Raw genomic sequence first — 57671 nt, forward strand, 5'->3', positions numbered from 1 at the left:
AAGATATCGGTTATTACTCTCAGCTTCTCAGTCGGCTTTTGCCGAATTAAAGCTGTTGAAGACTGCGTAACTTCAGTGAATAAAATACACTTATCTAATTTATTCACCCTGTTCGCAGTTATTTTTTAGCCCTCGTTACAAATAACCCTCAACAGAGTTTCTATCTTAGCCCTTTTGCCTCTAACTTAGATGAACGTCAACAACATATTCTATCTATATTTTAGTAGTAAGTACATTGTTGTGACTTTGATAGCTCGCCCTACTGCGAGGATAGTCAGTAGCAAGCATTAAAATCTTCAGAAAACTATTCAGACGAGCAAGATAGTTTTCGACATTGACTGTATCGAGTAAAGATTATGAATAAATTTCCCCCTTCTGTTGCCAAAACTGGCTATATGCCACCCAATCACTTAACTCAAGCCAATGCGTCAGCATACGAGTTAGGTTCGATGGCGGTTTTGTCGCAAGAGGTTGCTTTATCAACACAAGTTGAGCTAGCGGTGCGTCAGTATTTTAAAAACTTAGGCGACCAAAAAGCCTCAAACTTGTACGAAGTCATGCTTCATCAACTTGAACGACCTTTATTAAAGGTGGTATTAGAGCAAACTCGTGGTAACCAAACTCGTACTGCTGAAATCTTGGGTCTAAATCGTGGCACTTTGCGTAAAAAACTCAAAACCCATAACTTAATGTAAACCAGTAAGTTATTTTTATAAGTACCCAAACAAAATTAAATACCAATATGATGACCCCACCCCACCCCAGCCCTCCCCCTGTTAAGGGGGAGTTAGAGGGGGTTAATGAAGTTATAATTTAAAATTGTTCAGTTACTTAATAAATTAAATCAGCAATAAGACTTTGCAATTTTGGGCGTATGCAATACCTCCCTCCCAATTGTCTTATTGCTAGTTTAAATAAGGATAAATAATCTGAATTTTCTTAAGTCGTGCCATAACAATCAATATTATAAACCAATTTTGTTTCAGTATTGATTCTATATTAGGTTTATCCAGTATTCATTTAAAAAATTTATTAGCTATTTTAGCGGTTTCATTATATCAGTTGTGTTACAATACGTTATACAATGGTATCAGAATAGTCAGTGATTCACTGGCTATTTTGTTTTTTAATTGATGGCTGTTTTTTATTGATAGCTCAAGTTACGGTGAATGTTGATATGAATCAATCGTATGCGTTATTGTCGGTATCTGACAAATCTGGTATTGTGGATTTTGCCAAAGGGTTATTGACCCACGGTTTTCGCCTACTTTCAACAGGTGGCACTTATAAACTACTCAAAGACCAAGGCTTAGACGTGACGGAAGTCGCTGATTATACTGGCTTTAGCGAGATGATGGACGGTCGTGTCAAAACCCTTCATCCCAAAGTGCATGGCGGTATCCTAGGTCGCCGTGGTGTGGATGATGCGATTATGGCAGAACATGGCATCGACCGCATTGACATGGTAGTCGTGAATCTGTACCCATTTGCCCAAACCGTTGCCAATCCGAACGTCACCAAAGACGATGCCATCGAAAATATCGACATCGGTGGCCCAACCATGGTGCGTGCGGCCGCCAAAAATCATGAACACGTCAGCATTATCACCAGCCCCAATGACTATGCCACGATTTTGGGTGAATTGACGGCTAATAAGGCAATTTCGGCACAAACTCGCTTTGATTTGGCTGTCAAAGCCTTTGAACATACTGCCCATTATGATGGGATGATTGCTAATTTCTTGGGTAATCGCTTGCAAGGTTTTGATAAAGCAGAACAATTTCCTCGCACCTTTAACATACAAATGGATAAAGCCCAAGATTTACGTTATGGCGAAAATCCACACCAACAAGCCAGTTTTTATGTCGAAAAACCCCCTGTTGCTTCTCAAAACAGCACTGGTAAACTTGAAGCCAGTATTTCAACTGCCAAACAATTGCAAGGCAAAGAACTGTCGTACAACAACATTGCCGATACCGATGCTGCCCTCGAATGTGTCAAATCGTTTGATGCCCCTGCCTGTGTGATTGTCAAACACGCCAATCCTTGTGGTGTCGCCGTTGACAATGATTTGACCCAAGCCTACCAAAAAGCCTTTGCCACTGACCCAGAATCTGCCTTCGGTGGGATTATCGCCTTTAACCGTGAACTGGATGTCGCTACCGCCAAAGCCATTGTTGACCAACAATTTGTTGAAGTCATCATCGCCCCAAGCGTAGCAGAGGGTGTACTAGAAGTCACGGGTAGTAAAAAGAACGTGCGTGTATTGGTGTGTGGTGAATTGCCAAAACCCAGCGAACGTCAGCCACAATTTGACTTTAAACGGGTGACAGGCGGTCTGTTGGTACAAGAGCAAGATTTGGGCTTGATTACCCTTGATGACCTCAAAGTCGTGACCAAAGTACAGCCGACCCCAGAACAATTAGCTGATTTGCTATTCACTTGGAAAGTGGCAAAATATGTCAAATCCAATGCGATTGTATATGCTAAAGACCAACGCACCATTGGTGTGGGTGCAGGGCAGATGAGCCGTGTTAATTCGGCTCGTATTGCAGGGATTAAGGCAGAACACGCAGGGCTGTCGCCTGTGGGTGCGGTGATGGCATCGGATGCGTTTTTCCCATTCCGTGATGGCATTGATAATGCCGCCAAAGCAGGCATTACGGCGATTATCCAACCGGGTGGCTCAATGCGTGATGATGAAACCATTGCGGCAGCGGATGAGCATGGCATTGCGATGGTGTTTACAGGCATGCGTCATTTTAGACATTAATTTTTGAGAAACTTAAAAAAGCGAAATTCAAATGAATTTCGCTTTTTCATTGGTGAAGAAATAACACTAATGTTCGCTTAATGCCAATTTTCGACAAATATCCAACATCCGATTGGCATAGCCCCACTCATTATCATACCACGCAAACACCTTAAACAAGCCAGTCCCCTCGCCTGCCCCTGTCTGCATAGTCTGCAATCCATCCACGATGAGCGAAGCCGATTCATGGATAAAATCACTCGACACCAACGGCTCATCGGTATAACCCATAATTCCTACAAAATTCTGTTCACTTTTTTGCTTTAACAAGGCGTTAATCGCCTCCACCGAAGTCGGTTTGGCAAAGCTAAAGGTCACATCAATCCCTGCCACATCAATGGTCGGCACACGAATGGAATAGCCATTGATTTTACCAATCATCTTGGGCAACACACGCCCCACTGCATTGATACTGCTTGAGGTAGTGGGAATGATATTATGCCCAGAGGCTCTGGCACGGCGTAGGTCACGATGCACTTGGTCAAGCACATTTTGGTCAGCCGTCACCGCATGAATTTCGGTCAGCATGGCGGACTGTACGCCAAACGCTTCATCCAGCACCGCTAGCAACGGCACAAGGGCTTGGGTGGTACAAGATACCCCTGACAAAATTGGCTTATCACGGCTCAATTCATGGTCATTCACGCCCAGCACAATACTGGCATCCACACGGTCAAACGGAGCCGCCCCCACGATGACTTGCCTTGCCCCTGCGGTGATATGTTGATACGCCTCGTCATAACTGCGAAAGATGCCTGTACTTTCAAGCACAATAGCCACACCCAATGCTTGCCACGGCAACTGACTGGGATTCGGCTCATGCAAAATCGCCATCGCCTGTTCACCGTGAGGGGTGGTAATATGTAACTGGTTGTCTACCACATCCGCCACAATCGGAAAGCGTGTGTCTAATCTGCCATGTGTACTGTCGTATTTAAGAAGATGAAGCAACGTTTCGGCATCGGCAAGGTCATTGATGGCGACAATTTGGAGGCTATCTTGTAGGGTGGCATCTTGGCAAAGACGTTCAAAATAGGCTCGTAACACATTGCGTCCAATGCGTCCAAAACCATTGATGGCGATGTTTATTTTTGCAGGTTTTAACATACGTTCCTTATGTTTATTGAGTCACAAACAACAACGCCAAACGAATATCGTTATAGCCATATTTTTCACCAATTTTGTTAAATATCGGTCGGATTTTAATATGCCCCTGTTCGTCTTTATCTTCATCACGGTCGGCTTGTTTTACGCTATCATAGGCTTGTTGCACAGGGGCAAGCCACTCATCATCTGGGCGAATATGCCCCAATGGTAAATCCTCAAAATGGCGTTGCAGACTGGCAATATGATTCATAATGGTGGATTGGGCAAGTTTACGCACATCCGCAATCTCGGCAATACTTAGGCTTTCTTCCAGTAAGGCTTTGGTTTCAAGTAACGTTTGACTTAGCCCATCTTCGCTGACTTCATCAAATTTTTTGACCCGTTGGACTTGTTGTTGGCGTTGTTTAAGGGCTTTATTGCGTTGCTCAATGCGTTTTTCGTAGGCTTGAATTTTGGCTTTATCAAGCGTGCCTCGACTTTGAATGATAAAGGCTTGCTGTGCGTCTTGAATTTGGGTGGGCGTTTGTTGTAAAAATACGCTCGCCTGTTCATCTGATAATGCTTGAAAGCGTCTATCCGCCCCCCTCGCCAAAGGGTCTAGCTGTAAGCTTAATTCATTTAATCCCAATAATTGCAAACCCGATAAATGCTTGAGGCGTGATAATGCCACATAGCCCTGCCCTTTTTCAAAGGCTTTGGACAAATCAATCTCGGCACTATCCAACGTCATGCCTTGGCTTTTATGAATGGTAATCGCCCATGCCAACGTCAACGGCATGTGGTAATAGGCAGCAAGAATTTCGCCCTCTTCATCATCAATTCGCCAAACATCATATTCTACGGTGACTTTACGTCCATCGACCAACTCAACCAATGGATAGCGTTGCTCACTCAGTTTTAGCTCACTGGCTTTGCTTGCGGAAATGGCTTTAGTTGGTAATTGCTCTTCGGTGTCAGATTCGGTGATAGTTGACGTTTGGGTTTCAGTTTCGATTTCATCTTTAGAAACAGAGTTAAGGTTTTTCTCATTCTCTTTCTCTTTCTCTTTCTCAGCCTTAGCTTCGCCTTTATCAGTGGTTTTCGCCTCGCTACTAATCGCCACAAAATCCACCACCGTCCCCATCGTGCCATTGGACACATTGAGTTCACTGTTGTTTTTGATAAACATGACTTTTGCCCCCAGTTTGAGGGTCAGTTCTGGGGTATTGCGTACGCCTTTTTTAAGCGTTTCGACCAGTTTTTCATCGCCCTCACCCCAGCCATAATAGGTTTGGGCAGACGTATCAAGGCGTGCCAATTCTTGCTCATTGATACTTTGTACATTGACATTATGGGTAAATAGGCGTGTGCGGTGATGGGTAAGTTGGTGCTGAGTAGTCGCCAATAACGCAGGCATGATATTTTCATCAAAATCTTGCTGGCGAATTTGGTTTAAAATTGCTGTCAAATCCAAACCGTGATATTCATTACCGACCACATTATCACCATGCAGGGGGCTTTTTTGGCGGTGTTGTTCGGTTAAATAGCAAATTTGCAAATCCGCATCAAGCCACGCCTGTGCCATAAAAGCAAATTTATCTCGATTGGTTTCTTGTGGTTCACCGACAGGCGGTAGCTGAAAAAAATCCCCTGCCACCAATAACTGCACGCCCCCAAAAGGTGCTTCACTCTCTCGAATGGCTTGCATCACCTGATTCACCATGTCAAATTGCTTGCGGTGCAACATGGAGATTTCATCAATCACTAGCACTTTGGTGGTTTTGATACGTTCGACCACGTTGGGGCGTTTTTTGATACGAGCGAGGTCTTGGGCGGTGAGTTCGTCAGCGATGCCAATCCCTGCCCAACTATGAATGGTCATGCCGTTCATGTGGGTGGCGGCGATACCTGTACTGGCAGTGACAGCGACCGTCACGTCCCTTGCTCGTAGATAATGCAGATATTGATTGATGGTATAGGTCTTGCCAGCCCCTGCCGAGCCTGTCAAAAAGACGTTTTTGCCAGTTTTTAGAATATCGAGTGCGGTAGATTGTTTCATGGGAACTTTCTAAGCATAAAAACTGTTAATATATCCCTAAACCTTACCTAACGCAATGCGTTATTGCTGAGAAATAATAAGGGCGTAATCAATACGCCCCTATTATTTTACCAAATCTAATTTTACAACAAAATCCGCCGTGGGTCTGCCAATAACTTCGCTACATAGCGAGTAAACACGGCAGCATCCGCCCCATTAATCACTCGATGGTCATACGACAAGGATAACGGTAACATCAAACGAGGCTCAAAGGTTTGTGATGCTTCGCTCCAACGTGGTTGAATCGAAGATTCTGACACACCCAAAATCGCCACTTGAGGCCAGTTGACTAGCGGTGTGAAGTAAGTCCCACCCAAATTACCTTGGCTTGAAATGGTAAATGATGCACCTGTCAATTCTTTGGCAGAAAGCTTTTTATCACGGGCTTTTTTGGCAAGCTCACCGATTTCGATGGCAAGTTGTTTGATACCTTTATCTTGCACGTTTTGAATCACTGGCACGGTCAAACCATCGTCCGTGGCGACAGCAAAGCCCATATTCACAGTTTTGCGAATCAATATTTCGGTATTATCATCGCTTAAATGGCTGTTAAATTTAGGGAATTGCATCAGTGCGTATGCTGTGGCTTTCATAATAAAAGCAAGAATCGTGAGGCTCACGCCTTGTTTTTTCATTTCTTCTTTAAGGTCGCTACGCATCGCTTCGGTATCGGTGATATCCGACAAATCAAACTGCGTCACCTGCGGTAAATAGGTGTTGTAAGTTAGTTGCGGAATTGATACTTTTTGCAGACGGCTTAACGGCTCACGCTCAATCTCACCCCAAAGCTCAGTTTTGCTCATGTCTGGCAAGTTTGGCAAGCTAGCACGCCCTGTTCCTGTCATCGTAGCAACCGTAGGACTGGTCGTGTTGAGGGTTTGCATACGTTGTTTGACATAAGCAAATACGTCATCTTTGACCACACGCCCTTTGTCGCCTGAGCCTTTAACTTGCCCAATGTCCACACCGAGTTGGCGTGTAAGTTTGCGTACCGCTGGGCCTGCATATACATTGGCATGGGTCGCATTGATTTGGGCTTCGTTGAGCATTGTGTCTGCTTGGCTATTTGTGGCAACTGGGGCTGATGGGGCAGTCGTTGCCACTGGCGTAGCAGTTTGGCTCGCTGGTGGGTTCACCACAGGGCTAGCAGTTTGTGTTGCTACATTCGCATTGGCGTTAGCATCCGTATTAACACTGGCACTGCCACTGGCAATAATGACAAAATCTTGTCCATTTTTGACCGTATCGCCTGTTTGTACCAAAAGTCTGACAATCGTCCCTGCTATAGGGGCAGGTACTTCAACGGAGGCTTTGTCGGATTCCACCAATACCAACGGCTGGTCAGCGGTGACACTATCACCCACTTTCACTAGCCATTCACTGACTTGAGCGGTATCCACCCCAAGGTCTGGCAAGGCATGGCTAGACTCAGTCGGTGTGGTGGCGACTGGCTCGGCTTTGATTGGTTCGGCTTTTGGTGCATCCACTGCGACCACAGGTGTTGATGCCACAGCTGGGGCAGAACTTGGGGTCACGGTAGCATTAGCATTGTTGGCACTGGGTTGATTGTCACTGGCTTGGGTCGCCACTTCAATCAACACATCCCCTTCTTTGACCTTATCACCAAGATTGACCAAAATTGCGGTGACTGTACCTGCCACACTGGCAGGCACTTCAACGGAGGCTTTATCAGATTCAAGCAATACAATGTTATCGTCTAGGGCGATGGTGTCGCCCACTTTTATCATAATTTCGCTGACTTCGGCACTGTCCACGCCTAAATCTGGGACTTTAATTTCCATGTTATTATCCTTAAAATTTATTCTGGCTTGTCATTTAGCACAAGTGCATCGGCTTTATCTTCCGCTTTACCTTCGGTTGAGATGGCTTCATCATCTTCTTCCACCAATTTTGGTACAGGTTTTGGGGTAGGGGCAAGCGGTGCTGGGGCATCAGGGAATGCGTCAATTTGTGGCTGTGGGTACCATGCAGGCGATACATCGGTATCAATGCCAAAACTGGTAATCGCATCTTTGACCAAACGGGCCTCAACTTCCCCTTCATCTGCCAATAGTTTTAAGGTGGCTACCACAATATGTTGGGCATCGACTTTAAAGAAGCTACGCAACTGTTCACGGCTGTCCGAACGCCCAAAGCCGTCTGTTCCTAAGGTGCTATACGGACGTTGGTCAGGTAGCCATGCACGGATTTGCTCAGAGAAGGCTCGCATATAGTCGGTGGCAGCCACTACGATGCCTTCATGTTGTGCCAATTGTTCTGTTACCCAAGGCACACGTTGCTCATCCAATGGGTGCAAGCGATTGTATTCATCACACGCCATCGCTTCACGAGTCAATTCGTTAAAGCTGGTGGCACTCCACACATTGGCACTGATATTAAATTCTTCGGCAAGAATTTTTGCGGCTTTTTGTACTTCACGTAAAATCACCCCAGAACCCAGTAATTGCACTTGTTTTGAGCCATTATCTTCCAACAAGTACAAGCCTTTTTTGATGCCTTCTTCGACATTTGGTAATTTTGGCAACGCAGGTTGTTCGTAGTTTTCATTCATCAAAGTGATGTAGTAATAAATACGTTCACCTTCACCATACATACGGCGTAAACCATCGTGGATAATCACTGCCAATTCATAGCCATAGCAAGGGTCATAGCTCACGCAGTTTGGCACGCTGTTAAACAAAATCAGTTGATGTCCATCTTGGTGTTGTAAGCCCTCACCATTTAGGGTCGTGCGTCCTGCCGTGCCACCCATCAAGAAGCCTTGAGCTTGACAATCACCAGCCGCCCACGCCAAATCACCCACACGTTGGAAGCCAAACATCGAATAATAAATATAAAATGGAATCATCGGCAACGCATTGACCGAATAACTGGTCGCCAATGCAATCCACGCACTCATTGCCCCAGCCTCATTGATGCCTTCTTCTAGCATATGTCCGTTTAACGCTTCTTTATAGCCCATCAAGGCTTCGCTGTCTTCTGGGGTATAGGTTTGCCCTGCTGCCGAATAAATACCCAACTGACGGAACATCCCTTCCAAACCAAAGGTACGAGCCTCATCTGGCACGATTGGCACGACACGTTCTTGGATGGCTTTATTTTTGAGCATCGCTCCCAACAGACGCACGAAAGTCATGGTGGTAGATTGCTCTTTACCGCCACTACCTTGCAACACTTTGTCAAAAATATCAAGGCTTGGAATCTCTAGCGGAATATGCCCACTACGGCGATTTGGCAGATGACCACCTAACGCTTCACGGCGACCTTTAAGATATTTGGCTTCAGGTGAGTCAGAGTCTGGTTTATAAAATGGTAACTCGTCTAGTTGCTCATCACTAAATGGCAATTCGAAACGGTCACGGAAATACTGCAAGGCTTCCTTATCTAACTTTTTGATTTGGTGGGTTTTATTTACCGATTGGGCTTGCGATGATAAACCATAACCTTTAACGGTTTTGACCAAAATCACAGTCGGTTGCCCTTTGGTTTTCATCGCTTCACTATAGGCGGTATAAACCTTGAGGGGGTCATGTCCACCACGGTTTAAATGACCAATTTCTTCATCCGTCAGCGTATCAGCAAGCTCTTTGAGCTCTGGGTATTTACCAAAAAACTGCTGACGCACAAAAGCTGGGTCACGAGCTTCATATAGCTGATACTCACCATCCACCACTTCTTCCATACGTTGTTTTAACGCCCCTGAGGTATCTTTGGCAAGTAGCGAATCCCAATTACCACCCCAAATCACTTTAATCACACGCCAGCCTGCCCCACGGAACACGGATTCAAGCTCTTGGATGATTTTACCGTTACCACGTACTGGGCCATCAAGGCGTTGTAAATTACAGTTAATTACCCAAATTAAGTTATCTAATTTTTCACGTCCTGCCAATGAAATTGCACCTAAGCTTTCTGGCTCATCGGTTTCACCATCACCCAAGAACGCCCAAATTTTGCGGTCTTCTTTTGGCAATAGCTCACGGTTTTCCATGTAACGCTGAACATGGGCGTGATAAATTGACATGATTGGGCCTAAACCCATCGACACGGTAGGGAATTGCCAATAGTTTGGCATCAAATAAGGATGCGGATAACTGGATAAGCCTTTACCACCAACTTCACGGCGGAAGTTTAGTAATTGTTCTTCGCTTAAACGCCCTTCCAGGAACGAACGGGCATACATTCCGGGGGCACAGTGACCTTGATAATAAATCATGTCACCGCCAAAATTCTCACCGGCCGCTCGCCAAAAATGGTTAAAGCCTGTTTCGTATAAGGTCGCACTGGAAGCAAATGACGCTAAATGCCCACCCAAATCATCGCCTGTTTTGTTGGCTCGAATTACCATTGCAAGGGCATTGTAACGGATTAACGCACGAATTTTACGCTCAATACCTAAGTTACCAGGATAAGTTGGTTGTTCTTCGACTGGAATGGTATTGACATACGCTGTATCTAGGCGATTTAAAAATACGCCTTGTTGCACCGCTTTATCATATAAGGCTTTCAGCAAAAACTTTGCTCGGGTTTTATCATTGTGTTTAATGACGGATTCAAAGGCATCAAGCCATTCTTGGGTTTCTTGATTGTCAGCATCATTGTAATACTGCATACAAATTCCTTTTTATTAGTAGTGGAAGGGAATGATTGGTTTGAATAATTCAACCAAACGACATTAAATTATGTGTCAAATATTGTACTACAATTATATATTTCGGCGTTTTTCTATTATTTTGCTAATCATTTATTTTCGAAATACCTAAGGTTTGATTTGAGGAAATAATTGCTGTAATGTTGACATTAATTAAATTGATACAAAATATTGATAAATGTGTAACAAGTCAGCTAAACGGCATTGTTAAAATAGCTAAAAGTTACATTAACCAAACTTTTTGTAATTAAATCCTATTTTTTACCAAACATTCATTTTGTTGGAATCCTGTATGTCATACCCACGCCCCCATCACCACGCAACATTCACCTCAACCCTTAGCAAAATTGCCTTGGCAACAGGGATGGGTTCTCTAATTGTTGCTTGTAGCACCACCCCAACACCGCAACCCAATACTACTGTAGAAGCATTTCCCCCCATCATCACAACCCCCACCCCTCAACCAATGCCTACGCCTACAGTCACCCCAACAAAATCTTATGCCAGCTTCGCCAGTTGGCAAAACGATTTTGTCGAAAGAGCCTCCGCTAAGGGCTATAACCGCAATGATGTACAACGCCTAATGAGCATGGCAAGCTATAATGCACAAGTGGTATCACTGGATAAAAATCAAGCTGAATTTGTAAAAATGCCTTGGGAATACATTGATGGAGCGGTATCAACCAGCCGTGTCAGTGGCGGAAAGCGTAACTTTGTCGCAAACAGTGATATGCTCACACGCATCGAAAATCAATATGGCGTACCTGCTTCGATTGTTACAGCAATTTGGGGCATGGAATCTTCGTATGGGGCAGGCACAGGCAGTAGCTCATTACCCAGTGCATTAGCCACTTTAGCCTATGATGGCAGACGACAAAACTTTGCCGAAGAGCAATTATTAGCCTTATTGACCTTGATTAATCGAGGTGATATCCAATGGTCACAACTCACAGGCTCATGGGCAGGCGGTATGGGGCATACCCAATTTATTCCTACTACATGGCTAAAAGAAGGGGTCGATGGCAATGGCGATGGGCATAAAAATCCGTGGAATCGTGAGGACGCACTCGCCTCGACTGCTAGCTACCTAAAAAACTCAGGTTGGCAACGTGGTATGGCATCTTTTTATGAAGCCAAACTCCCCAATGGTTTTGATTATCGTCAAGTGGGACAAAAAAAATCCATCGCTGACTGGCAAAAACTTGGCGTACAAGTGTTAAGTAATGCCCCAAGCTACGCCACCGCCGAACTATGGCTACCTGCAGGCAAAGATGGTGCAAGCATTCTATTGACCCAAAACTTCGATGCCATCAAAACTTACAATAACTCCAACAACTATGCGATGGGGGTCAGCCTATTGGCACGTGCCATCATCGGTCAATCTGGGTTACAGCAAGACTTCCCACGCTACGAAAAACCCCTTAGCACCTACCAAGTACGCCAATTACAGCAACGCCTCACCAGTATGGGCTATGATACCAAAGGCAGTGATGGTGTGATTGGCACAAACACCAAATTGGCATTCCAACGTTGGCAAGCGGGCAATGGGCAAATTGCGGATGGCTTTATCAGCCAACGTACTGCCAGTATGTTAGCCAATTAATACCAAGTTTAGAATGCAAAACAGGGCGTAATGATTACGCCCTATATCTCAAAGCATGACTGTGGATTTACAGTGAATTAAATCAGAAATAATATTGTGAGATGTTGGGCGTATGCAATACGCCCCTACAAAATCTGTCTTATTGTTAATTTAAATAACTATAATTCACCATACATAATCCCTATTTCTAAATTTAGGAATTAGGGAGCATACACTACTTCAACGCCATCATCATCAAAACCATCATCGTCATCATCAAAGTCATCACCACCCAACGCACGCCCCTCACGTTCAGCTTTACGTTTGGCACGGTAGGCTTCTTTTTGCTCTTCGGTATTGGCACGCACTTCGGCTTCGAGGCGTTCAAAGCGTAAACGTTGACTTTCAGCGAAGTCTGGGTCTTGCTCTTCTAGCTCTCGTTCTTGCTCGATTTCATTCATCAAATGCCATACCACCGCATCCACGCCTTCCCCTGTCAAAGTCGAAGTACGGAACACCATGCCAGTCCAACCCAGCTCTGCCACAATATGGGTACAAAGCTCGTTTAACTCTTCTTCAGGCACTTGGTCAACTTTATTCAAAATCAGAATTTGCGGTAATTTTGATAATTCTGGCGAGAATTTTGCGAGTTCATTAAAAATCACTTGAGCGTTCTGCACTGGGTCACTGCCGTCAATCGGCTGTACATCGACAAGATGCAATAATCGGCGAGTGCGAGCCACGTGCTTTAAGAAGCGAATGCCAAGCCCTGCCCCTTCCGATGCCCCTTCAATCAAGCCGGGAATATCCGCCATCACAAATGAGCGACCCACGCCCACATCCACCACGCCAAGGTTTGGCACAAGGGTGGTAAATGGATAGTTAGCAACTTTTGGTTTGGCAGCCGATACTTGACGGATAAAGGTGGATTTACCTGCATTTGGTAAGCCAATCAAACCAACATCCGCCACCACTTTTAGCTCAAATTTTAACACTTTGAGTTCGCCTGCAAAACCAGGGGTGGCACGTCTTGGGGCTTGGTTGGTTGAAGTTTTGAAATGAGTATTACCCTGACCACCATCGCCACCTTTGGCAATCATGGCGGTTTGTCCTTTTTTGGTCAAATCGGCTAACACTTCACCTGTTTCGGTATCGACCACAGTTGTGCCAATCGGTACAGGTAGGTAGATATCATCCGCCCCTTTGCCCGAACAGTTTTTTGCACCGCCATTTTCGCCACGTTTGGCATCATAACGGCGTGTAAAACGGTAATCTACAAGGGTGTTGGTGTTGTCGTCACAGATGACATACACGTCACCGCCTTTACCACCGTCACCACCATCAGGGCCGCCTTTGGGGACATATTTTTCACGGCGAAAACTTACAATACCATTACCGCCATCGCCTGCTTTGACGGTTACGACTGCTTCATCAATAAAACGCATACTATTTCTACAATTAAAAGTTAAAATTGGGGGTTATTTTAGCATAATTTATAGGGTTAATTTTGAGAAAAATGTTTTTATTCAAAGTAACGATGATATGAATGCACAATCACCATGACCAATATGATGAGTAAGATGACAATTCGTATTTTTTTAAACATAAAGGAGAAAGCCCATGATAAAAAAGACAGCCAAAGTGACTGTCTTTTTTGAGTTTAGCAAAAATGTTTAACCATTTTTTGCCATTTTTTCTGCCACACGAATCACTTGCGTGCTGTAGCCCATTTCGTTGTCATACCATAAGTACATGGTAGCACGGTTGTCAGTGGCAAGCGTTGATTTGGCATCCCAAATCGCCACTTTTTCACAGCCCACAAAGTCGGTTGAAACCGCTTCGTCTGAATCTGAATAAGCGATTTGCTCTTGCCATTGTTCAGTTTCAGTCGCTTGTTTGATAAAGGCATTCAATTCTTCTACTGAACCCACTGGATTTTTGAAGTTCAAATTCAAAATCGCAAGGCTCACGTTTGGTGTTGGTACACGTACTGAGCTACCAGACAATTTACCTTTTAGCTCTGGAATGGCTTTACTGACGGCTTTGGCAGCCCCTGTACTGGTCATTACCATATTTAAGGTAGCTGCACGTCCACGGCGTTCGGCTTTATGGTGGTTATCTACCAAGTTTTGGTCATTGGTGAACGCATGGATGGTTTCCATGTGACCGTTTTCGATGCCAAATTTATCGTTTAATAGTTTCAACGTTGGGGTAATGGCATTGGTGGTACAGCTTGCCGCTGATACGATGGTATCTGTACCGATAGTGTCACAGTTGACGTTATAGACGATATTTTTAATATCGCCTGACGCTGGGGCAGTCAATAGGACTTTTTTCGCACCTTTTGATTGTAGGTGTTTGCCAAGACCTGCTTCATCTTTCCATTTACCTGTGTTGTCGATGACTAACGCATTGTCGATACCATAAGCAGTATAGTCGATTTCGCTTGGGTCAGAGGCATAAATCACTTTAATAAAACGACCGTTGGCGATGATACCGCTATTTTCTTTATCAGCGACAACCGAGCCGTCAAACCAACCGTGTACCGAATCACGCTCTAGCAAACTGGCACGTTTTTCCAAATCACCATCACCTGCAGGTCGCACCACAATGGCTTTTAGCTGTAGTCCTTTATCAGAGGCAGGACGGCTCATCAATAGGCGAGCCAAAATACGTCCGATACGCCCAAATCCGTATAGCACCACATCCGTGGTCGGCACGGCTTCACCATTGTTAAAATCATCAGCCGTTTTGCCATTTTTGATGGCTTGACCCAAGTCAAAGCTCACATCACGCAAGCCCTTAGTTGCCAACGCTTGAGCCAATGCAAGACTTGCGTTGATGTCAATATTTTGTTGGGTATGCTGTGCCAATACTTTGGCAACATTAAACGCCACACGCTCACCAAAAAAAGTCACGCTATTGTCATTTTCTGCCAAGTTATTTAGGGCAACCAATAGCTCAGTTGCAGTCTTTTCTTGGGCTTTACGAGTGGTCAAATGGTCTTGATAAATATTAGCAGACATACAGTCACCTTTAGGTTAAGGGTCAAAAAAACTTACGATAAAATCAATACACACACGAAAAATAGGCAAAAACGCTCGGCTAATGGCAAAACCCTAGCCAAAAATAAACGCCTAAATTGTAGAACAAAATAGCTATTTTGGCAATTTGAATTGCGGATTTATTCAGCAAATATCACGGTTTGCATGAATATCATCATCATTGTTAAACGGCATTTTTATTATGACAAAATCTATAAAAAACCGATGAAATCACATGGTTTATTCCCCCAAAATTGAGTATAATACACGGTTAATTTCATTAATCATTTTGCAAACTTGCTCGTTAATTTTGTCAAAAATAACGTGACTTTCTATTAAATTTTAATGACGCACCCTTTATTATGGGCGTATGCAATGCACCCCTACGGTTGATTAAAAATAGAGATAGGTTTGCAAAGTGATTATTTTCTTTCATCAAAATCAAGTATAAATTCTTGATTATCAAAGGAAATTATTTACCATGCGTGAATATTCACTTTTTACCTCCGAATCGGTCAGCGAAGGTCATCCAGACAAACTTGCCGACCAAATCTCCGATGCCATTCTTGATGCCATTCTTGAACAAGACATCCATGCTCGTGTGGCGTGTGAAACCCTGACCAAAACAGGTGGCGTTGTACTGGCAGGCGAAATCACCACCACTGCCAATGTTGACTTTGAAAAAATCGTGCGTGATACCGTGCTAAAAGTCGGCTATAACAGCTCAGACTTGGGTTTTGATGGGGCGACTTGTGCGGTCATCAATATGCTTGGCAAACAATCGCCAGAAATCGCTCAAGGTGTTGACCGTGCCAAACCCGAAGAACAAGGGGCTGGCGACCAAGGCTTAATGTTTGGCTATGCCACCCATGAAACTGATGTTTTGATGCCTGCACCGATTCAGTTTTCGCACCGTTTGATGGAGCGTCAAGCCGAACTACGTAAAAATGGCACATTGCCTTGGCTTCGCCCAGATGCCAAAGCCCAAGTCACTGTGCGTTATGATGGCAATAAACCTGCCTTTGTTGATGCGTTGGTGCTATCAACCCAACACGACCCAGGCATTTCACAAAAGGATTTGCATGAGGCGGTTATGGAAGAAATCATCAAAAACGTGATTCCTGCCGAAATGCTCCACAAAGACACCAAATTTCATATTAATCCTACAGGGTTATTTGTGATTGGCGGACCTGTGGGTGATGCAGGTTTGACAGGTCGCAAGATTATCGTTGATACTTATGGCGGTATGGCTCGTCATGGTGGCGGTGCTTTCTCTGGTAAAGACCCATCAAAAGTTGACCGTAGTGCCGCCTATGCAGGGCGTTATGTTGCCAAAAATATCGTAGCCAGTGGACTTGCTGAACGTTGTGAAATCCAAGTCAGCTATGCCATTGGCGTTGCCGAGCCGACATCAATTTCAGTAAATACCTTTGGCACTGGCAAAATCAGCGATGATAAAATTGTCGATTTTATCCGTGAGCATTTTGATTTACGTCCGTATGGTATCACTCGTATGTTAAACTTATTACAACCCATGTACGAACAAACCGCTAGCTATGGGCATTTTGGTCGTCAAGGTAGCGAAACCGCCTTTACATGGGAACGTACCGACCGAGCCAATTTATTAAAAGCCGATGCAGGTTTATAATTGCTTTATCTTTATAAAGTGGTAATGTAAAAATAGTCAGTTCTATTAGCTATTTGAATCTCCCCCAACCCCCTCTTTATGAAAGAGGGGGCTTTCTCAATAGGTAAGTGTAATATTAGGAAAAAAGTCCCTCTTGTTTAAAGAGGGATTTAGGGAGATTAAGATTTGTAAGGTGCGTTTGTCGCACCTTTTTATGGTCGTTTAAATTAGTAATAAGACGGATTTTGTAGGGGCGTATTGCATACGCCCAAAATCTCACAGTATTATTCCTGATTTATTTCACTAGATTGATGAGTGTAAAATTTATGACAGCAGACAACAATCAAGTCACCGAAGAAATGAATGCCTTTTATGAGCGTGCGGACGAGTTTATCAAGCTTGCCAATGAATTACGCACTGATGAGGTTCATGCAGGAAAAATCAACGCTTCTATGCTATATGCTGTGGCTCGCTTTAGTGCATGGACGGCGGCGACAGGCTTTGTCAAAGGCAGTGACTATGCCAAAGAAAAAGCCGATATTATCGAGCATTTCACCAAAAATTTCGAGCGTATGCTATCAGACAACATTGATGACTACGCCGAAAACTTTCAAAAATATATGCAAATTGGACAAGAGCATGACCATGACCACTAACCCTGTGCGTATGCCATTTGGCAAAGTCATTGGCTTGACATTTGCTAGCTCCTTGCTATTGACCACACAAATAAGCCATGCCAAAAGCGATGTCGAAAAAGCAGGCGATGTTTTATCCCTAGCGATTCCGACTGTTGGGCTAGGTATGGCAGTTGCCAAAGATGATAAAGCAGGCGTTAAACAACTTGGCTACACGCTTGCCAGTAATTTGGTGGTGACTCAAGGGCTAAAATATGCCACCAATGACACCGACTGGGGCAAACGTCCAAATGGTGAGGATTATTCCTTTCCTTCCTTTCACACCAGCAATGCCTGTGCAGGGGCGACTTTTATCGGTCAACGCTATGGCTGGCAATACGGTAGTATGGCGATGTTGCCAGCGACTTATGTCGGATGGTCACGTGTGGATGCCAATCGACACCATACACGAGATGTAGTGGCAGGTTGTGCCATCGGTATCGCCAGTGGTTTATTACTAACCCAACCGTATGATAATACAATGATTACCCCTTGGTATGAAAATAAATCATTGGGATTGTCGATTAGTTCACAGTGGTAAGTAAGTGGACAAATTTAAACGATAAAACCGTTCGTGGTAAGCTTGTCGAACCTGAGAAGCACTGCTTCTCAAGACGAGCCTAGCGAAGTGGGTTTTCCGCTACCCTTCGACAAGCTCAGGGCGAACGAAAGACCATTAATAATTTTTTCCCTTTACTTAGGCTATTTAAATAACCGATACAACATAAACCCAATCAATGCCATTACCAACACAATCACCCCCACTCGCCACACCCACCGAGGTATCAAAGGGACTTTGATATTTTCTGCTTTTAAGTGACCCTCTAAGCCTTGTTGCAAGCCATTTAAGCCACTCACAGCATTTTGCGGTTGAGTGGTTGCATTATTTGGCATGACAGACACTTCATACGTATCAATCTGATTTTTTGCCTCTTCCATACTAATCCCTTGCTCTTCGGCATGGGTTTTGATAGCGATAACATAGTTTTTTTTATCCACCAATTGACGAATATGACTGGGCAATGGGGCAGTTTTAGTGGCTTGGCTCATGGGCGATTCTCATAACGTGATGGCTTATTATACCAGTCAAGCCATACCAGTCAATGTCATCAGCGTTAAGCTATCGTCACATGAAACCTTATAAAAATGTAACTTTTTGTAAATAAAAATCCCTATTTCATTATGCTTTTTTACCCTGTTATTCAGACTTTATATAGCCATTTGCTAAAATATGTGAAATTAGAAATATATTATTTATATTTTGCATAATTATAAATTATCTTGCATTTTGTTAATAAAAATTAAACAAGACAAAGGTATTTTTTATGGCTATACTAAGTAAAGATTACATTTTACCCCGTCACTGCTTTAACACAAAAAAAGGAGTTTTTATGTCAGCCCTATCCGCAGGTCGCAAGTTCCGTAACGCAATCGAATCTGAAAAAGCCCAAGGTCGTCCCCTTCAAATCGTTGGTACGATTAACGCCTACACCGCTATGATGGCAACCCAAGTTGGTCATAAAGCCTTGTACCTATCAGGTGCTGGCGTAGCAAATGCCTCATTCGGTCTGCCTGACCTTGGTATGACAAGCCTAAACGATGTATTGACCGATGCCACTCGTATCACCAATGCCGTTGACACGCCGTTATTGGTGGATATCGATACGGGTTGGGGTGGTGCGTTCAATATCGCTCAAACCATCAAACAAATGGAAAAAGCAGGCGTGGCAGCTGTGCATATCGAAGACCAAGTTGCCCAAAAACGCTGTGGTCACCGCCCAAACAAAGAAATCGTTTCAACCGCTGAAATGGTTGACCGTATCAAAGCTGCATTAGATGCCAAAGTAAATCCAGACTTCGTGGTGATGGCTCGTACCGATGCCTTGTCAGTTGAAGGCTTAGACGCTGCGGTTGAACGTGCGGTCGCATTCCAAGAAGCAGGTGCAGATATGATTTTTGCTGAAGCATTGACCGATATCGCTATGTATCGTAAATTCACCGATGTGCTAGATATTCCTGTCCTTGCCAACATGACTGAATTTGGTCAAACTGACCTTTACACCACCAAAGAATTGTTTGATGTGGGCGTGGATATGGTACTTTATCCATTATCAGCCTTCCGTGCGATGAACAAAGCGGCGTTGAGCGTGTATCAAAACTTGTTAAATGATGGCGTGCAAACTGCATCAGTACCAAATATGCAAACTCGCAATGAGTTGTATGAGTTCTTGAACTATCATTCTTACGAAAATAAATTGGATGAATTGTTCAAAAGTAAAAAATAATTTTTAATGTCGTTTATTGAGGTATTGCAATTAGGGATTTTCGCCTTTGCATCTGTGCTACACGGCATTACAGGCATGGCATTTCCCATGATTGGCACGGTGGCATTATCAATGGTAATGCCACTCCAAAAAGCCGTCGCTGTCCTTGCAATCCCCACGTTAATCATTAATTTATTGACGTTTTTTAAACGTGATGATGAACAACAATCAGTTCAGTATAAAAGCGATTTAAAAAAAACATTTTTTCGAGAAACCTATTCCCAAGAGATTGGGCGTTATTTACAGCAGTATTGGCTGTTGGTTGTTACCAGTTTGATTGGTAGTGTGTTGGGTGTTAAATTACTACTAATTTTACCTGTCGCCTACTTATACCTTAGTATTTCACTGGTGACATTGTATTATGCAATACATGGTTGGTTAAGTTTAATTGGGAAAGTAAAGCATTTTACTGTTCCTAACACCCAGTTAAGCATGGCAATTTTTGGTTTATTTAGCGGAATTGTTGGTGGCTCAACCAATGCCATGTCACCAATTTTATTGATTTACTTGTTTAGTTATACGCAAAATCGCAATGAAATCAGTAAAATAAGTAATTTATGTTATGCAATGGGCAAGTTGGTTCAAATTTATTTTTTATGGCAACAATTTACCCAATTTAGCCAACGAGATATTATTTCCCTCATTATTATCACTTTAATATCCATTCTATTTTTATTTGTTGGAATTAAAGTTAGGGGGAAAATTAGTCAAGTGGTTTTTAAACAACTAATTTATGTGGTTTTGTTAATTTTAGCGGTTAAAATCGGTTATTCAGGTATAAAGGCTTGGTGATTTTTGAAAATTCTTTGATAATACAATATTAAAAATTGAATCTTATCATTAAGTAAAAGGTAACATAGTCAACATGAATTCAAATGTAAAATCACGCTTAATAGCTTTTATCACGCTTCCGATTGTATTGGGTGCAAGCCTATCCTTGACCGCTTGTAATCAATCCAATACAAAAACCGAGCAGAAAGCCAGTGCCAGTCAAACCAGTTCGACTGCCAGTGCCACACCGACTACCCTAGCTTTGACAGTCGATAAAGATGGTAATGCCCACTTACAACCTGCCTCTACGGTCACAGCACCTAAAACGCCTATCAGTGACGTTAAACTCACCGACCCATTGACCCAGTTAGTCGCAACCACCATGAACAATGGTTTTTTATTGGCAGTCAATCAACACGCCAAATTATCAGCAACCCAAAAACAATGTTTGATGGATTTTGACAATCAGCAAGCGGTTACCCTTGCCCAAAAAATGCTGTCGTTTAACCTAACACAAACCGAAGTTAGCGAAGCCAATACCTTTTATGCCCTACCAGTCGGACAAAAAATCATCAAATTTAACCAAAAATACCTCGATGATTTAAAGCATAGCCACAGTAAAGCAGGCAATCTCGATGTAACCGATGATGAAAAATTGCAAATTTCTGCCTTTATTGACACCGCCACAGGACGAAAAATCCAACAATTAGCGTCAGGTCAATTACAAAGTGCGTTTGCCCCTGTTGAGCAACAGCAATTACAAAAATGCCAAGTCAGTGTCGAACAATTTAATGCACCGATAAATCCACCTGCGAATGACCCAAAAAGTGCGTCAGCCCCAACACCATCAGCAACCGTAAAAACCGAGGCAAAAGCAGTTTTACCAAATGCCTCACAACCTAAACCCTAACTTTTTTTCACAGCCAAAAAGGAATTGAACATGGCAAAATCAAAAGCAACCCCAGCCGAAACGACCGCAGAAACCACTGCACCTGTTACCCCGAAACCGAAGAAATCGGTTGCTCTATCAGGCGTACCTGCTGGTAACACTGCCCTATGTACCGTAGGACGTACAGGTAACGACTTAAGCTATCGTGGCTATGATATCTTGGATTTGGCAAAAGATAGCGAATTTGAAGAAGTCGCTCACTTGCTGATTCATGGACATTTGCCAAACCGTCATGAGTTGGACGCTTACAAGAAAAAGCTAAAAACCATGCGTAACCTACCTGTCAATGTCCTTGCCGTGTTAGAGGCCCTACCTGCTCACGCTCATCCAATGGATGTCATGCGTACAGGCGTATCGGCGTTGGGCTGTACCTTGCCAGAGCGTGAAAGCCAACCAACCTCTGAAGCTCGTGACATTGCTGATAAATTGATTGCATCATTGGGTTCAATGCTACTTTACTGGTATCACTACAGCCACAATGGCAAAGTCATCAGCCTAGATAGCGACCAAGACAGCGTTGGCGGTCATTTCCTAGAGCTATTACACGGTGAAGCCCCAAGCGAATCACATATCAAAGCCATGCACATCTCACTCATTCTATACGCAGAGCATGAGTTCAATGCCTCAACCTTTACCAGCCGTGTTATCACAGGTACTGGCTCGGATATGTACTCAGCGGTGAGCGGTGCAATCGGTGCGTTAAAAGGCCCTAAACATGGCGGTGCAAACGAAGTCGCTTATGATATCCAAAAACGCTATCGCAATGCAGACGATGCTGAAAAAGATATCTTAGAACGCCTTGAGAAAAAAGAAGTCATCATCGGCTTTGGTCATCCAGTTTATACCATTAGCGACCCACGCAATAAAGTCATCAAAGAAGTTGCTCGTAACTTGTCAAAAGAAACTGGCGATATGACCTTGTTTGATGTGGCAGAGCGTTTGGAATCTGTGATGTGGGATAACAAGAAAATGTTCCCAAATCTTGACTGGTTCTCAGCGGTTAGCTATCACAAAATGGGCGTGCCAACGGCAATGTTTACCCCATTATTCGTAATCGCTCGCACGGCTGGTTGGTCAGCTCACGTTCTTGAGCAACGTGCGGATGGTAAAATCATTCGTCCATCAGCGAACTACACTGGTCCAGACGACCAAAAATTTGTAGCGTTGGATAAACGTAAGTAATTGATTGTCTGTTTCAATAAGGGCAAATTCTTGTTAATTTGTCCTTATCAATTTTTTAATATATTTATACAAAGATTTATTTCAATTGAAATTAAACAATGTACTTGAAGCAATAAATATTGCAAAAAAATATCCAAATGGTGGGATTTATATCGGCTGATAACATGAACCGTAAGGTGCGTCTTACGCACCATTTAGAGCCAATATTTTAAAAAGGTGCGTATGATGTGCCTTATAATCGCAAGGAAGCTAAAATTTTTTGTCAAACTATATTCGCAATTTTGATGGTCATATTTATGCTTTCACCCTCCTTGCGTTTGAACGGCGAAAGATTTTTTGTCAGTCTGATTTTCTGATAGCTCTTAAACAAAGCATTATTGAAGTTCGTCAAACCTACCCTTTCACAATTATTGCTTGGGTACAAATGCCAGACCATTTACATTGCATTTTACAATTTGAGCAAAAAGACAATGATTTTAGCCGAATTTGGGGCATGATAAAGCGTAAAACCACGCAATCCTGTCCACAATATCATTTGCCATTTGATGAATTAAGTTATTCAAAAACATTAAGGAATGAAAAAGGCATTTGGCATAGACGATTTTATGAGCATTTAATTCGTGATGACAATGATTTCACCAATCATCTTAATTATATTCATTTCAACCCTGTTAAACATGGATTAGTGAAAAATGTGCTAGATTGGCAATATTCTTCTTTTCACCGTTATGTAAAAATGGGGTTTTATCCAACTGATTGGGGAATGGATAATGTGATACAGATTTTTGGTGAGTGAACCATAATCAATTATAAAGTGCGTCTTATGCACCATTTAGGCGTAATTAGCTTTTTAATTGTAGGTGCGTCTTACGCACCACATAAATACCATCAGCTTTTAATAGGTGCGTAATAATAGGTGCGTAAGACGCACCTTACCTACATACCTTTAACCAGTTACACTTTCAAGCAACACAGCAAAAGGAACTTAGCCATGAGCCAAAGCAACAATCAGTACCGCAAATCCCTCCCCAATTCCAACGTGGAATATTTCGACACTCGCCAAGCCGTCAACGACATCACTCCAGATGCCTACGACAAACTTCCGTACACCTCTCGCATTCTTGCCGAACAGCTTGTGCGTAAAGTCACTGATTCAGCCGAATTGACCGATGCGTTAAAACAGCTGATTAATCGTGAGCGTACCCTAGACTTCCCTTGGTATCCTGCCCGTGTCGTTTGTCATGATATCTTGGGTCAGACTGCCCTTGTCGATTTGGCGGGCTTGCGTGATGCCATCGCTGAACAAGGCGGTGACCCATCAAAAGTAAACCCAGTGGTACAGACACAGTTGATTGTTGACCACTCACTAGCTGTAGAGTATGGTGGCTATGACCCAGACGCATTTGAGAAAAACCGTGCCATTGAAGACCGCCGTAACGAAGACCGTTTCCACTTTATCAACTGGACAAAAACCGCCTTTGAAAACGTGGATGTGATTCCTGCGGGCAACGGTATCATGCACCAAATTAACCTTGAGAAAATGTCGCCAGTCGTCCAAGTACAGCAAGGCGTGGCGTTCCCAGATACTTGCGTGGGTACGGACAGCCACACGCCACACGTGGATGCGTTGGGCGTGATTTCGGTCGGTGTTGGTGGACTAGAAGCCGAAACCGTAATGCTAGGTCACCCATCAATGATGCGATTACCAGACATCGTGGGCGTACATTTGACAGGCAAACGCCAAGCGGGCATTACAGCGACCGATATCGTGTTGGCATTGACGGAGTTCTTGCGTAAAGAGCGTGTTGTGGGTGCGTATGTTGAGTTCTTCGGTGAAGGTGCGGACAGCCTATCTATCGGCGACCGTGCGACCATCGCCAACATGACCCCAGAATATGGGGCGACCGCAGGTCTATTCTACATCGACCAACAAACCATCGATTACCTACGTTTGACAGGGCGTGACGAAGACCAAATTAAACTGGTTGAAAACTATGCCAAAACCACAGGTCTATGGTCTGATAGCCTTGTGAATGCTGAATATGAGCGTGTGCTTGAGTTTGATTTGTCAAAAGTCACTCGCAATATGGCAGGTCCGTCAAACCCTCATGCTCGTGTTGCAACCGCTGATTTGGCTGCCAAAGGCATTGCAGGTGTGGTAGAAAATCGTGATGACGGCTTAATGCCAGACGGTGCGGTGATTATCGCTGCCATTACCTCTTGTACCAATACGTCAAACCCTCGCAACGTGGTAGCGGCTGCGTTATTGGCGAAAAAAGCCAATGAGCTAGGCTTAACTCGTAAACCTTGGGTGAAATCATCTTTTGCCCCTGGTTCAAAAGTCGCTGAACTTTACCTAAAAGACGCTAACCTATTGCCAGAATTGGAAAAATTGGGCTTTGGTATCGTGGCGTTCGCTTGTACCACTTGTAACGGTATGTCAGGGGCGTTAGACCCAGCGATTCAGCAAGAAATCATCGACCGTGACCTTTACGCTACTGCGGTATTGTCTGGTAACCGTAACTTTGACGGACGTATCCATCCGTATGCCAAACAAGCATTTTTGGCAAGCCCCCCGCTAGTGGTGGCGTATGCGATTGCAGGCACAATTCGTTTTGACATCGAAAAAGACGTATTGGGCGTAGTTGACGGCAAAGAAATCCGCCTTGCTGACATTTTCCCAAGCGATGAAGAAATTGATGCGATTGTTGCCAAACACGTTAAGCCAGAACAGTTCCGTGAAATCTATATTCCGATGTTCAACCTTGACCGTAGCCAAAAAGCCGACAGCCCACTGTACGACTGGCGACCACAATCGACTTATATCCGCCGTCCGCCATACTGGGAAGGGGCATTGGCTGCACCTCGCACCTTGACCCATATGCGTCCGTTGGCGATTTTGCCTGACAATATCACCACTGACCACTTGTCGCCATCGAATGCGATTTTGCTTGACTCGGCAGCAGGGGAATATTTGGCGAAAATGGGCTTGCCAGAAGAAGACTTCAATAGCTATGCCACCCACCGTGGTGACCACTTAACCGCCCAACGTGCGACTTTTGCCAATCCGAAATTGTTTAACGAAATGGTGAAAAACTCTGACGGCACGACCACACAAGGTTCGCTTGCTCGTGTTGAGCCAGAGGGCAAAGTGATGCGTATGTGGGAGGCGATTGAAACCTACATGAACCGTCAACAACCGCTTATCATCATCGCAGGTGCGGATTATGGTCAAGGCTCTAGCCGTGACTGGGCTGCCAAAGGCGTGCGTCTAGCAGGGGTTGAGGCGATTGTGGCTGAGGGCTTTGAGCGTATTCACCGTACCAATTTGATTGGTATGGGGGTGTTGCCACTTGAGTTTAAAGCTGGGGTGAATCGCCATACGTTGAAGCTTGATGGTACGGAAACTTATAGCGTGATTGGTAATCTTGCCCCTCGTGGCGATATGATTTTGGTCGTTGAGCGTGCAGGACATGATGGTCACGATGGTGAATTGGTTGAAGTGCCTGTGACTTGTCGTCTTGATACCCAAGCGGAAGTGGATACTTATAACGCTGGGGGCGTGTTGCAAAAATTCGCTCAAGATTTCTTGAAAGGGGAAGTATAAGCTGAAAGGTGAAGTGTAGGAATTTTTTCTGTATAATAGCAAAGCCAAATCTCCTGAGATTTGGCTTTTTCTTCATGTAAAGTTTTTGTAATATTAAGATTGAGACCAATCTATGCTAAAAAATCTTATAGAAAAATACACTGCTGACAGAGAGTATTACCTGACAAGCAAGTATAATGAAACATTGCTTCGTAGTGATTTTTTAGACCCATTTTTTGAGTTGCTTGGTTGGGACATTAAAAATAACGCAGGTAAACCGACTAATGAACGAGAAGTAATTTTAGAAGAAGCATTAAAAGAAAACGCTTCTGAACATTGTAAAAAACCTGATTACACTTTCCGACTTTTCTCTGAAAGAAAATTCTTTTTGGAAGCAAAGAAACCTTGTGTTTCCATTGAGTCAAACAATGACACAGCAAAGCAAGTCAGACGATATGGTTTTACAGGTAAACTAAAAATTTCTGTTATTTCGAACTTCGAATATTTAATCATTTATGATACTTCCGTGAAAGTTGAGAAAGACGACACCTATACAAAAGCTCTTGTAAAAAAATACCATTACACTGAATATGAAAGTAAATTTGAAGAAATTAAACAGCTATTAGGCAAAGAATCAGTGTATTCAGGAGCTTTTGAAACAGAATGGAAAGAAATTGAAAGCAAAATAAATCATTATTCGATTGATAATTTATTTCTCAATCAAATCAATGAGTGGAGAAAATCACTTGGCGTAGAGATTTACAAATACGACCCAAATATTGATGAACAACAACTAAATGACATTGTTCAGAGTTATCTGAATAGGGTTTTATTTCTGCGTGTTTGTGAGGATAGAAACTTAGAAGACTATCAAACGCTTCTAAAATTTGCCACCACGAACGATTTCAAAGCACTTATAAAGAAATTTGAGATAGCCGACAAACGCTACAATTCAGGGCTTTTTGAACAATTTTTAAAAGACCAAATTGTAGAGAATATCAGTTCGGTATTTTGGGTGATAATTAAACAATTATATTATCCTGAAAGCCCTTATTCATTCAGTGTTTTTTCTTCTGATGTGTTAGGAAGCATTTATGAAATTTTCCTGTCAGAAAAATTAACTGTTCAAAACGGTTCTGTTATCTTGGTAAAAAAACCTGAGAACATTGACCGTGACATTATCAGCACACCAACATTCATTATCAATGATATCCTAAGAAATACCGTTTTGAAAAAGTGTGAAGGAAAAACCGATGCAGAAATTCTTCAACTGAAACTGGCTGATATCTCTTGTGGCTCAGGTGCATTTTTATTGGAGTTATTTCAGTTACTTAATGATATTTTGATTGACTACTATTTGAAAAACGATAAATCAAAACTCATTCAAACCAATATCAATACTTACAAATTACCGTTTGAAATAAAACGACAGCTTTTATTAAATTGCATTTACGGAATTGACAAAGATTATAATGCAGTTGAAGCATCAAAATTTGGTTTGCTTTTAAAACTACTGGAAAACGAAGATACTAATTCAACTAACAAAATAAAACCAGTTTTACCAGACCTTTCAAATAATATCTTTTTTGGAAATAGTTTGTTAAGTCCTGAAAAAGTAACTAATAAGAAAGACCAGATAACTGTCAATCCATTTGATTTTTCGGAGCTTCGCTTTGATGTCATTGTAGGTAATCCACCTTATATGAAATCAGAGGATATGAAAAATATTACGCCAATTGAATTACCACTCTACAAAACCAATTATGTTTCTGCTTACAAGCAGTTTGACAAATATTTCCTATTTCTTGAACAGGGTATTAATTTGTTGGCTGATGATGGCATTTTAGGCTATATCGTTCCAAGCAAGTTTACCAAAGTCGGTGCGGGTAAAAAACTGCGTGAATTGCTTGCTAATAAAGAACATCTCCACTCCATTGTATCTTTTGGAGCAAATCAGGTTTTTGCAGATAAAACTACTTATACCTGTTTGCTAATTTTAACCAAAAAGCCCCAAAAGACCTTCAACTATGCCGAAGTTAAAAATCTAAAAAGTTGGAAAGTAAGAGAACCTGAATCAGTAAAATTTGCTTCAAAGAATACAAGTGAATTAGATGAAGAGGTATGGGTTCTAGTACCGCCCGAACTGTCAAATGTTTATAATAAAATTATTGCTCAAAGTATCAACCTTGGCGATTTGGTTGAAAATGATAATATTTTCAATGGTATTCAGACCAGTGCAAATGATGTTTACATTTTCAAACCCACCAAAGAGGATAATAAATATTTCTATTTTACGAAAAAAGGCGTTGATTACAAAATTGAAAAAGAAATAACGAAACCCTATTTTCAAACTTCATCAGGTGAGGATAATTTATACACTTACCGAACATTCAAACCAAATGCAAGGGTTATTTACCCTTACGAGCCTACCAAGACAGGTGTAGATATCATTCCCTTAGCAACAATTCAAAAGCAATTTCCTTTAGCCTATGACTATTTGCAAAATCATAAAGCCGTTTTAAATAATTCAAAACGTGATATAAAACCAGAGCCAAAAACAAAAAATGAATGGCACAGATATGGCAGACATCAAAGTTTGGATAGTTGTAGACTGCCTTCAAAAATTATTGTTGGTGTACTTTCCGTTGGTGATAAATACGCAATAGATTTTTATGGAACTTTGATTTCATCAGGTGGCACAGCGGGTTATTGTGTGGTTGCAATTCCAACAACCTCCGACTATTCCATTTACTACATTCAAGCCATTCTCAACTCAAAATATTTGGAATGGTTTAGTGCTTTGTATGGTGAAGTTTTTAGAGGTGGCTATATAGCAAGAGGAACAAAAGTTTTAAAAAATCTACCAATCAGACAAATTGATTTTTCAAATACTGAACAAAAAGCACTTCATGACAAAATCGTCACAACACAAAAAGAATTAATCAGCATTTATGACCAAATCGATGCACATTCAGGAAATAACAGAGCTTTAACGCCATTACAAAGACAATTTGAAAGAGAAAAAGCCAAGTTAGAATTACTATTAGCTGAACTTTACAATTTAGGTAGTGAAGATTCATTAATCCCATTAATCGAAGAATTGTATGAAGCTAATTAAAAACGCAACACCTGAGAAACTGAGAGGTGGATTTTATACGCCTGAGCCAATTGCTACATTTATTTTAAAATGGGGTATCAATGGGAGTTCTGATTATGAAATCTTAGAACCTAGTTGTGGCGATGGGGTTTTTCTTGAACAACTCAAAGAGAACAGTCATAAATTCAAATCAGTAACAGCTATTGAATTTGATGCCGTTGAAGCAGAAAAAGCTACTAAAATTACGCTCAATAATAAGACTGTAATTAATACCGATTTTCATTTGTATTGCAATCAAACCACAGAAAAATTTGATTTAGTCGTTGGTAATCCGCCTTATATTCGTTACCAATATTTTCAAGAAGAACAACAAAATGAAGCTATTCAGGTTTTTCATCGAGCAAAGCTTAAATATTCAAAACTCACCAATGCTTGGGTTTCTTTTGTGGTCGGTTCAAGCTTATTACTCAAAGAAAAAGGAAAGATTGGTTTTGTAATCCCTGCGGAATTGTTGCAAGTCTCGTATGCTCAACAGCTTCGTGAGTTTTTAGCTCATTTTTACAATAAAATTAACATCATTTCTTTTGAGAAATTGGTGTTTCCTGATATTCAGCAAGAAGTCGTTCTATTGCTTTGTGAGAAAAATGGAAGTGATTCACATTTGATTGAACATCTTGAATTAAAGGATGCTTCAGACCTTATAAAGTTAGATATAAACTTACTCAAAAGCCCTCAAAAAAAGATTGATTTCAAATCCAATAAATGGACTTATTATTTTTTGGAACAAGCAGAAATTGATTTTTTAGAACAAGTTGCAAGAAATCGGAATATTCCGACAATTGGCGATTATGCTAATGTTGAGGTTGGTATTACCACAGGGGCGAATGATTATTTCACTGTTCCTTTATCCACAGTAGAAGCATATGACCTAAAAGAATACGCAAAGCCAATGGTTGGTAGAAGTGTTCAGGTTAATAGTGTAATTTTCACAGAAGAAGATTGGAAGCTAAACAGCCAAACCAAAGCAAAAGCCCATTTATTGGTTTTTCCAGCCAAAGAAAAAATTAATGGACACAAAGGCGTTCAGTCATACATTGATATGGGCGAATCATTGGGCGTAAACAAGGGCTATAAAACAGGTATTCGAGATGAATGGTTTGTCATCCCCTCGGTTAAGCTTTCTGAAGCCTTGTTTATTCGCAGAAATAATCTTTACCCTCGTTTAATTTTAAATGAAGCGAACGCTTATACAACCGATACAATGCACCGTGTGTTTATAAAAAGTGACACCAATAAAAACGCTTTTATAGCAAGTTTTTACAATTCATTGTCTTTGGCTTTTTCTGAAATAGTTGGTCGTAGTTATGGCGGCGGTGTTTTGGAGTTAATGCCAAGTGAAGCAGGAAAAATACTGCTTCCATATCAAGCTAAAAATGCTGATTTACTTGCCACAATTGACAGAATGATGCGAGAGAAAAAAAGCATTGATGAAATTTTGGCAATTACTAATAAGCAAATCCTAAAAAAAGGTTACGGCTTAACTGATTTGGAAATAAAAATCGCAGACAATATTTGGAAAAAATTATCAAACAGAAGATTAAATAGGAAAAAATAGTGTTTTGCATTGTTTGGATACGGCTGGGTGACCTTTCGGATACCCAATAAGATATAATTTATTCACTTAATTGGGATGGTTACCTCTTTATTATGCCTGTCAAAATTTCATGATAAGCAGTTGGGTCGAGTTTGATTTTTTACTTTCATCAAGTCAAAATAGTGCTAAAATAAGACCAAAATTACATCCAAAAGGCAAAACCATGCAACCACTTTTTGCTCGACACTCCGCCAGTATTTCCGAACTCAAACGCAACCCTACAGCGTTGATTGAACAAGCGATGGGTGAACCAATCGTGATTTTAAATCACAATACGCCATCTGCTTATCTTGTGCCGAGCGAAACCTATGAGCGAATGATGGACTTACTAGATGATATGGCACTTGGGCGAATATTGGAACAGCGATTGAATGATGGACAGCAACCCATTCGTGTGACCTTGGATGAACTCTAATGGCTTATGTTCTTGATTTTCACCCAAATGCCTTAAAAGAATGGCGAAAAATTGCCCCAAATATTCAAGAGCAATTTAAAAAGAAACTTGCCGAACGATTAGAAAATCCACATATTCCCTCAGCCAAACTGTCAGGACATAAAAACACCTACAAAATTAAACTTAAATCAGTTGGTTATCGCCTTGTTTACCAAGTCATTGACGAAGTATTGGTGGTGTATGTTATCGCAGTCAGCAAGCGAGAAAATGATGATGTTTATGATAGTTTAGACTTACGAGAAATCGATGTTGAGTTGATAACATCTCAACATCAAGAGAATCAAACCTAACATTCAATATTTTTCAAAATACTAACCATAAGTGTTTGTTTATCATAAGGATTTAACTTTACAAAATCGCTTCCTGCATTTGCCGTTTCAATACACAGCATTTTTTCAAAATCATTGGGTAAAAACTGGTCAAGCGTTTTACTTTTTTCCACCCACGGATTCCAAATTATTATGCTTAGGCTATTTTTTGATGTTAATAGGACTTACGCATTTCCAAATCGTAGGTTGGGTAGAGCTTGCGATACCCAACAATTTGAATGGTTTATGTTGGGTGTCATTCTTCCACCCAACCTACAAATGGCATTTTTGCGTAAGTCCTAGTTAAAAAAATAGCCAGTTTTTCAACCAGCTATTTTAACATTCACCATCAATGATTACGCATCGTATGGGTCACGCAATATGATGGTTTCAGCACGGTCAGGACCAGTCGAAATAATATCAATCGGACACTCAATCAATGCTTCAATACGTTTAATGTACGCTTTGGCATTGTCAGGTAACTTATCATACTCAGTCACACCAACGGTGCTAGATTTCCACCCTGCCAAGGTTTCATACACAGGGGTGACATTTTCATAAAACTCAGCGTCATTCGCCCCACACACTTCACCATTTGGCAACTGATAGCCAGTACAGATGTTGATTTCTTCTAGATCATCAAGTACGTCAAGTTTGGTCAAACAAATCCCAGATAGTGAGTTGAGTACCACCGCACGGCGTAAAATCGCTGCGTCAAACCAACCACAACGTCTAGCACGACCTGTACTTGCCCCAATTTCTTGACCAACTTTGCCGATATGTTCACCCACTTCATCAAACAATTCTGTTGGGAAAGGCCCTGCCCCCACACGAGTGGTATAGGCTTTGGTGATACCCAAGACATAGTCAAAATACAAAGGCCCTAAGCCAGTACCCGTACACACACCACCTGCCGTGGTGTTTGAGCTAGTGACAAACGGATAAGTACCGTGGTCAACGTCCAATAACGTACCTTGAGCCCCTTCAAACATCAAGTTTTTGCCTTGTTTACGCAAGTCATCAAGCTCGCCTGTGACATCGGCTACCATGTCTTTTAGGGCATCACGCCATTGTTTTGCCAATGCCATAGTCGCCTCAAAATCTACCGCTTCTACGCCATAATATTGGGTCAAAGCGAAGTTATGGTATTCAAGGTTGGCTTGTAGTTTTTCGCCAAAGTTATCACGCAATAAATCACCAAAACGCAACGCACGGCGAGCAACTTTGTCTTCATACGCAGGCCCGATACCACGCCCTGTTGTACCGATTTTGTTGTTACCACGTTTGATTTCACGGGCTTGGTCAAGGGCAATATGCTGAGGCATGATAAGCGGACAGTTTGGCGAGATACGCAGACGCTCACGCACTGGCACGCCAGCTTCTTCAAGGTATTGCATTTCTGTTAGCAAGGCTTCTGGCGACAGTACCACGCCATTACCAATGTAGCAAGTCACACCTTCACGCAAAATGCCCGATGGAATCAAGTGTAGCACGGTTTTTTTGCCACCGACCACAAGGGTGTGACCTGCATTGTGTCCGCCTTGGTAGCGAGCCACAGCACTGGCTTTTTCGGTGAGTAGGTCAACGATTTTGCCTTTACCCTCATCGCCCCATTGGCTACCCAATACGACAACGTTTTTTCCCAATTGATTAGCAGTCATAATATCACCTTACTTTGCTTGTTTGCTGAGTTCTTGCTTGGTATTTGTTGAGTTTTACAGTGGTACTTGTACCCACTGCCCTTGTTGTAGGGTCAGTTGATGGGTCAGATGTTTGGGTTTATCCTGTGCTGACAGGGCGATAACCACGGCCTGCCCTTCTTGACGAAAGGTGTTAATGGTTTGGGTTAAGCTGTCATGCTCTGGATGTTGTGGGTCTGCCAACACGCTTTGCACCGTATCAAATGGTACAAGGGTCAAGGTTTTGACAGGCACAGGGATATAGTTTTGCCAACGGTTAAGCTCACAACTAAAACCCACTGCTGAACGAGCGTGGTAGTCATCACCAACATTAGCTTGTTGGTGTTGGTTGCTAAAACGTCCACCACGAATAATCGGCAATGGTTCGTTTGCGACATACACATTAAACACCATGCCTGTATGGTAATGATAGCCCAGCCCAGTCACATCAACGCTCACATTGGCATGCCATTGGGTGCGTAAATGGCTGACCAATTGGGTCAAATCCTGTAACGCTTGGGCAATTTGAGGGTTTTGTTTGGCATTATCAGATAATTGCTGTTGTAATTTTGCCAAATCATTGCCTGCTTCGCCCAATACATAAAAATCTTGGGCAAACGCACAATCACTTGCCATTTGCGTGGTCAACGTTTTGAGTTCTGGCAAGGCTTTATTGGTATATAAATCAATCAGTTGTTGTTGTAAACTAACAGGCAATTCTGCCAACTCACACAAGGTATTAAAAATCGCCACATGACCGATGTCAATATGACTACGTTCCACCAAATCGGTGCTATCAAGCAAGGTAAATAACACATCCAACAGCTCAATGTCACTGTTAATGCTATCCGCCCCAAAAATCTCTGCCCCAAGCTGTAACGGCGTACGAGAGCCAAACAACCCTTTTGGCAAGGTATAAATCACATGACCTGCATAGCAATAGCGAGCGATTTGGTTTGGCTCACTGACATGGGCATCAATCCGAGCGATTTGTGGTGTGATATCAGCACGTACGCCCATCAATCGCCCTGTGAGTTGGTCGATGATTTTGAAGGTTTGGCGTTTGACATCTTCTGACGCATAACCCAACAAACTTTCGGTATATTCAATCATGGGCGGGCTAATCAGCTCATAGCCATGACTCATCAAAATGCGAGTCAAACGGTAGCGTAAAGCTTCTTGTTTGACAGCTTCAGGCGACATAAGGTCGGTAATACCGTCTGGCAATAACCAGTTATTTTGAGCAGTTGCAAAGCTGATGGGGCTGGGGGAAATGGACACAATAAATCCTAACAATTAACATAGCATGGTCATGTGAATAAGGTGAAGTACCCAATTCTATCTCATTATTTCTATGGTAGAAGTATTAAGAAAGTTTGGTCAAAAATTCTGTGGCAGAATTTTGTAAAAATTCTCAGAGAGAATACAGGCACTTTTCCTTTTTATTGTAACATAGCTTCGCCGAACTTGGGCAATTTTTTGTGCTATAATCGGCGATTGATGGGTGTCGATTAATATTCATTGTTAATTAGATTTATCATTAATTGGAATGCTTATGAAATTATTTGTGTCAACCACATCACCTTACTCTCGTTTGTTAATGATAGCTTGTCATTTGCACAACATTGATTTGCCATTGGTTTTTGTTATGCCGTGGGATAATCCAGTCGAACTATTAACTGCAAATCCATTTTCTCAAGTTCCTGCTTTATTGACCGATGATGGCACATTAATCACCGAAACCAGTGTGATTTTAGCCTATTTATTACCACAAATTTTTAGCGACCCAAAAACTGCTTCATTAAGTAGTTTAAGTTTTGGCATTATTAGCCAAGCGGTTAGAGCCTTTGCCACCCAACGTTTTCAACCTAAAAATAGCTTACCGCACCCATTTATTGAGCGTTCCTCGCAACTCCTGCGTGATATGTTGCCCAATGCCCCACAGCTAGACGCTGAAAGTATGGATTTACCGCAAATTTTTTATGGTGTGGCGTTGGTTTATGTCAAAATGCGTTTGCCAGACCTTTATAAACAAGCAGTCAGTGATAATAATCAGCAAGCAGTCAATGTCTTTTTGCAACGTGATTTTATGCAAAAAACGGATAGTCAACAATTAGAATTACACCCAAAATCAACCTTACAAATTTTAGGACTTACGCATTTTCATAATGTGTAGGTTGGGTTGAGCATGCGAAACCCAACATTATCAACCAATGCTATCAATGAACTATGTTGGGTTTCATAATTCGACCCAACCTACGAATGACATTTTCTTGGATAAATTAACCATGTCAAGCCACCACCCTAATCCCCACATCAACCAATATAACGTGCTTGGCACTGCCTTGGCGAGTTGTTGCTTCGCCCCACTCACAGGCTTTTATCGCAATGGCTTTTGTCACACAGGCGAGCAAGACCTCGGTTTACATACCGTGTGTGCCAAAATGACCCGTGAATTTTTGGAATTTTCTTTGGCAAAAGGTAACGACTTGGTGACACCGCTTCCAGAATTGGGGTTTATGGGGCTACAGCCCAATGACTTTTGGTGCGTGTGTGCATTGCGTTGGATTGAGGCATTGGATGCAGGGGTAGCCCCACCGCTAAAACTCGAAGCCTGCCATGAAAGTTTGTTAGAATTGGTGGACTTAGCAACACTCAAACATTTTGCTATTTAACAAAGACGCTAGACCCCTGTATTCACAGGGGTGACGAACCATCTAACAGCTACCGTCATTCCTGCGAATGCAGGAATCCAGTGTCTTATGAGTAATTTCTAATCTAGCTATAACTATTTTTTTTGACAAACCTTAGCAATCCCTTTATTGTCGCTTGGATAATTTGTTACAATAGCATTTTAGCCATGAGCAGGAGGTCTTTGCTATGACACCACCCCACCACCATTCTGACCAACTGCCTAAAAAACCCACCTCGTTACCGCCCCATACTGACCAGCCGTCAATCGAAAACGACTCACCAAATTCTGCACATTCGCCTAATGACCCCATTGATGAAGTGGTTCAGAGCAATGCTGATATTGTATTTGACGAATACACCGATGCGGACGTAGAGGAAGATGAGCTAGACCTACATGGTGAGGACAGCTATATCTATGGTGAAGACTATGTCGATGAAGACAGTGTCGAAACCAATACCATCGTTGATAACGCCACGCCTGCCTATAACCCAGAAGCCGAGTTAAGCGAAGAAAAATTTTCTGGTAAAAATGAAATCGCCAATTGCTTTGCCTACTCACGTAAAACAGGCGAACGCATTGGCGAAATCGAACTGGATGATGTCCGCCGTGAATTGACCAATAACAACGTATTTGTATGGGTAGGTCTACATGACCCCAGTGCCGAAACCATCCGAGAAGTGCAAGAAGCCTTTGACCTGCACGAACTTGCCATCGAGGATGCCTTTGCCGAACACCAACGAGCCAAGGTCGAAAGCTACGGCAATGACAGCGTGTTCGTGGTCGTGCGAACCGCCAAACTCACCGACAACACCATTCGCTATGGCACGACAGCGATTTTTATGGGCAAACAATACATCATCACCATTCGCCAAGGGGCATCACATAGCTATCAAAGTGTGCGAGAATTTTGCCATCGCCGTCCAGAAAAATTGCGTCTAGGTCCTATCTTTGTGCTTCACGCCATTTTGGACTTTATTGTGGATAACTACTTGCCGATTACCGAAAAACTCGGTCGCTATTTGCGTGAACAAGAACGTGAGATTTTTTCGGACGATTTTGACAAACAAACCCTACGCAATCTGTACGAACTCAAATCACAATTGGTACATATGCGAGCGGTGATTTTGCCTGTACAAGATATTTGTAATTTCTTTATCAATCATAAAAAAACCGACATCATGCCGAGTTTTCCTACCCAAGCCAAGCCGTATTTTCGTGACGTGAATGACCATTTATTGCGTGCATTGGATGCGGTCAATGGTCTAAATGAGATGCTAAGTGTGGCGATGGATACGTATATGGCAGTGGCAACGATGGGGCAGAATGATGTGGTACGCAAGTTGGCAGCGTGGGCAGGTATTTTGGCTGTACCGACTGCGATGGCAGGGATTTATGGGATGAATTTTGAGAATATGCCAGAGCTGACATGGCGATATGGGTATTTTATGCTATTGGCGACTATTTTAGTGATTTGTTCAACGTTGTATTACCGCTTTAGAAAAGCAGGGTGGCTATAGATATAATTGGTAATGTAAAAGTGGTAAGTTTTATAAAATAAAAATGTAAGGTGCGTCATACGCACCCTTGATAAAGCTTATTCTATTTACTTACCCAATCAAGCCAACTGATTGGCGAATTATACCAACTCATTGAGCGTATTCACCGCACCAATGCCAACGCAACACTGGCAAATGGTAAAACTCTGCTCAAAACAGCTTACCTGTTAAACTCGCTCACAAAGCGACCTTAGACCTGTACTTTTCACTACCAGATATTGACTGTATGTTCACCTTATTTATGAGGCTAATGCCAAACTCATCTCTTGTCGCATAGTCTGCTCAACAACTTCTAACGTTGAATTAACAGATTTTCTGTCCTTTGCTTGTTCAGTTGGCTCTAAGCCGTTGAGTAAATCCAACAACTCAATGATATGTTCACGCAAGGCTTGAATCTCACTAAACGTCCATTTTTTTGACAAATGACTAATCGGATAAATAACACAAGGATGACCTTGATAATGCACAGTATTAAACGCATTACGAGTCAAACATTCGTTTGTTGCCTTCTCAAAATATTTGGTGACTTCACTATTTTGGGTAATAATCACTTTAGGGGCGATGGTCTGCACCAACCAATCAAACACTTCCGTACGGCGAAACTCATGGGTTAGTTGGCTTTTTTTATGGCTGATGGTGCTATATAAATAAGTTTCTAAGACAGGATATTCCACCAATTCATCAATCAAATTTTGTTGCACAATATGATTGCGACTCCACTTCGACTCGCCTTGTTGATAACCTGCCAAATCATAATACTCAACAAAACGTTCACGGTCAAAGCCAATATCATCTTGCCAAATCTCATGGTCAAAAATATCCAAGCCCACATTACGTGAGGGATTAAAACCGACCGTCATAATTTGACATGCTAAAGGTGAACCTGTACAAACAAAGGGGCGAGCATAATATTCAGAAAGACCAATTTCTTCGATTTTGGCAAGTAACTGTTGGCGAAATTGGGCAAGGGAGTGACGCATAATACGATCCTTGTAAATGGTCTGATATCTAAAATGGGTATTTAGTAAAAATAATAAAGCTCTCAGCTTAACCATGTGTATCCATTTTCACAGAAGTTAAGGTGACAACTGGCAACAATATATTAATCAAATTAACTGTAAATTGCTAGCAGTGTTGGACGCATTTTTTGTCAGCCAAAGCTTACAATGAATAAACACCACACAATAAAAAACCCCAAGATTAACTTGAGGCTTTTTACTACTAATTTTAATAATTAGTATTTTTGTTTTTCTGGAATAGCGGCACTGGCTTGGATGTCTACTGTGTGATTGGCTGAGTTAGCAACGTTAGTAGCACCTTCGGCAACTTTATTTGCACCATTAGCAACTGCAGTGGCTGTCGCTTCAGTGGCTTTGTTAGCACCATTGGCTACGGCTTCAGCAGTGTTGATGGCAGCACCAGTTGCTACAGCAGCACCGACTTGAGCAGCACTGGCAACGGCTTGACCTGCGTTTGCAGTGGCACTGGCTGTCGCATCAACGGCACTAGCAGTTGCGTTGACAGCACTTGCAGCGGCATTGTGAACATCTTGAGCGGCAGCACTGGCAGCAGCTTCTGGTTGACCGTTGGCAGCAGCTTCTTCAGTTTTTTTGCTACAAGCAGTGATTGACAAAGTAGCGACTAACGCTGTTAAAAGTAAATTACGCTTTAACATAATATTTCCTTTAGATAAGCAATATGAAAGTACATATATGTCAAGTATTCTAAGCCAAGTTAGGTATCAATACAATTGGTGGTAAAATTGACGCTACAATTTTTAACGCAATCTTACATTTCCTAGGAAACCGTCAATGCTTTCACTGCAGGCAAGGTTTTTCCTTCAACAAATTCAAGGAATGCCCCACCGCCTGTTGAGGTGTAGCTAACTTTATCAGCAACATCATATTTATCAATGGCAGCCAAAGTATCGCCACCGCCTGCGATGCTAAATCCTGTACTGTCAGCGACTGCTTGTGAGATGATTTTTGTACCTTCCCCAAATTTATCATCTTCAAACACACCCACAGGTCCATTCCATAAGATGGTTTTGGCATTACCGATGGCGATTGCCATGTCTTTGGCAGATTCTGGAGCGATGTCCAAAATCATGTCTTCATCACTCAAGGCTTCAACTGATTTGATTTGAGCATCCGCAGTGGCAAGTGAGCCAAAAAATTCCTCAAAGTTCACTTGCGATGTTGGAGCGACCACGACTTGTTTTGGCAATAACACGGTGGTTTGACTCATAATCTGTTTGGCAGTATCCAGCATGTCTTTTTCGTACAATGACCCACCGACATTCACGCCAGTCGCTGCCAAGAAGGTATTGGCAATACCACCACCAACGATGATTTGGTCACAGATTTTGGCAAGTGAGGTCAATACGTCCAATTTGGTCGAAACTTTCGAGCCACCAACAATCGCCAACATGGGTTTTTCAGGATTGTGCAAAGCTTTTGCCAATGCGTCCAATTCCCCTGCCAATAAAGGCCCTGCACAGGCTTGTTTAGCCTTACCAATCACGCCCTCAGTCGAGGCTTCAGCACGGTGGGCTGTACCAAATGCGTCCATCACAAATACATCACATAGGTCAGCATATTGTTGAGATAAGGTTGGACAGTTTTTCTTTTCACCTGCATTGAAGCGGACATTTTCAAGTAATACCACTTGCCCTGCTTCCACTTTTACGCCATTTTCAAGATAATCGGTAACCAATGTCACAGGCTGACCCAAGGCTTGAGTTAAATAATCCGCCACAGGAGCAAGTGAGTATTTGGCTTCTGGATTAGCAGGGTCTGGGCGACCTAGATGCGAACACACAATCACGCCTGCCCCTTTTTGCAATGCCAATTGAATGGTGGGCAAACTTGCCTTTAGACGAGCATCATTGGCGACTTTACCGTCCTTGATAGGCACATTCAAATCTTCACGGATTAATACAGTTTTGCCAGTAACGTCCAAATCTTGTAAACGAGTAAATTGCATAATCAACCTCAAATGAAATAATTGACAGATGGAAATAAAACAATCATAAACGGTTTATTTTATCATAGTTTAGCAAGCAAGTTAGAAAATTGCAGGGTAAGTGCCGTGAATTTGTTGTTTTTAGCAGTAAAAACCATTTTAGGGTTGCTAAATGCCGATATTTGGCTAATAATGATGATAAACCCTATGGGTTAAACCATGATAGAATTTGTGTCACTTAAAGGAGAAAGCCATGATTGATATCAAGCAAGCCGAACAAAAATTGTTGGCACTCAAAGCCGAATATCAAGAGCGTATTGAAAAAATTGAGCATCATTTTAAACACCCAGAGCAAGATATGACCCAAGACTGGGACGACCAAGCGGTGGTTGCCGAACAAAATGAAATGCGTAAAAGTTTGCTAGTTGAAGCCCAACATAGTTTGGAGTTGGTCAATGCAGCCTTACGCCGTATCGAAAATGGTACGTATGGCATTGATATCGAAACAGGCGAAGAAATCGACCCAAAACGCCTTGAAATCATTCCTTATGCCACGACAAATGTTAAGAGATAAAATAAATAGGATTGTTTCACACTAAAATTAAAAAGGGGCGTATTTGATACGCCCCTTTCTATAGTATATTTTGATTGGTATGATTAAGTAAAACGACGCATACTTAAATTGGCGATGATATTTTCAGCATCTTGCCAACGAGTTTTTGAGTCATTTGCCCCCAATAACACCACGATGGCAGGACGGTTGGCAACGTTGGTTTCAAAAACCACACAATTGCCTGCTTCACGGATATAGCCTGTTTTTGACAAGCCGATATTATATAAGCCATCACGCACCATATAATTGGTACTACGAGCAGCAACACTACGAAAACCTGATTTTAGGTTATTGACATAAAACTGACGGCTTGGCGTGGTACTAAACTGACTAATCAAATTATGTTTATAAGCATAGCGTGCCAAAATTGCAAGGTCACGAGGTGATGCCACATTGCGTGAATCCAATCCCGATGGGTCATAATAGCGAGTTTGGGTCATTCCCAATTCACGAGCCTTGCTATTCATACGTGCGATAAAATTGTCATAACCCATTGGGTCGGTACGTGCCAATGCTTTGGCAGCAGGGTTTTCAGACTTCATCATCATCATTAGTAGCATTTCGGCACGGTTCAGCTGATCACCTGCTTTTAGGCGGTCACTGCCTGATTGTTTTGGGGTTTTAAAATCCAATGAACTAATAGTTAACATATCATTCATGTCTGCCCCAGATTCTGCCACAATGACAGCCGTCATCAACTTACTAATTGATGCAATTGGACGAGCCACATCGGCATTTTTCTCATAAATCACTTGCCCTGTTTGAGCATCAAGCACCAATGCCCCTTTGGAATTGGCATAATATGCCCCCGTACCTTGGCTTGGTTTTGACCAATTTGGATTATAGTTATCTTCTTCACTCCACGAAGTAGCTGAAGAATTCCCCCAATCTTGTGTGGTATTGGCTGATTTTGGTGTGTTGTACATAATGGCACGGGCTTTATCCAAGCCACTTTGCCCACCCCAACTAATTTTGGCTTGCCCGCTACTTTGATACGCTAACTCAGCTTGAGCCTGTGTACCGACCAACGCCACTAACGTTGCGACCAAGGTTTTTTTCAAAATTGACTTCATAATGCGACTCTCTTAACACAGGGGTTGAAATAACACAACAACACATTGATAATACAATAACTATCTGAAATATAAAACTGGCTATACCTTAAAACCATACAGCACAAATTATAACCATCAAAAAGTTACTAATTTTAACAAACCCAAACTTTTCTACTCATCAAATTGACAAAAATTTCGTTCAGTTACTCATTGTTACACGATGATTTTAGCATGCTGATTTATTAAACACACCCCATAATCCGATAACTGGCTGATAATTCTACAAAATAAAATAAAAAAGTTACAATTGATTAAGATATCTAATATGACTATCGATAATGTTGATAAACCAAACCCTTATCACAACTGGGCATAAGAGCAACGTTATCGTTCATGGGGTGTGCGTATTATTTTGCTAACATCAAAACCTTGCGATTTGGCAGTTGCTAACAGATTTTGATAGGTGGCTTCACTCATAGTTGGCGTGCGAGATAAAATCCATAAGTATTTGTTATTCGGCGTGCCAACCAAGGCATATTGATAGTTTTGGTCTAAATCAAGCACCCAATAATCCGCCTTGCCAATCGGTAATGAGCGTAAACCTTTGGGTAAAAAAGTCACTTTTAATTGACTGCCAGTTTCGCCATTTTTGGTAGCCTCACCAATGCTTTGCATGGACTTACCATCTTTACCGATACATTGGTTATTGACTTCGACTGCACCGTTTGATTTGAGTGTATAAGTGGCGGTGACATCGCTGGCACAATTACGCTGAAAGAACATCGGCAAACGTCCAATTTCGTACCATTTTCCCATATAGCGGTTAAGGTCAACACTGGCGACCGCTTGCGGTTTGCCTTGTCCTGTGGGTTTTGCAGTAGCTTTTGTCGTTGGTGTCGTTGAGCAAGCTGTTAAGGCAATTGCTCCACTGATAAGCGTACCGATAGCTAACATTTTTTTTGATATCATCATAATTTCCTCTGGTATAGTATTGATAAGTAGTAAATAATTTACACCAATTCGCTTTTTATCATATTGTCATTATGCTAGTGTAGCATTAAAGGAAACAAAACTTTAGGAAAACCCATCAATCAACCTTATCCCTGCCACGCCCACTGCCCCACACTGCCACGCTGTCGGCAAATCATCCGCCGACACGCCCCCCAAGGCAAATACAGGTACATCGCTCAATCTTGCCAACTCAGCAAACGCTTGCCAGCCCATACCGCTTTGCTCTGGGTGAGTTGGCGTAGCTAAAACAGGCGATAAAAAACACCCCATCACGGTATGCGTTTTTGCCAAACCATTTAATTTGCTTAGGCTATTTTGGTCATGGCAACTGAAAAAATAACGCAACTCTTTTGGTAAATTAGCCAAATCTAAACCAATTAACTGCTGATGGTTAAGGTGAATAATGGCATTGGAAAAATCAAATGCTTTAGCAAAATCTTGATAAACCTGCCATTGAATCAAAGGCAGGATATCGGGTCGTTGCTGTAATAACGCTTGAGTCAATGAAAAATGGGTTTGACTATCGGTTTGTGGGCGGATGTAAAAATTAGCATTATGCGGTAATGTTTTGGTATAAAAATTAAGCCAATCTTCGTTAGTATCAAATTTATCCAAACTTTGACTGATAAAAATCGTGTTTGGCAAAGTCAGCCAATCCAAAATCCTGACGTTAGCTTCGGGCAATGGGTATTTTTTGGCGAGTAAATCCGCCTTGCTTACCCATGTTATCAACTGCCCTTCTGTGCCTATGTCATGTTGCAAACTGTCAAATTGGGCTTGCGTCACTGCAATGTTAAAAATATGCAATGCCACCGATTTATCAAGCTTTTCATTGTCAAAGTAATCGTGACGGATGATGCCCATGTTGATAATTGGATTATTGGCTAAATCACAGCCAATTTCTTCTAATACCTCACGGATTAAACCTTGTTTTGGGCTTTCATTAGCTTCGATTTTACCACCGACAAATTCATAACGATTGCCTCGGTGCTGATGGGCTTGGCGATAGCCCAATAGATACTGGTCTTGGTAATGGATTACCGCCACAGCAACATCAATGACTTTAATTGGCTTTGACATTATTTCCTCTTAACAATTCGTTTAACAATCTGCCTGCAATTATAAGCTAAATTAACTGGCTTTTTTATCAAAAAATTTGCAAAACCACTTGACGAAATTTAAAATTTAAATGATAATCATTATCAATTAAGACAAACAACAATTTACTGTATTTTAGTCAAGTTGTTTTACTAGCCCTAAGGAGTTCGCCATGTACCATCTACTTAACCGTGTATTACCCCAAGCTCAGTCTGCTTTACCAACGCTACAATCCAATCATTTATTTGCCATGAGCAAAGAAATCCGTATCCAACATGAGGGGGAAGAATATCGATTGCGATTGACTCGTAATAACCGTTTGATTTTGACTAAATAATTCTTATAAGCTATTTATGATTAAAAGACAGGTTATAATACGGTAAATTTTCGAAACAAAAGTTTTTTAAATTCGCAGATGAGACAACCCCATTTAACCGATAAAAGTTTGTTTGTAGAATACTCAGTTGCTTGGCTTGTTAAGTGTAGAAGGCTTTGGAAAAATTGTAAAAGAAAGTTAAATTCAAGTTTACAAATGGTGAATTTAGCTTTCCTTTGTTTGCTTTTGAAAAGATTATGAACAGGATCTTAGACTTTTTATTTAATGGAAAATGATAGCAGCCCTACTATAAGCTATAAGCATTTTTCAGAAAACGTTACATTGTCCAATAACGTTGATACTCATCAACTGTTAATGTATGATTGGCTTGGCTCGCCATAAGTGTGGCGATGTTTGCATTACTAATGGTTACACCTGAATCTAAATGCACAGATTCAACTTGATTGCTAGTATTGCTAAACCAATCTGTAACAGTAATACTATCTGATGTACCTTTAATTGAAATAAGCAAATTCGTACCGCTTTGCTTAAAACCAATATCACTCATGGTTAATGAGCCATGTAAATTGATAGTGTCTTTACCACCAACATCAGTCACTTTCTCAACACCATCACCAATGCTAAATTCATAAGTGTCATTACCCAATCCACCAATAAGCGTATCGTTACCTTTACCACCAATCAGTACATCATTTCCTGCTTGACCATCCAAGATATTTACACCTGTATTACCAGTTAGAATGTTATCTAATTGGTTACCAACGCCTTTATAGCCTGAAGTACCTGTTAGTATTAAGTTTTCTACTTCATTCGGTAGCGTGTAATCAAGCTTGGAATAGACAGTATCATTACCTTCTGAAGCTAGTTCAACCACTTTATCACCACTTTGGTCAACATAATAAGTATCATTGCCCTGTCCACCATACATAGTATCTGAGCCTGCACCACCATCCAAGGTATCATTCCCTTCATTACCATATAGAATATCGTTACCGAGATTACCGAAGATTTTGTCATCACCCTTATGACCATAAAGGGTATCAACATACCAACTACCATTGATAACGTCATTGCCACTTTGAGCATGTACCGTACCACCAAACGTTGGGGCAGATAGGTTCATGTCTTTATAGGTGATGTTAATTGGTAGTGTAGTAACGGTGCTTAGACCTACATGGTCAGTAGCTTTAATCAATATATTGAAACTCTCGCTACCTATCGGTGCATTCCCATAAATTCGACCTGTGCTACTATCAAATGTCAGCCAATTTGGTAATGCTAAACCTGTATCTGTGGTAGCTGTATAGGTGAGTTTAGAGCCTTCAGGGTCAGTAAACTTAGTTAAATCTACTTTATAGTCAATGTTAGACCCTTCAGCAACGTTTTGTACTGCCAACTTACTACCACCTGTTGGTGCTTGATTTGGAGCAAAATTAACATCAATTGGCTGATTTAGTAAGCCACCCAAATTATCTTTGACTTGTAATGTTAAACCTACAATAGTAGGTGTGCCAAGTGGTGCAATGCCAGTCAGTTGACCAGTGCCACTATCGAACTTTAACCAAGAAGGCAGTGGTTGACCATCTTTCAATGTTAATTGATAAGTCAGAGCATTGCCTTCTAGGTCAGCAAATTTGCCTTGCGTAAGATTATAGCTAAACGTCTCACCAGTAACCCCAGTGAGCGTAGGTTGTGACTGTGTCATGACAGGTCGTTGATTGATAGTAACAACAAAATCATCTGACACCGACTGACCTACGTTATCTGTAGCGTTTAACTTTAACGTAATGTTGGTTTCACCGTGTGGGGCTATCCCTGTCAACCTCCCTGTTTGGTTATCAAATTGCATCCAACTTGGTAAGGGCTGACCATTTGCCTGTTGAACTGTATAAGTTAAAGTCAATCCTTCAGGGTCATTTGCGACAGGAAGTTGTAAGTTAATACTTTCGCCTTCTTGCACTAATACATCAGCCATCGTTCGATTAAAGATAGGGGGTTGATTGGGTGAATAATGCAATGTAATAACTTCACTGGTCGATAACCCTGCTATATCATCAGCAGTGACTTTAATTGCTGTTTGGGTGACACCCAATGGGGAAACACCTGATAATACCCCTGTTTTAACATCATAATGTAGCCAATTCGGTAATGCCGAGCCATCTGCTTGAGTTACCTGAATCGTAAGCACCGATTTTTCTGGGTCAGAATAACGAGTTGGTTGGAGGTCTGCTAACATTGCCACACCTTGGATAGCGACAATATCAGTCAGAGGCACTGACATCATTGGTGCTTGGTTGGCTGTCACATTGAGGACAAAATTATCATTCGTTTTGCCACCTTGCCCATCATCTGCTGTTAAAGTAAGCTCAAGCTTGCCAGCATAGTTTAATGGCGGATTTGCAATCAATTCGCCTGATTGTGAATTAAAAGTTAGCCAATTTGGCAGTGCAGTACCATCTGCCAGAGTTAAATGATGCGTTAATGCTTGATGTTCGGGGTCAGCGAAAGTATTGTTAACTATGTTAGTGGTTAAACTTTCTGCTGATATCACTGTTAAGTCTGATATTGCTTGAACAAGCTTTGGACGTGCATTGACGACAATATCAAACTGGTTACTAGTGGTCTTGCCAACCACGTCAGTAGCGGTTAGGACTAAGTTTAATTTTTCAGCGTTGCTTGGAGTAGTCCCCGTTATTTCACCCGTTTCATTATTAAAATGTAACCAACTAGGCAGTGGTGCACCTGTTGCTTGTTTCACGTCAAATGTTAGTGGTGAACCTTCTGGGTCTTTATAATTATCAATAGGTAATTGAATGTGTATATCATTACTTTCTTGTAGTAGCACATTGTTCATGGCTTGGATGAAGGTGGGTGCTTGGTTAACTGCAAAATGTAGTCCAATAGTCTCAGAACTTGTCAAGCCAGCTACGTCAGTTAGAGTAACTTTTATAGTTAGTCCTTCAACATCTAAAGGTGCTGTACCTAGCAGTTTACCCTTTGTCGCATCAAAACTCACCCAATTAGGTAAGTTACTACCATCTGCCAATGTGATATTGAACTTTAATGGCTTACCTTCGGGGTCTTGATAGCGAGCGAGATTGATATCGTATTCAAAACCAACTCCTTGAATGGCTGTCAATGGGTTTGAATTGGTTGTAATGATAGGTGCTTGGTTATCACGAGTTGTCAATGTTACCGTTTCAGTAGTTTGTAGACCTGCGTTATCTGTAGCAATAATCTTTATGCCAATATCTGCACTACCTAATGGGGCAACGCCTTTGATATGCCCGGTGCTACTATCAAATAGCATCCACTGGGGCAAGGCACTACCATCTGCTTGTGTTACAGTAAATGCCAATGCTTTGCCCTCTGGGTCAACATAACGAGCCAGTGCCAAGTCAAAGTCAAAGGTTTCAGCTTCAATGGTGCTGAATGGAGACAATGGATTATCTATTTTTGCAGGCTGATTATCAGCAATGGCTAACGCAATACTCCCTGTTACCGCACGCCCAGAGGGGTCAGTTGCGGTAACAAGCAGTTTAATATCTGATGCACCAACAGGCGGTATGCCTGATAAAGCTCCTGTCATTGTATCAACTTTTAACCATGCAGGTAGGGCTGTGCCGTCAGTTGCTTTTACATTAAAGGTCAGTTTGTCGCCATCAGTATCTTTAAACTGGCTATTTAGATTGTAAGAAAAATCTAACGCCTCAACGGTTGTTAAGTTGGTAATGCTGGTATTAACTGTTGGAGCATAGCTTGGCTTGCCCCCATTGGCTAAATAATCAATGTAGGTTGCTGTCCAGACATTGCCATCTGAAAACTGTATGCTATCAACTTTATTATCAATGTTGTTAACAAGCGTTGCATAGTAGTTGCTGATGATGATTTTATCGGTTGTGCTATTGGCAAAGTTGATGATTAAGTCAGTATTGTTTTTGCTAATGATAGCTTCTTTTTCTGTGTAGCCTGAGATTTTTATGGTATCAATTGCAGTAGTGACATCAGTAAATATCATAGTGTCTGTGCCATCACCTTTATTAAATACGTATGTATCGTTTCCCACACCACCGTTTAGTGTGTCATTGCCTTCAAATCCAATTAAAGTATCGTTGCCACCGAAACCTAACAACAAATCATTACCAACATTACCGACGATTTTGTTATCCCTATCATCACCCTCTATAAAACGACCTTTACTTAACATCTGGTTATATGACAGTATCACTCCATCTGAGAAAACAACAGGAAAATCGCTTGTAGAGGATTGGTACGGAATATAAGGAATAGTGATACTATCGCTATCCCCATATTTAATAACAGTGCTTGGGTTAATGGGCGAGCTTATCAACACGTTATCAGTTGATTTCACATCGGTAAATCGAATAACCATCATGCCGTCAGTATCATTAATAGTATCTTGTCCATCGCCCTTACTAAATACATAGGTATCTAGATTATCACCACCAATTAATAAGTCATTACCTTTCCCACCAATTAGGGTATCTTTACCTATCCCTGCACCACCATTAAGAACATCATTTCCACCATTGCCGATAAGTAAATCATCATCGTAACCACCACTGATATTTTCAGCAGAATCATTACCAATGACGATATTTGCTAAGCGTAGTATTTGGTCAGTGCTGAAAGTTACACCATCGCTAAAAGTTAGCGTTGCCTGTTTATTAGTAGCGTAGCTTAAAAAGTTCAATAGATTGATACTATCAGTAGCTGTGTATTTAATGAGGATATTTGATTCACCGTCACGTACAGCTTGAATCGGGTCAGTCGATTTAACATCATTTAAACGAATATTAAAAACGCCATCTCCTTGACGTAAAGTAGATTCATCAATTGTATCTTGTCCGTCACCTTTACTAAAGACGTAGGTGTCACTACCTATGCCACCTATCAATATATCATTTCCAGTACCACCAATGAGTGTATCGTCGCCCTCACGAGCATCTAAGGTGTCATCCCCTGCCTTACCAATTAAAATATTATCGTAGCGGTTACCAATTAATTGGTTAGCACTGTCATCACCTTGGAAGGTATTTGCAAGCTTAATAAGGTCAGCAATACCTATTACTGTGTTATCACTAAAGTGCAAAGACACGTTAGCATTAATAGGATAGTCAAAGAAACTAACTAAACGAATACTATCAGTGACACCATATTGAATTACCAAATCGGCAGTATTATCACGAAATGCTCTGATACCCTCACTGGCACTGACATCTGTCAACAGAATTTGATAGACAGCATCGCCTTGACCTAAGACTGATTCATCAATGATATCTTGACCATCACCTTTGCTAAAAAGATAGGTATCAAAACCTAGACCACCTCTTAGGGTGTCATTGCCTTGACCACCTTTCAAGATATCATGACCGCTGTAGCCATTAATGATATCGTTGGTTGCTGTTCCTATGAGATAATCATTATATTCAGTACCAACACTGGCGAATTTTGCCAAAAACTGCTCTTTAGTCATCGTTACGCCGTCACTAAAGATAAATGTAGTCGTCTGATTCTGATTAGGGGTTAGAAAATTAACTAAAGTCAGTTGGTCGCCTTCACCATTGGCATAGCGTACTAACAAATCTGAATTGTATGGTTTAGTAGAAATAGGGTCAGTAGACTTTATATCTGTGAATCGAATGACATTGTTACCTTCAAAATCCTCAATAATATCCTGTCCATCACCTTTGCTAAAGATGTAGGTATCATTACCCATACCGCCACGAAGGGTATCCCTACCTATACCACCAATAAGCGTATCACTGCCATCAAAACCTTCTAATAAATCATTACCAGCATTACCAATTAGATAATCATTTTCATAACTACCAAATAGTTGATTGTCGTTATTACCTCCAACAATCTTGTGAGAAACTGCTAACAGTTCATCCATACTCCAAACTATACTATCACTAAACATGATTTTTGAAGTCGAAGACTTGGATAAATTATAGAAATTCACTAAACGAATGCTATCACTATTACCATAGTTGATAATTAAGTCTGCATTACCATCACGAGTGACTTGTAAATTATCAGTTGATTTAACATCAGTAAAACGGATAGTAAAATTGCCATCACCATTGTAATTTTCATCTAATATATCTTGTCCATCGCCTTTACTAAAGATATAGGTATCGTTACCCATCCCACCAATCAAAATGTCACGACCTGTGCCACCCACTAAAATATCATCGCCTTGTCTTCCATCTAAAAAGTCGTCGCCAGTATTACCGATAATATAGTCTGCGGTATCTGTGCCTGCTAAGTTATCATTACCTGTTGAACCCATTAACTTATTGGATAAAGCTGTCATTTGCTGTGACGTTAAACGTACGCCATCACTAAATTCAAAATAAGCAGGCTGTTTGTAATAGCCAAATCCTTGTGGGTTCTCAAAAAAACCTTCTAGCAATAAGTCATCTTGATTGCTGTAACGGATGAGTAAGTCATTGGTATTAACTCGTAGCACATCCACCAAAGCTGTTGAAGCCACATCGGCAAACTTCACGATATTGCTACCTTCTTTATCAACGTAGGTATCATGCCCATCGCCAGTGTTAAAAATATAGGTATCATTGCCTGAATTACCAAACAGCCTATCATTGCCTTTACCACCTATCAACACATCATCACCTAGACCTGCATCAATAAAATCATCTCCCCAACCACCCACAATGACTTCGGATTGTGCAGTACCTACTGTCTGTGAGTATTGACTCATCAATACTGGCAAATTATTTGCGATATCAACAGCACGCAGGGTATAGTCACCTGTAATATTCTGTGAACCTACTGCAACAAAGTAATCACCTGTTTTTGGTGCAGTAAAAACGACATTGCTTGGTGGTGCAGGATAACCATTTGGTGAGCTATTCACATAATTGCTATTACTGTCAAACAGCCCTTGGATATAAATCGCATTAGGCACTTGCGAAAGATTCATTCCACTTGATAGGTTGAATTGGTAAGTAGTCCCTGCGATAAGACTAACTTTAATCCAATCAACATCATAAGGTGCATCAATCGTACCATTATAGCCTGTGCTAGACATATTGGCAGTTGTGGTCGAATTATTGCTAACATCTGGCATAACCGTAGATTCCTTCTAAAAGAATTTTTGAGTGTAGTAAATAGACTTTATATAATAGTGGTACTCATTTTATTGAGTGGCATGAAAATTACTGAAAAAGTTAGGTAGCAACCTTGTTTTCATCAAAATAAATTAAAAGGTTTATGGAAAAATCTTAAAAATTTATTCTATATTTTTTGATATATTCAAGCAATCTTTCGGTAAGATAATAGCAAAATAAAATTTATTTAAAAAGGATAGATTAAAATAAAGCGACATATTGTGTCGTTTTATTCTGATATTCTGATTTGCTATAGTAAATCTTAAATTAAAGTGAACAATGAATAAAACAATCCACTATAGCACTTATACATTAATCAACAGTATTTTATGTATTAAATTCATTTTATCGAAAATAGCGAAAATTGAACCGTACCAAGATTATCGAAGACCTCAAAATCTGAGAGAATACTGACATGAAAGGGCTCGCCGCATCTGTTAGTACGACTGGTGCTTCTACTTCGGGCATAGCCCTACGTCTTGCACTCGGACAAAGCAGTACTTTGCTTATCCTCGCTCAGACAATGCCCTCACTCAAAGCGTGAATGGGTTATATAAAACGGAGGTGATTGACTATTTTAAACCTGAATGGGACTGTAGATATGTCTTTGCACCCATTATAAGAATAACTTGCGCAAATAAATTTTACAAACAAAAATTCTGACAATCTTCGGCTAAGTGTGTTAAAGTTAATTATCTATACATTACCATTTAATCTAACAAAATTCCCTATCAATGTCCATTTATCAACTCAAACGCCAATTCCAAAACCAACTCCGCCCCATCAGTGACCAACTGGTACAGCAAGGGGTTACGGCTAATCAAGTGACTGTGTCTGCTGTGGTATTAAGCGGTGCGACTGCCTATGTGATTGCTTATCAAGCCGATAAAAACCCTGCCCTATGGTACGCCCTGCCTATCAGCCTGTTTGTGCAGATGGCGATGAATGCCATTGACGGTATGATGGCAAAGGAACATGGACAAGCCTCAACCCTTGGGGCATGGCTCAACGAAGTCGGCGATATCGTCTCTGACCGTATGTTAATCGGCAGTCTATCGTCCCATTTAACTCAATATCAGCTATCCCAATATTCGCAGGATTTAGCAAGAGTACAAGCTTTGACATTTGCCACAGAGCTGGTCGCTATTGGTAGTCAGCAACTTGTTAATCAACGAGCCAATCAAGGACCGCTTGGCAAGAGCGACAGAGCGTTAGAGCTAGGCGTGATTGGTGTGCTATCGGGTTCTGGGTTTTCGCTATTGCCGTATGCCCGTTATTTATTTTTGGCGAATCAATTATTACTTATCAAGACCATTGCCAATCGCCTTCAATTTATTGCCAGTCAATATTGGCAACAACAATATCTTGAGCAAAAACAACGACTTTTAACAGAAAACCCTATTGAGAAATCTATGACAGTAAATCAGTTAACGATTAAAGAAACCATCAGTTGTTTTAATAGCTATGACGGCACGGCGATATTTTATCGCTATTGGCTAGGCAAATCATTGGACGACATCCAAGCCAATGCCAGCGATGAGAAAATCGTGATTTTATTGCACCGAGGGCATGAGCATTCAGGGCGATTGATCGAGTTGGCTCATGCGTTTGTGCAAGCAGGCTATCAAGTGTTTGCGTGGGATGCTAGGGGCAATGGGCGTTCTGGCGGTGAGCGTGATGATGCCGAGAACTTTGGGCAGTTGGTACGAGATTTGGACGAATTTATCCATATCGTCAAAGCCCAAACCCACACCACCACCGAGCAACTGTTAGTGGTGGCAAGCAGTCTAGGGGCGGTTATTGCAAGTTCTTGGGTGCATGATTATGCCCCAACGGTACGAGGCATGATTTTGGGAACGCCTGCTTTTGCGATTCGCCTGTATGTGCCGTTTGCTCTGCCTGCGTTAAAAGTCGCCAAAAAAATCGGCTTGATGTCGAAAGTATCAAGCTATGTCAAAGCCAAAGTGTTGACCCATGATGACGTTGCCGGGCAAGCCTACAACGATGACCCGTTGATTTCGTCAAGTATTTCAAGGGATTTGCTGATTGATTCATTACAAACAGGCAAACGCTTGGTCGATGACGCAGGGGCGATTGTCACGCCGACCTTTATCTTATGTGCAGGTAAAGATTATGTGGTGGATAAACAGGTGATTCGAGATTTTTATGAAACCATTCGCTCACCCATCAAGCGTTGGGCGTATTATCCAGACAGCTATCATGCGATTTTCCATGAAGTCAATAAACAGCAAGTTTTTGCTGAGTGTATCGACTTTGCCAATGATGTGTTTGCTAAGCCGTTGTCGCAAGTCGATTTGCAGAACGCAGACAAGCCCAAAAGCCAAGCCGATAGCTACAGTAAAGACCGTGTCGATAGATTGGCAGTCAAAGGGTTTAATCCGCAATTTGCCTTGACCAAGCTTGCGATTCACAAATTTGGACATATCAGCGATGGCGTGGCAACAGGGATAAAACATGGCTTTGATTCGGGCAGTTCGCTAGAAAAAGTCTATCAAAATCAACCCCAAGGAAAAAATCTATTTGGCAAAGTAGTGGATAAATTTTATCTCAATAACATCGGTTGGCGGGGTATTCGCATTCGCAAACAGCATTTGCTAGAACTTGGACAGTTGGCATTAGACAATCTCAATCATTTGGATAAAACTGGCAACGATGCAACCATCAAGACAACCATTAAGGCAACCATCAAGGCAGTCGATATCGCCAGTGGCAATGGCTATTATATGTTTGAGCTTGCCAAAGCCAACCCAACGCTAAATGCTGAATTGCGAGATTACGACAGCCATAATATTGAAGTCATGAGCCAAAAAGCCCAAGAGTTAGGCTTTAATGACCGAGTAAAAGCGGTGCAAAAAGATGCTTTTGAGGCAAAAAGCTATACCGATAAAGCCCAATATCAACTGGCAGTCGCTTCTGGCGTGTTTGAGCTGTTTACAGACAATGATAAAGTCAAAACGGCGATACAAGGGATTTATCAGCAGTTAAGCGAAGGGGGCTATTTTATCTACACCAATCAGCCGTGGCATCCTGAGCAAGAATTTATTGGTAAAACGCTCAATAGCCATCAAGGTAAAGATTGGGTGATGCGTTGCCGTAGCCAAGCCGAAATTGACCAATTAGTTACGAATGCAGGCTTTGAAAAAGTCACCATGCGAATTGATGAATTTGGGATTTTTACCGTATCGTTAGCAGTGAAAAAGCCATTGGCGGTTAAAAAGTAACTTTTAAGCATGAATGCCCCAACTTTAACCCCCAAACCTTTTAACCGTGCCATGCTATTTTCTGGTGGTGGGCTACGTTTTGGCTATTATTTGGGTATGTATCAGGCCCTATGCGACCATGATAAACAGCCTGATATCATCTTGGCAAGCTGTGGCGGTGCGTTCGTGGCAGGGCTATTGGAAGTAAGCCAAGACAGCAAGCAAGCGTATGAGCGACTGATAAGCCGTGAATGTTATGAGATGCTGTGTCGTATTGAGCCGAACCGCCCAAAACGACCGACCGACTATGCCTTACCTGCATTGGCTAGATATCTCAATAGCTTGGTGAACAGCCATGCCAAAATGCGATTGGCTCACAACCTTTTGTCTTCCCATAGGCTATCTGCTGATAAACTTTTGGCAAAACTTCACGCCCAAAGCCTAGCCCATATCAAGGACGAAAGCGATCGCCATCCGCTATGGCATTGGCAAGATTATTCCCCAAATACGGATTTTAACAGTATTATCCTCAGCAGTCGGTTGTTATCAACTTACCAACATCAACCTTGGCAGTGGCAACTAGTGTTACGCACCAGCCATTCAGCGTTGGCGGATAAGTTGGAAAATTTGTCATTAAGCAATGTCATGGCAAATTACCATGTGGATAAAATCCATCCCACACATTATATCACTGCCGAGATGCCGTTGCCGATTGCGGTGCGTGGTTCTATTTCGGATATGTATTACCTACCGCCCATGACTTGGCAAGGGCAAACCTTGATGGGCGGTGTGCTAAACCTTACGCCCATAGAGCTGGCTTGTCAGCTTGCCGATACGGTATATGCAGAAACCAAGGCAGGTTATGATGGGGTGTTGGCAGAACCTGCGATACAAGATGTGTTTGGCTTTTCGCCCAATCACCGCTTGGCTCATGTGCATGATTACCAACATCCTCATACCCAAATCCATTGGCTAAACACAGCAGATAATGGCAAGCATATCCGCCCAGTCATCGCCAAAAAACTGCGACTTCGCCAAGGCTATATTGATGTGAAACGCCCTGATTATGCGACCTTTCAAGCGATTATGCGTGAACAATACGATTATGGCTATGAGCGAGCCAAAGATTATTTGGGTAAAATATAATGGGTGATTCTGACTGGTTAATGCTGATACCATTTTATACGTTAGGTATGATTGGCATTATTTATTTAGGGTTTGAAATGGCATTATGGCTTATTAATTTTATCCAACAAAAATTAAGTAAAAATCCATATGAATAATCATTTAATCATCATTGGCGGTACAAGTGGCATAGGGCTTGCCTTGGCGAACTGGCATTTAAGCCAACAGTGGCAAGCAACCGTGATTGGCAGTAATGCTGACAAGATTGCGAATTTACCCCAATCATTACTGCAAAATCCTTTATTTACTGCCATCACCTGTGATATTAGCGACAACATCGCAAGGGGAAAATTGTTTGATAAACTATCACAACAGCCGTTTAATCGACTAATTTATTGTGCAGGAAAATATTATAACGAACGTCAACAAAATCTTAGCCAAGATGAAAGCCAACGTATGCTTGCGGTGAATTTGCAGGCGTTTCAAGCGGTGTTTAGTTGGGCAAGTGACAGGTTACAGACAGTCGAGAGCTCAGACAAACATTTGATTGCGATTGCGTCCGTTGCAGGGCTATTGGATTTTGCTCACGCCAGTTTGTACGCCAAATGCAAACGAGCCATGATAGCCAGTTGTGATGCGTATCGCTTGGGTTTACAGCCCTTTGGCATAAAAGTCACTTGCATCGCTTCAGGGTATATTGATACCCAAACCCTACGCTCACTGAATAATGGCGATGCCAGTCATAAACCGCACCTTATCAGTGAAGAGCAAGCCGTCACAGAAATTGTTCATGCCATTCGGCAAAATATCGCTTTGCATATTTTCCCAAAACCGATGAAACGCACCATTTCGCTGTTATCCATGTTGCCAAAACCGCTTTTAGACAAGGTGATGGCATTGCAATACCGCCATCAAGACAGTCAAGCAAAATCAAGTGAAGTAAAACCAAAATAAAAAGCATCGTAGTATGGGCTAGCCGTCATTTTGGCGTAACCCACGGATAAATAAGGATTATTTTTAATTAATGAACTAGAAGGGAATATGTTAACAGGGATTTTTTGAGGTAAATTTTCTGTTACTTCTCTTATACCATCAAATCAACCACAGCCGATAAATCAGCCAAAACACAGGCACACTGAGTAGTAAACTATCAATTCTATCCATGATACCGCCATGCCCTTTGAGCCATTGCCCCATGTCTTTGACCCCATGACGGCGTTTGATGGCGGATTCGAGCAAA

General features: G+C 41.8%; 42 protein-coding genes and 1 pseudogene (1 of these 43 running past the window's edge). 26 read left to right on the top strand and 17 right to left on the bottom strand.

The window, feature by feature from the left end; translation table 11 throughout:
- Positions 1–449: 449 nt before the first annotated feature.
- Positions 450–695, top strand: a complete 246-nt coding sequence (locus ACK1U4_RS03155; protein WP_419400067.1) for a helix-turn-helix domain-containing protein — start codon at positions 450–452, stop codon at positions 693–695.
- Between the two features lie 482 nt (positions 696–1177).
- Complete coding sequence (gene purH, locus ACK1U4_RS03160; protein ID WP_419400068.1) at positions 1178–2773, top strand: bifunctional phosphoribosylaminoimidazolecarboxamide formyltransferase/IMP cyclohydrolase; 1596 nt, start codon at positions 1178–1180, stop codon at positions 2771–2773.
- A 66-nt stretch (positions 2774–2839) separates the two neighbouring features.
- Here purH and ACK1U4_RS03165 read toward each other — a convergent pair whose 3' ends face one another.
- From ACK1U4_RS03165 to aceE, 4 genes are all read right to left on the bottom strand, one after another.
- Entirely contained in the window at positions 2840–3919 is a 1080-nt protein-coding gene (locus tag ACK1U4_RS03165) for a type I glyceraldehyde-3-phosphate dehydrogenase (protein WP_419399921.1), read from the bottom strand.
- 13 nt (positions 3920–3932) lie between these two features.
- Positions 3933–5957 (bottom strand): AAA family ATPase, encoded by a 2025-nt coding sequence (locus tag ACK1U4_RS03170; RefSeq protein ID WP_419399922.1) that lies wholly within the window; start codon positions 5955–5957, stop codon positions 3933–3935.
- Positions 5958–6079: 122 nt separating this feature from the next.
- Positions 6080–7798 (bottom strand): 2-oxo acid dehydrogenase subunit E2, encoded by a 1719-nt coding sequence (locus tag ACK1U4_RS03175; protein ID WP_419399923.1) that lies wholly within the window; start codon positions 7796–7798, stop codon positions 6080–6082.
- A 17-nt stretch (positions 7799–7815) separates the two neighbouring features.
- Positions 7816–10629 (bottom strand): pyruvate dehydrogenase (acetyl-transferring), homodimeric type, encoded by a 2814-nt coding sequence (aceE, locus tag ACK1U4_RS03180; RefSeq protein ID WP_419399924.1) that lies wholly within the window; start codon positions 10627–10629, stop codon positions 7816–7818.
- 331 nt (positions 10630–10960) lie between these two features.
- On the opposite strand from aceE, the gene ACK1U4_RS03185 reads away from it, so the two are divergent.
- Positions 10961–12271 carry a lytic murein transglycosylase gene (locus ACK1U4_RS03185; protein WP_419399925.1) on the top strand — a complete coding sequence of 437 codons (1311 nt, stop codon included), beginning with the start codon at positions 10961–10963 and terminating at the stop codon, positions 12269–12271.
- 200 nt (positions 12272–12471) lie between these two features.
- Here the strand turns inward: ACK1U4_RS03185 and cgtA are convergent, their stop codons facing one another.
- Positions 12472–13695, bottom strand: coding sequence for an Obg family GTPase CgtA (cgtA, locus tag ACK1U4_RS03190; protein WP_419399926.1), 1224 nt, complete (start codon positions 13693–13695; stop codon positions 12472–12474).
- 228 nt (positions 13696–13923) lie between these two features.
- On the bottom strand, positions 13924–15276 hold the full coding sequence (locus ACK1U4_RS03195; RefSeq protein WP_419399927.1) for a glyceraldehyde-3-phosphate dehydrogenase: 1353 nt from the start codon (positions 15274–15276) through the stop codon (positions 13924–13926).
- A gap of 499 nt (positions 15277–15775) precedes the next feature.
- On the opposite strand from ACK1U4_RS03195, the gene metK reads away from it, so the two are divergent.
- The 3 genes from metK to ACK1U4_RS03210 all read left to right on the top strand — a co-directional run bounded on the left by metK (position 15776) and on the right by ACK1U4_RS03210 (position 18136).
- Positions 15776–16942 carry a methionine adenosyltransferase gene (gene metK, locus ACK1U4_RS03200; protein WP_419399928.1) on the top strand — a complete coding sequence of 389 codons (1167 nt, stop codon included), beginning with the start codon at positions 15776–15778 and terminating at the stop codon, positions 16940–16942.
- Between the two features lie 305 nt (positions 16943–17247).
- Positions 17248–17577 carry a DUF3144 domain-containing protein gene (locus ACK1U4_RS03205; RefSeq protein ID WP_419399929.1) on the top strand — a complete coding sequence of 110 codons (330 nt, stop codon included), beginning with the start codon at positions 17248–17250 and terminating at the stop codon, positions 17575–17577.
- The gene (locus ACK1U4_RS03210; protein ID WP_419399930.1) at positions 17561–18136 is read left to right on the top strand and encodes a phosphatase PAP2 family protein; all 576 of its coding nucleotides are present in this window, start codon (positions 17561–17563) and stop codon (positions 18134–18136) included. Before ACK1U4_RS03205 ends, ACK1U4_RS03210 begins: the two co-directional genes overlap by 17 nt.
- 161 nt (positions 18137–18297) lie before the next feature.
- Here the strand turns inward: ACK1U4_RS03210 and ACK1U4_RS03215 are convergent, their stop codons facing one another.
- Entirely contained in the window at positions 18298–18645 is a 348-nt protein-coding gene (locus ACK1U4_RS03215; protein ID WP_419399931.1) for a hypothetical protein, read from the bottom strand.
- Between the two features lie 341 nt (positions 18646–18986).
- Between ACK1U4_RS03215 and prpB the strand changes: the two genes are divergently transcribed.
- From prpB to ACK1U4_RS03265, 10 genes are all read left to right on the top strand, one after another.
- Positions 18987–19880 (top strand): methylisocitrate lyase, encoded by an 894-nt coding sequence (gene prpB / locus ACK1U4_RS03220; protein WP_419399932.1) that lies wholly within the window; start codon positions 18987–18989, stop codon positions 19878–19880.
- A 75-nt stretch (positions 19881–19955) separates the two neighbouring features.
- On the top strand, positions 19956–20711 hold the full coding sequence (locus tag ACK1U4_RS03225; protein WP_419399933.1) for a TSUP family transporter: 756 nt from the start codon (positions 19956–19958) through the stop codon (positions 20709–20711).
- Between the two features lie 73 nt (positions 20712–20784).
- Positions 20785–21600: a hypothetical protein gene (locus tag ACK1U4_RS03230; RefSeq protein ID WP_419399934.1), complete on the top strand. Its 816-nt coding sequence runs from the start codon at positions 20785–20787 to the stop codon at positions 21598–21600.
- Between the two features lie 30 nt (positions 21601–21630).
- Entirely contained in the window at positions 21631–22821 is a 1191-nt protein-coding gene (prpC, locus tag ACK1U4_RS03235; RefSeq protein ID WP_419399935.1) for a bifunctional 2-methylcitrate synthase/citrate synthase, read from the top strand.
- 259 nt (positions 22822–23080) lie between these two features.
- Positions 23081–23617, top strand: a complete 537-nt coding sequence (locus tag ACK1U4_RS03240; RefSeq protein ID WP_419399936.1) for an REP-associated tyrosine transposase — start codon at positions 23081–23083, stop codon at positions 23615–23617.
- 195 nt (positions 23618–23812) lie between these two features.
- The gene (gene acnD / locus ACK1U4_RS03245) at positions 23813–26428 is read left to right on the top strand and encodes a Fe/S-dependent 2-methylisocitrate dehydratase AcnD (protein ID WP_419399937.1); all 2616 of its coding nucleotides are present in this window, start codon (positions 23813–23815) and stop codon (positions 26426–26428) included.
- A gap of 112 nt (positions 26429–26540) precedes the next feature.
- Positions 26541–29525 carry an Eco57I restriction-modification methylase domain-containing protein gene (locus tag ACK1U4_RS03250; protein ID WP_419399938.1) on the top strand — a complete coding sequence of 995 codons (2985 nt, stop codon included), beginning with the start codon at positions 26541–26543 and terminating at the stop codon, positions 29523–29525.
- Complete coding sequence (locus tag ACK1U4_RS03255) at positions 29512–31119, top strand: Eco57I restriction-modification methylase domain-containing protein (RefSeq protein WP_419399939.1); 1608 nt, start codon at positions 29512–29514, stop codon at positions 31117–31119. The genes ACK1U4_RS03250 and ACK1U4_RS03255 overlap by 14 nt, the downstream gene beginning before the upstream one ends.
- 202 nt (positions 31120–31321) lie before the next feature.
- Complete coding sequence (locus ACK1U4_RS03260; RefSeq protein WP_419399940.1) at positions 31322–31573, top strand: type II toxin-antitoxin system Phd/YefM family antitoxin; 252 nt, start codon at positions 31322–31324, stop codon at positions 31571–31573.
- The gene (locus ACK1U4_RS03265) at positions 31573–31902 is read left to right on the top strand and encodes a type II toxin-antitoxin system RelE family toxin (RefSeq protein ID WP_419399941.1); all 330 of its coding nucleotides are present in this window, start codon (positions 31573–31575) and stop codon (positions 31900–31902) included. The genes ACK1U4_RS03260 and ACK1U4_RS03265 overlap by 1 nt, the downstream gene beginning before the upstream one ends.
- A gap of 374 nt (positions 31903–32276) precedes the next feature.
- Here the strand turns inward: ACK1U4_RS03265 and ACK1U4_RS03270 are convergent, their stop codons facing one another.
- On the bottom strand, positions 32277–33566 hold the full coding sequence (locus tag ACK1U4_RS03270) for an adenylosuccinate synthase (RefSeq protein WP_419400069.1): 1290 nt from the start codon (positions 33564–33566) through the stop codon (positions 32277–32279).
- Positions 33567–33635: 69 nt separating this feature from the next.
- Positions 33636–34880, bottom strand: a complete 1245-nt coding sequence (locus tag ACK1U4_RS03275; protein ID WP_419399942.1) for an ATP phosphoribosyltransferase regulatory subunit — start codon at positions 34878–34880, stop codon at positions 33636–33638.
- Positions 34881–35154: 274 nt separating this feature from the next.
- On the opposite strand from ACK1U4_RS03275, the gene ACK1U4_RS03280 reads away from it, so the two are divergent.
- From ACK1U4_RS03280 to corA, 3 genes are all read left to right on the top strand, one after another.
- Positions 35155–35775, top strand: a complete 621-nt coding sequence (locus ACK1U4_RS03280; RefSeq protein WP_419399943.1) for a glutathione S-transferase N-terminal domain-containing protein — start codon at positions 35155–35157, stop codon at positions 35773–35775.
- Between the two features lie 112 nt (positions 35776–35887).
- Positions 35888–36274 (top strand): DUF2237 family protein, encoded by a 387-nt coding sequence (locus ACK1U4_RS03285; protein WP_419399944.1) that lies wholly within the window; start codon positions 35888–35890, stop codon positions 36272–36274.
- Positions 36275–36479: 205 nt separating this feature from the next.
- On the top strand, positions 36480–37811 hold the full coding sequence (gene corA / locus ACK1U4_RS03290) for a magnesium/cobalt transporter CorA (protein WP_419399945.1): 1332 nt from the start codon (positions 36480–36482) through the stop codon (positions 37809–37811).
- Between the two features lie 278 nt (positions 37812–38089).
- Here corA and ACK1U4_RS03295 read toward each other — a convergent pair whose 3' ends face one another.
- From ACK1U4_RS03295 to ACK1U4_RS03305, 3 genes are all read right to left on the bottom strand, one after another.
- A complete protein-coding gene (locus ACK1U4_RS03295) occupies positions 38090–38830 on the bottom strand; it encodes a hypothetical protein (RefSeq protein WP_419399946.1) in 741 nt (246 codons plus the stop codon).
- 254 nt (positions 38831–39084) lie between these two features.
- The gene (locus ACK1U4_RS03300) at positions 39085–39525 is read right to left on the bottom strand and encodes a hypothetical protein (protein WP_419399947.1); all 441 of its coding nucleotides are present in this window, start codon (positions 39523–39525) and stop codon (positions 39085–39087) included.
- A gap of 122 nt (positions 39526–39647) precedes the next feature.
- Positions 39648–40835 (bottom strand): phosphoglycerate kinase, encoded by a 1188-nt coding sequence (locus ACK1U4_RS03305; RefSeq protein ID WP_419399948.1) that lies wholly within the window; start codon positions 40833–40835, stop codon positions 39648–39650.
- 232 nt (positions 40836–41067) lie between these two features.
- On the opposite strand from ACK1U4_RS03305, the gene ACK1U4_RS03310 reads away from it, so the two are divergent.
- A complete protein-coding gene (locus tag ACK1U4_RS03310) occupies positions 41068–41388 on the top strand; it encodes a TraR/DksA family transcriptional regulator (protein WP_419399949.1) in 321 nt (106 codons plus the stop codon).
- Between the two features lie 83 nt (positions 41389–41471).
- On the opposite strand, the gene ACK1U4_RS03315 is transcribed toward ACK1U4_RS03310, so the two are convergent.
- From ACK1U4_RS03315 to ACK1U4_RS03325, 3 genes are all read right to left on the bottom strand, one after another.
- Complete coding sequence (locus tag ACK1U4_RS03315; RefSeq protein ID WP_419399950.1) at positions 41472–42500, bottom strand: D-alanyl-D-alanine carboxypeptidase family protein; 1029 nt, start codon at positions 42498–42500, stop codon at positions 41472–41474.
- 366 nt (positions 42501–42866) lie between these two features.
- Positions 42867–43451, bottom strand: a complete 585-nt coding sequence (locus tag ACK1U4_RS03320) for a lipocalin family protein (RefSeq protein WP_419399951.1) — start codon at positions 43449–43451, stop codon at positions 42867–42869.
- Positions 43452–43556: 105 nt separating this feature from the next.
- Entirely contained in the window at positions 43557–44573 is a 1017-nt protein-coding gene (locus ACK1U4_RS03325) for an NUDIX domain-containing protein (RefSeq protein ID WP_419399952.1), read from the bottom strand.
- Between the two features lie 190 nt (positions 44574–44763).
- On the opposite strand from ACK1U4_RS03325, the gene hemP reads away from it, so the two are divergent.
- The gene (hemP, locus tag ACK1U4_RS03330) at positions 44764–44928 is read left to right on the top strand and encodes a hemin uptake protein HemP (protein ID WP_419399953.1); all 165 of its coding nucleotides are present in this window, start codon (positions 44764–44766) and stop codon (positions 44926–44928) included.
- A 108-nt stretch (positions 44929–45036) separates the two neighbouring features.
- Positions 45037–45168 (top strand): annotated as a pseudogene (locus ACK1U4_RS03335) (IS5/IS1182 family transposase); the annotation flags it as partial.
- A 76-nt stretch (positions 45169–45244) separates the two neighbouring features.
- Here the strand turns inward: ACK1U4_RS03335 and ACK1U4_RS03340 are convergent.
- Positions 45245–52045, bottom strand: coding sequence for a putative Ig domain-containing protein (locus tag ACK1U4_RS03340; RefSeq protein ID WP_419399954.1), 6801 nt, complete (start codon positions 52043–52045; stop codon positions 45245–45247).
- Positions 52046–52819: 774 nt separating this feature from the next.
- On the opposite strand from ACK1U4_RS03340, the gene ACK1U4_RS03345 reads away from it, so the two are divergent.
- From ACK1U4_RS03345 to ACK1U4_RS03360, 4 genes are read left to right on the top strand one after another with little or no spacing between them, the layout of a single operon-like run.
- The gene (locus ACK1U4_RS03345) at positions 52820–55327 is read left to right on the top strand and encodes an alpha/beta fold hydrolase (RefSeq protein WP_419399955.1); all 2508 of its coding nucleotides are present in this window, start codon (positions 52820–52822) and stop codon (positions 55325–55327) included.
- Positions 55328–55336: 9 nt separating this feature from the next.
- A complete protein-coding gene (locus ACK1U4_RS03350) occupies positions 55337–56452 on the top strand; it encodes a patatin-like phospholipase family protein (RefSeq protein WP_419399956.1) in 1116 nt (371 codons plus the stop codon).
- Complete coding sequence (locus tag ACK1U4_RS03355; protein ID WP_419399957.1) at positions 56452–56589, top strand: hypothetical protein; 138 nt, start codon at positions 56452–56454, stop codon at positions 56587–56589. The genes ACK1U4_RS03350 and ACK1U4_RS03355 overlap by 1 nt, the downstream gene beginning before the upstream one ends.
- A complete protein-coding gene (locus ACK1U4_RS03360; protein ID WP_419399958.1) occupies positions 56582–57385 on the top strand; it encodes an SDR family NAD(P)-dependent oxidoreductase in 804 nt (267 codons plus the stop codon). The genes ACK1U4_RS03355 and ACK1U4_RS03360 overlap by 8 nt, the downstream gene beginning before the upstream one ends.
- A gap of 138 nt (positions 57386–57523) precedes the next feature.
- Here the strand turns inward: ACK1U4_RS03360 and ACK1U4_RS03365 are convergent, their stop codons facing one another.
- A protein-coding gene (locus tag ACK1U4_RS03365; RefSeq protein WP_419399959.1) for a phosphatidate cytidylyltransferase crosses the window boundary here: on the bottom strand, positions 57524–57671 show its 3' end. The gene runs 491 nt beyond the window's last position; the window shows 148 of its 639 coding nt (coding positions 492–639); its start codon lies off the right edge, out of view — the gene reads right to left on this strand; its stop codon occupies positions 57524–57526.

The organism is Moraxella sp. TY6 (assembly GCF_048551375.1).
Taxonomy (GTDB): Bacteria; Pseudomonadota; Gammaproteobacteria; order Pseudomonadales; family Moraxellaceae; genus Faucicola.

Bases quoted from the DNA above. Each gene is read 5' to 3' on its own strand.
- ACK1U4_RS03155 (WP_419400067.1), top strand. From the start codon at position 450: ATGGCGGTTTTGTCGCAAGAGGTTGCTTTATCAACACAAGTTGAGCTA.
- purH (WP_419400068.1), top strand. From the start codon at position 1,178: ATGAATCAATCGTATGCGTTATTGTCGGTATCTGACAAATCTGGTATT.
- ACK1U4_RS03165 (WP_419399921.1), bottom strand. From the start codon at position 3,919: ATGTTAAAACCTGCAAAAATAAACATCGCCATCAATGGTTTTGGACGC.
- ACK1U4_RS03170 (WP_419399922.1), bottom strand. From the start codon at position 5,957: ATGAAACAATCTACCGCACTCGATATTCTAAAAACTGGCAAAAACGTC.
- ACK1U4_RS03175 (WP_419399923.1), bottom strand. From the start codon at position 7,798: ATGGAAATTAAAGTCCCAGATTTAGGCGTGGACAGTGCCGAAGTCAGC.
- aceE (WP_419399924.1), bottom strand. From the start codon at position 10,629: ATGCAGTATTACAATGATGCTGACAATCAAGAAACCCAAGAATGGCTT.
- ACK1U4_RS03185 (WP_419399925.1), top strand. From the start codon at position 10,961: ATGTCATACCCACGCCCCCATCACCACGCAACATTCACCTCAACCCTT.
- cgtA (WP_419399926.1), bottom strand. From the start codon at position 13,695: ATGCGTTTTATTGATGAAGCAGTCGTAACCGTCAAAGCAGGCGATGGC.
- ACK1U4_RS03195 (WP_419399927.1), bottom strand. From the start codon at position 15,276: ATGTCTGCTAATATTTATCAAGACCATTTGACCACTCGTAAAGCCCAA.
- metK (WP_419399928.1), top strand. From the start codon at position 15,776: ATGCGTGAATATTCACTTTTTACCTCCGAATCGGTCAGCGAAGGTCAT.
- ACK1U4_RS03205 (WP_419399929.1), top strand. From the start codon at position 17,248: ATGACAGCAGACAACAATCAAGTCACCGAAGAAATGAATGCCTTTTAT.
- ACK1U4_RS03210 (WP_419399930.1), top strand. From the start codon at position 17,561: ATGACCATGACCACTAACCCTGTGCGTATGCCATTTGGCAAAGTCATT.
- ACK1U4_RS03215 (WP_419399931.1), bottom strand. From the start codon at position 18,645: ATGAGCCAAGCCACTAAAACTGCCCCATTGCCCAGTCATATTCGTCAA.
- prpB (WP_419399932.1), top strand. From the start codon at position 18,987: ATGTCAGCCCTATCCGCAGGTCGCAAGTTCCGTAACGCAATCGAATCT.
- ACK1U4_RS03225 (WP_419399933.1), top strand. From the start codon at position 19,956: ATGGCATTTCCCATGATTGGCACGGTGGCATTATCAATGGTAATGCCA.
- ACK1U4_RS03230 (WP_419399934.1), top strand. From the start codon at position 20,785: ATGAATTCAAATGTAAAATCACGCTTAATAGCTTTTATCACGCTTCCG.
- prpC (WP_419399935.1), top strand. From the start codon at position 21,631: ATGGCAAAATCAAAAGCAACCCCAGCCGAAACGACCGCAGAAACCACT.
- acnD (WP_419399937.1), top strand. From the start codon at position 23,813: ATGAGCCAAAGCAACAATCAGTACCGCAAATCCCTCCCCAATTCCAAC.
- ACK1U4_RS03250 (WP_419399938.1), top strand. From the start codon at position 26,541: ATGCTAAAAAATCTTATAGAAAAATACACTGCTGACAGAGAGTATTAC.
- ACK1U4_RS03255 (WP_419399939.1), top strand. From the start codon at position 29,512: ATGAAGCTAATTAAAAACGCAACACCTGAGAAACTGAGAGGTGGATTT.
- ACK1U4_RS03260 (WP_419399940.1), top strand. From the start codon at position 31,322: ATGCAACCACTTTTTGCTCGACACTCCGCCAGTATTTCCGAACTCAAA.
- ACK1U4_RS03265 (WP_419399941.1), top strand. From the start codon at position 31,573: ATGGCTTATGTTCTTGATTTTCACCCAAATGCCTTAAAAGAATGGCGA.
- ACK1U4_RS03280 (WP_419399943.1), top strand. From the start codon at position 35,155: ATGAAATTATTTGTGTCAACCACATCACCTTACTCTCGTTTGTTAATG.
- ACK1U4_RS03285 (WP_419399944.1), top strand. From the start codon at position 35,888: ATGTCAAGCCACCACCCTAATCCCCACATCAACCAATATAACGTGCTT.
- corA (WP_419399945.1), top strand. From the start codon at position 36,480: ATGACACCACCCCACCACCATTCTGACCAACTGCCTAAAAAACCCACC.
- ACK1U4_RS03295 (WP_419399946.1), bottom strand. From the start codon at position 38,830: ATGCGTCACTCCCTTGCCCAATTTCGCCAACAGTTACTTGCCAAAATC.
- ACK1U4_RS03300 (WP_419399947.1), bottom strand. From the start codon at position 39,525: ATGTTAAAGCGTAATTTACTTTTAACAGCGTTAGTCGCTACTTTGTCA.
- ACK1U4_RS03305 (WP_419399948.1), bottom strand. From the start codon at position 40,835: ATGCAATTTACTCGTTTACAAGATTTGGACGTTACTGGCAAAACTGTA.
- ACK1U4_RS03310 (WP_419399949.1), top strand. From the start codon at position 41,068: ATGATTGATATCAAGCAAGCCGAACAAAAATTGTTGGCACTCAAAGCC.
- ACK1U4_RS03315 (WP_419399950.1), bottom strand. From the start codon at position 42,500: ATGAAGTCAATTTTGAAAAAAACCTTGGTCGCAACGTTAGTGGCGTTG.
- ACK1U4_RS03320 (WP_419399951.1), bottom strand. From the start codon at position 43,451: ATGATATCAAAAAAAATGTTAGCTATCGGTACGCTTATCAGTGGAGCA.
- ACK1U4_RS03325 (WP_419399952.1), bottom strand. From the start codon at position 44,573: ATGTCAAAGCCAATTAAAGTCATTGATGTTGCTGTGGCGGTAATCCAT.
- hemP (WP_419399953.1), top strand. From the start codon at position 44,764: ATGTACCATCTACTTAACCGTGTATTACCCCAAGCTCAGTCTGCTTTA.
- ACK1U4_RS03340 (WP_419399954.1), bottom strand. From the start codon at position 52,045: ATGCCAGATGTTAGCAATAATTCGACCACAACTGCCAATATGTCTAGC.
- ACK1U4_RS03345 (WP_419399955.1), top strand. From the start codon at position 52,820: ATGTCCATTTATCAACTCAAACGCCAATTCCAAAACCAACTCCGCCCC.
- ACK1U4_RS03350 (WP_419399956.1), top strand. From the start codon at position 55,337: ATGAATGCCCCAACTTTAACCCCCAAACCTTTTAACCGTGCCATGCTA.
- ACK1U4_RS03355 (WP_419399957.1), top strand. From the start codon at position 56,452: ATGGGTGATTCTGACTGGTTAATGCTGATACCATTTTATACGTTAGGT.
- ACK1U4_RS03360 (WP_419399958.1), top strand. From the start codon at position 56,582: ATGAATAATCATTTAATCATCATTGGCGGTACAAGTGGCATAGGGCTT.